The organism is Shewanella sp. SM69 (assembly GCF_025653985.1).
Taxonomy (GTDB): Bacteria; Pseudomonadota; Gammaproteobacteria; order Enterobacterales; family Shewanellaceae; genus Shewanella; species Shewanella oncorhynchi.
The window spans coordinates 1-57,671 of the sequence record NZ_JAKKRV010000021.1 but is presented as its reverse complement, the minus strand read 5'-3'; the positions used below and the strand labels follow the sequence as shown (position 1 = coordinate 57,671).

Genomic DNA, 57,671 nt, shown 5'->3' with positions numbered 1-57,671 from the left:
AAGCCAGTTGGCAAATTAGGCAAACGGGACAAGGGCTAACTCAATTTGGGCATTTTGCAGGTACAGAGCTCACTGAGCATTATCGCAATGCTTTACTGACGGCTATCACCAACAGTGAATGGGTGGATGCCATTGTGCCTTGTCTATGGCAGAAACTCGCCGTTAATGCCGCAATTAATCCGCTTACAGCACTATATCAATGTCCTAATGGCACACTCGCCGAGCCAGATTTTAGTGACATGATTAAAGGCATTCTCGACGAGTTAGTCACGGTTGCCACACTCGAGGGCGTGCCTCTCGATAAACAATTGTTACACGACAGGGTCTATCAGGTGATCCGACTCACTGCGGGGAATTTCTCATCGATGCACCAAGATATTGCACACCAAAGACGAACTGAGATAGACCAAATTAATGGTTATATCTGTGAGCGTGCACGAGCGCACGGTTTAAGTGCGCCAGTTAATGCTGACCTCTGGGCGCGCGTCAAACAGCTAGAAGCTTAAGCAAGAAAAATCACATAATAAAACTAAATATAACATTATGTTTAATTTATATAATTTTTAATTTTTTGCTAAATCCCCACTTTTTATTTACCGCATTAAAACGCGAATTACCCTAGCGCCATACTCACTCGGCTTTTGCTGCACTCATGCTAGTCAAGCAAATTTACCTTGCACCAACAATACGCACCAAATCAGGGCAGATTAACTTTGCTTTGCACTGTTTTGCACCAAAATTTTAAGCTATTTCGGTGCGTTTTAATGTTAACGCAATGATAATAAATGCTTTATCTATATGGCCTAATTCCTGCTTTATTCCAATAAATTGAGTCTGCAGCTTGTTGGAGAGAAAATTGAAACTGGTCACCGCAATCATTAAACCATTCAAATTAGACGATGTACGTGAAGCTTTAACCCAGCTCAGCGTCCATGGCATGACAGTCACTGAAGTACGCGGTTTTGGCCGCCAAAAGGGCCATACGGAATTGTATCGTGGTGCTGAATATGCAGTGGACTTTTTACCTAAGATTAAACTCGAAGTTGCCATTCATTCCGATCAAGAAGATGCCGTTATTGATGCCATTATTGCTGCAGCCCATACGGGCAAAGTGGGTGATGGCAAAATCTTTGTGACTTCGTTAGAACAAGTGGTGCGCATTCGCACTTCGGAAGAAGGAGTTGATGCCTTATGATGCAAGTGAGCTTCAGACTCAGTATTAAATACCTATTGATATTATTCAGTATATTGACGATGAACGCCGTCGCCGATGATGGTCAATTTAGCGCTGCAAATACAGCGTGGATCTTAAGCTCATCCGCATTAGTGTTGTTGATGACCCTGCCAGGATTAGCCTTGTTTTACGGCGGTTTAGTTCGCAGTAAAAACGTGCTTTCAATATTGATGCAATGCTTCTCTATTGCCGCCCTAGTGTCAGTTTTATGGTTCGGGCTAGGTTACTCACTCGCATTCGACACAGGTAACAGTTTCATCGGTGGCTTAGACAAAGCGCTACTGTCAGGTATTGGTCGCGATAGTCTTAGCGGGGATATTCCCGAGCCGCTGTTTATGCTATTTCAAATGACCTTTGCCATCATAACGCCAGCTTTAATCATCGGTGGTTTTGCCGAGCGAATGAAGTTTTCAGCTGTGCTTATCTTTTCAGGTGCTTGGTTATTAATGGTTTATGCGCCGATCACCCACTGGGTGTGGGGCGGTGGCTGGTTAGCACAGCTAGGACTGTATGATTTCGCGGGCGGAACCGTGGTGCATATCACCGCAGGGGTTGCTGCGCTCGTGGCCGCTAAAGTGCTAGGTCCACGCAAAGGATTTTTAAACTCGGCGATTATGCCGCATAACCTGACGATGACTGTCACAGGTGCGGGCATGCTGTGGGTGGGTTGGTTCGGTTTTAACGGCGGCAGTGCGCTAGGCGCTAACGGCACCGCAGCCATGGCGATTCTAGCCACTCATCTCGCCGCTTCTATGGGCGCGATGACATGGGCGGCAATTGAGTGGATTAAGTTTGGCAAACCCAGCGCCCTTGGCATAGTCACCGGCATGGTAGCAGGCTTAGGCACTATCACTCCCGCCTCAGGTTATGTTGGCCCAGCAGGCGCCTTAGTCATAGGTTTACTCGGTGGAATCGTGTGTTTTTACTCAACGGTTTATATCAAACAGAAACTTAAAATCGATGACTCCTTAGACGTTTTCCCCGTGCACGGTGTCGGCGGTATTCTCGGTACCCTTTTGGCAGGAGTATTTAGCTCGACCCAATTAGGCGTCTTTAGCGGCTACGGTTTTGCGGCAGTGAACGACACTATGATAGACCAACTTGGGGTACAGATTATCGGGGTTGCGGCGACATTCACTTATACTGCGGTGGTCACTTGGTTGCTGTTTGTGATCATCCGTAAGCTACTTGGCGGCCTTCGCGTCAGCACAGAACAAGAAGTTAACGGCTTAGATTTATCGGAACACGAAGAAACGGGTTATAGCCTTTAATCAGAACCTCGAGCCAGAACCTTTAGTTTTAAGACAGTTCAATAGCCATAAGGGCACCAAGGCGCCCTGATGGCTGACTTACATCATGATGCTACTTTTTAAAATGCTCGACCAACCATAACTTTAAATCCACCAGCTTCATGGGCTTAGCAAAGAGATAACCTTGTAAAAAATGGACTTGGCGACTGGTCAAATAATCTGCCTGCTCCTGCGTTTCAACCCCTTCAGCCACCACCACATAATTCATCTTATGGGAGAGCTCAATAATGGTATCGAGCACGTGGGAAGTCACGGAGTCCTGCCCTATGGTATCGATGAAGCATTTATCGATTTTCAAGTAATCCAATGGCATGGTTTGTAACAAAGATAAGGTTGTTTGCCCAGTACCAAAGTCATCGATAGCCACTAAAATCCCCAACTGGCGTAAGCTTTCAATGCGCTGGCAAATATCCGGCGTTAATAATTGCCGTTCGGTGATTTCGATTAAAGGCTTAACGCCAATACGATCCAAAGAATCCCGCAGATGAATAAATTTCGACTCTATATCATCTTGGGTAAAATGCTCTGGCGCCACGTTAAACGCGACTCTAAAGCCCGATTCAACCTTCATATTAGCAAAATCTTTTAATGCCTTTTCGAAGATATAATTGGTCAATGGAACAATCAACTTGCTCTCTTCGGCGATAGGAATAAACAAATCAGGCCGCACTAAGCCCATTTGTGGGTGCTGCCAACGCACTAATGCCTCGACTCCTTTGGCCTTACCGTCCTCAGCACAGATCACAGGCTGATAAACCAAAAAGAACTCTTCGTTCTCTATCCCGCTACGAATATCATCAGCAAGGGAGTGACGAGATAACCGTGAATAGAGCACAAACAAGATAGAACCCGTAATCAAAATAATGCTAAAGGGTAATGAGATGGCAAAAAATATCCAAAAAAAATGCCTAAAAAAAGCAGGTGACATTTCTAGTAACACCGAAAAACGATGATCCTCAGAATCTAAAGTCATTACCTCATTTTTGATAAACTCGAGTGATTCAGGAATCGTTTTACCATTGATGGATAAAGCGACATTGATAACTGCGCTGGGAAACACATCGGGCTGTACAAAGGAATCTAATAAATATTGTCCTTCTATAATGACAGCAGCGCCGTGTTTAGATTTAGGGTCCCATTTAGATGATACTATCGCGGGCACCTCAGGCATAAAAGGTGTGCCCGTAATAATAAACTGGTTAGATATTTCAAGATTTTCGGTAGCACTAACAATGCTCAGGGGAGTATCAATATCACCGGTTTTAGAAGAGCAATAAACATGTTGTGAATCATATATTAAAGCCGAGCGAAAGTAGGGTTGGAACAACATATAGTTGTATAACTCTTGACACTCAGAATCCTTCAATGCCAATGCATAATGGCTGATTTCATTAGCATGGGACACCAAAGTATCAATATGACTCACATAAATAGCCCCCACACCTTTGACTTTATCTTCAACAAAATACTGTGCAGAGAGATAACTTGCGACAGCAGCAATTCCAATTGGAAACAATATGACTGCCAGCCATTGCCATAATGACAGATTTAATTTTGCTAACTTTTTTCGCATATATCCTTAACTCGCACAGCGCTCGGTTAAAAATGGTATCAAAATCTATGGAGCAAGACGTGTGTATATTTGTATCTCAGCGAATGTTTGCTTGATATAAACACACTGAATCGAGTTCTATTTTAGTCTAAAAAACCATCACACCTTCTATTAATTTAGTCTATTCCCACATCACCAAAATAGCGGCGATAGCGATCAAGACTAACCCTAGCATATCTTTTATCTTTACTTTTTCCTTCAGCCAAAAGGTGGCAATCAAGATCATAAAGAAAACTTCAACTTGACCTAAGGTTTTAACATAGGGCACAGCCTGCAACGACATAGCACTAAACCAACCGATAGAACCTAAACAACTGGCGATGCTTGTCAGTAAAGTCAACTTAGGTCGTTGCCATAATGCTATCAGCGTAAATTTATCCTTAAGCAACAAATAACTGACTAACAGCAAAGTTTGTAGGCCTATCACAAATAGCAACACCCAAGCTGCGCTATGGGGGAAACCAATATTCAAACATAAACTCGCTTCTCGTACCCAAAGCGATGTCAGCGCAAACGAAGTACCACAGGCTAAACCAATCAATACCGTATTGAGCGACAGACTTCGCAGGCCTTGTTTGGCACTCATGAGAAAAATTGCCACACCACCCAACAACACTCCCGACCAACCTAAAAGGGATAAATGCGTCCCAAAAAACACTGTGCCTAAGATCGCCGCGACCACAGCTTCACTCTTGGCTAGCCCAGCACCAACGGCAAAGTTCTGTTGCTTGAACAATTTCACCATCAAGCCCGTCGCGAGAATTTGCATCGCCGATGCTCCGAGAATAAAACCGATAAAACGGTCGCTAAAATCGGGGATTCCGACATCCTGCCAAAGATATAAGCTCGCCAAATACACGGCGGCAATCGGCCCAGCCCAAATAAAACGCGCTAAGGTCACGCCCGCAACACTCACTTCTTTACTCAGCTGGCTTTGAAACGCATTACGCCAAGCCTGCATAAATGCCGCCAGCAAAGTGAGTAAGATCCACATAAAGGTATTCCGTAAAGAATCTGGTCGGCTATAAAAACAAGATTGTTAGGTAAAGCCCATCATAAAACATTAATGTTTCAGATAGCTACGGGGCTATACCAATCACATTCCTCGACTGAAAAACAAAAGCCCCGAACGAGTCGAGGCTTTAGGATTAAGTCACTAATTCATTAAGTCTTAGCTTGCGATTACTTACTGGTATCGATTGGCTCGAAGGATTTAACCAAATCGTCGATCGCTTTCATTTGCTTCAGATAATTTTCTAACTGATGCAAAGGCAGCGCACATGGGCCATCACACTTAGCGTTATCAGGATCAGGGTGCGCCTCAATGAATAGACCCGCTAAACCCAGCGCCATACCACTGCGCGCTAACTCGGTTGCCTGTGCGCGACGTCCACCCGCTGAATCTGCACGACCACCAGGGCGTTGCAGCGCATGGGTCGCATCAAAAATCACTGGATAGCCAGATTGCTTCATCTCATCCATGCCCAACATATCAACGACTAAGTTGTTATATCCAAAGCTTGAACCACGTTCACACAAGATGATCTCGTCATTACCCGCTTCGTTAAACTTAGTGATGATATGGCGCATTTCATGTGGTGCTAAAAACTGTGGCTTTTTCACATTGATGATAGCGCCAGTTTTTGCCATCGCGACAACCAAATCTGTCTGGCGAGCTAGAAATGCAGGTAACTGAATAATATCAACTACTTCTGCCACTGGCGCACACTGATGCACTTCATGCACATCGGTGATCAAAGGTAAATTAAAGGTCTTTTTAATCTCTTCAAAAATCTTTAAGCCTTCCTCCATACCTGGACCGCGGTAAGAGTTGATCGAAGAACGATTCGCCTTATCAAAAGACGCCTTAAATATATAAGGGATCCCCAGCTTTTGAGTCACTTCGGCGTAGGTTTCAGCAATCGACATAGCGAGATCGCGAGACTCAAGCACGTTCATGCCACCAAACAACACGAAAGGTTTATCGTTGGCAATCTCGATTGAACCTAGGTTTATGATTTTATTACTCATCGCAACTTCTCTCTAAAATGCTGGAACCTTTCCCAGCGGTGAATAGGAGCTAAGGCGGTTATACCGCAACTAACTGTAAAATTTGACCACAAATCCATGCCATATAGGTTCCTAACGCATAACCTAATACGGCTAACAGTACGCCCACGGGTGCTAAAGCGGGGTGAAATGCCGCCGCAACTACAGGGGCTGACGCAGTGCCACCCACATTCGCTTGGCTGCCTACGGCCATATAAAATAACGGGGCTTTAATCAGCTTAGCCACCAGTAACATAAAGCTTGCGTGAACTATCATCCACACAATACCAATTAAAAAGTACAATGGCGTATCGAGCACCTTACTCACATCCATATGTAGACCAATGGTCGCAACTAAGATGTAAAGGAAGGCTGAAGCCACTTTTGATGCCCCCGCCGCCTCTAAATGACGCACTGGGCTGAATGACATCGCCAAACCAATCGTTGTGACTATCACCACTAGCCAGAAAAATTTAGAGGTTAAACTGTAATCTGCGGTCCAAGGATAGTTCACTTCAAAAAATGGCCCCAGAAAATCAGCGGCGATATGAGCAATACCTGTGATACCAAAGCCTACAGCGACAATCAGCATAAGATCGCGCAGATTAGGAATGCGTGCATTTTCAGCGTGATACTTTTCAACTTTATCTTTTAACGCTTCAATAGCAGAAGTATCTGCACCGGTTTTAGCATCGATCTCTTTCGCTTTTGAGGCAAGAAACAGCAGCACTGCCATCCAAATATTGGCGACTATCACATCGACTGTCACCATCACAGAGAAAATATTACCGCCCACGTCATAAATCTCTTTCATTGCAGCTTGGTTTGCGCCCCCACCAATCCAGCTCCCCGCTAAGGTCGTCATACCACGCCATACCGCATCGGGGCCATCGACCCCAATTAAAGAAGGTTCAATAACCGACACCAGCAACAAGGCGATAGGGCCGCCGATAACGATACCGACAGTGCCGGTTAAAAACATGATCAAAGCTTTCGGCCCTAAACTTAAAATAGCTTTTAAATCAACGCTTAAAATCAATAAGACTAAACAAGCTGGCAGCAAATAACGGGATGCCACAAAATACAGTTGTGAGGTATTACCATCGATTACCCCAAAGGTATTCAATAACGATGGCAAGAAATAGCACAATAAAAGGGCGGGAATAAAACGATAAAACTTCTGCCAAAAAGGATGACTACTGCTACTGGTATAAAATACAAAACCTAGAATTGTCGCGAGTATTCCTAACGCCGTGGCATCATTCGTCACTAAAGCCGTGCTTGTCATGCTAATTTCTCCCTGTTGATACAGTTATTATTTTTATTAGAGACTTAACTTTTAAGTCCCTGGGTCAAACTTCCATCTGCCCAGTGTTATTATTTTTGCGGTTTGAATTCGTTAATAAAAGTTGAATAAATAAGCAGAGCCCCGAAAGGCTATGCTTTAGTGATAAACCTCGGCGTGTTCGTTTAATTCTTTGAGCTGCATCTTCACTATCTCGATCACGGGATCGTGAGGACTATTATCAACAAAATGCTGCAGATCGGCGGCGGCCACATTAATACAACCCAACTGCTGTGCAATAAACGCCCGCTCACGATTCAAATGCACATCGTCAACATGCCATTGCAACAGCAGGCTGCAACACTCCATCGCTGCCTCAAATTGATGCGACACTATGCAACCCGCCTTAAGCTCATGCAGCATACGCGTCAGCAGTTTTTTCACCGTTGCAGGCTTTAAGTAACTTGCCTTAAGTTCAGCAGCATTACCTAACTCGCCGCGCACTAACACGTGCAACTGGTGACGGGTGAGTTCCTTGCCCGTTAAAGGATCCAAATAACTCACTTCACCGCCAATCTTACAACGCAGAACCGTATTGCCAGGTAGCAATATGGGTTCGAGTTCAAGATCTAACTGCTTCGCCAGCAACATCAATACCGTCGCCAGCGTTGTACTATTACCTTGGCGACTAATTAAGCAAGTACCTAAATCTGCCGCCTCTGTACTGAAGTAGTTCTCACGAACACAAAAACCTAAATCCTCGTAAAACCAATGCAACAGCGCATTAAAACGCTGTTGTTGATCAACCAAGTAATGACTTAATACGGCTCCCGCCATTTCAAACCAAGCCCATTTAGCGGCTTCAAGTTTAGAAAATCCAAGGTGCGCACCTACATCCAATGCCGACTCGGGCAATGAAATGCCATCTTGCAGAGTGTAGTTACCCATTAACCCAATAATACCGCTTGTTTAAAATGAGCCAATTTAGCAGCATAAACCAACCAACCTATCGCGCCTAAGTAAGCAAACACTTTGAACAATTTGTTTCTGTTCGCTTTTATGGCAATGGCGCCTAGGACAATGTAAGCAACTACAGCACCGATTTTTTCGGTCATCCAAGGATCCACAAAAGGAAATTGCTGGATCATAAAACACAAAGTTAAGCCCGACAGCAGTAGGAAAGTGTCGATAACATGGGGCGCTATCTTGAGCAGCTTCTTCTCCATCAGAGCCGATTGGCGCAGATGCAGGACAAAGCGCACGGTAAGCAATAACACGCTCAACGCGATAAAGGTAAAATGCAGATGTTTAACCGCAGGATATAGACTGTAAAAAGTTTCCATTACGATACTTATGGCCAGTGACAAAGGCGCTAGTTTACCCTAATCCTTGGCGGCATACCAATGCCTATCAGCCTAGATATTCAGAGCTAACATCATAAAAAATCAAACGAGAAGTGACGATGAATTTAAGCTTAATTAATGATGAATCAACCGAGTTCGCCAACGCTGTAAAACAAAAAATTGTCGAGTTCAACCAAGTCCAATGGCAGGGGCTTAGCCGTAAAAATCTCGGACTCAAACTACAGGACTCCGAAGGTAAACTGTTAGCAGGGATCAGCGGTAAAACCTTCGGCAATTGGTTGTTAATCGACTATCTGTGGGTCAATGATTCTTTAAGACACCAAAGTATCGGCACGCGCTTATTATTAGCCGCAGAAAGCCAAGCAAAGGAGCGCGGCTGCCAATTTGCCCTACTCGATACCTTAGATTTTCAAGCTAAGCCCTTTTATGAGCGCCACGACTATCGCGTGCAGTGGATACAACAAGCCTACCCAGAAACCGGCAGTAAATTCTTTATGGTAAAAGTGTTGTGATATTTAAGGTAAGCGGTCATAACCGTCCCAATGCTTAGGCTACCATTTCTGATATCTAACTCAGGCCGTTTCAATGAACTTGAGCTAATTGCGAGTGGTTAATGATTTGCGCACCTTTTACTCGCAAAGCTACAAACGGAAAAATAAAAGATAGGACAGGCGTCCTCAGCCGAAGCAACCCAATTGAATTAAATCTTCAACCTAATCCGGTTTAAACACGCCGATCACTGCGCCGGTGGCTTTTTCTGTGACCTTTTCATCGGTTTGCTGTTCACGGTAATCACACTCAGTACATTCAACGGTTTCGATGCCGTTTTCCTTGTAGAGTAAAATACTGTCTTTGGCGCTGCATTTTGGGCACTTAGCACCGGCTACGAAACGCTTTTTGATTTTAGTGTTTGTCATAATAGATAAAGGACCAGATAGCAGGGCCAAGGGACTCGGCCGAAGAAATTGCCGCTATTTTGCCACACTGATGATTGAATACTAGTGTTACCTGAAAGTATGAGGCCTTAAGCCGATGTAATGCGATTCGCTGAAGATCGTCCTGAAAAGTCGAATAATTGTCCGAGTTATCGGGTCAGGCTGTGGTTTGAAACTGGGTTGTACGCTATTATCTGTGCCCTGACGAATTCACGTTCTAACCAAGTTGTAGTCAATGATCAGCATCAACCAAGCGCAATTAATCCGTGGCAGCAAAACCCTGCTAGATGAGACCTCTCTCACGATTTATCCCGGCCATAAGGTCGGTTTAGTCGGTGCTAACGGCACAGGCAAATCTTCACTGCTCGCATTAATTTTAGGTCACTTAAGCCTAGATAAAGGTGAATTTAGTCTGCCTTCTGGCTGGCAAATTGCCACTGTGGCCCAAGAAACCCCTGCGCTCGACGTCTCGGCACTGGAATATGTGATCGATGGCGATAGCGAATATCGTCAATTAGAAGCCCTATTACACAAGGCCCAAGAAGATAACGACGGCAATGCCATCGCACTCTTACACGGCAAAATCGACGCTATCGGTGGTTATGCGATTCATTCGCGCGCGGGTTCATTGTTAGCGGGTCTGGGCTTTAGTGAAGCCGATCAAAGCAATCCAGTGAAAAGCTTTTCGGGCGGCTGGCGTATGCGCCTCAACTTAGCCCAAGCGTTACTGTGCCGCTCTGACTTATTGCTCCTCGACGAACCCACCAACCACTTAGACTTAGATACCATGTACTGGCTCGAAGGTTGGATTAAGTCCTATCAAGGCACGCTGATTTTAATCAGCCATGATAGGGACTTTATCGATGAAATCGTTGATGAAATCGTCCACGTTGAAAATCAAAAACTCAATTTCTACAAAGGCAATTACAGTGCCTTTGAGCGCATTCGTGCCGAACGTATGTCGCAGCAACAGGTTGCCTTCGAACGCCAACAAAAAGAACGTGCGCACATGCAGTCCTTCGTTGACCGTTTCCGTTACAAAGCAAGTAAAGCCAAACAAGCCCAGAGCCGCTTAAAGGCGTTAGAGCGCATGACTGAGTTGTTGCCGTCTCAAGCCGACAGCCCATTTTATATGGAGTTTCGCGCCCCAGAAGCCCTGCCCAATCCACTGATTAAGATGGAGCAAGTCGCTATCGGTTATAGCGATAAGCCAATCCTGAGCAAGGTGCATTTAAACTTAGTACCGGGTGCGCGTATTGGTTTGCTTGGCCGTAACGGCGCGGGTAAATCGACATTAATCAAGCTGTTATCGGGTCAATTATCGCCAATGACAGGTTTGTATGAACCTAACCCTGGCGTCAATATCGGTTACTTTGCCCAGCATCAAATCGAATTTTTGCGCCTCGACGATACGCCGATGCAGCATTTAGTGCGTCTTGCACCCAATGCCAGAGAGCAAGAGTTGCGCAACTTCTTAGGCGGTTTTGGTTTTAACGGCGATATGGCGCTTTCACCTGTGCGCCCCTTTTCTGGCGGCGAGAAAGCCCGTTTAGTGTTAGCACTGTTAGTTTGGCAACGCCCTAACCTATTGCTGCTCGATGAACCCACCAACCATTTAGACTTAGAGATGCGCCACGCTCTGACAATGGCATTGCAAACCTTTGAAGGCGCTATGGTTGTCGTCTCGCATGATAGGCATTTACTGCGATTAACCTGTAGCGATTACTATCTGGTCGATCAAGGTGAAGTACGCGCCTTCGACGGCGACTTAGACGATTATCACCAATGGTTGCTCGATGCGGCGAAAGCTAACTCGAATCAAAACAGCACCAGCGACGAGATCAAACCTGCCGCCGATAAAAAACAACAAAAACGCCTCGAGGCCGAGATCCGCCAAAAGGTATCACCGCTCAAGCGCAAACAAACTAAGTTAGAAACCGAGCAACAAAAGCTGAGCGAACGCCTCGCCGAGCTAGAGCACTTGCTGGCCGATAGCGAATTGTATGATCAAGATAACAAAGCCAAGCTAACCTCGGTATTAACCGAGCGAACGAGCTTGACGCAAACCTTAGAAGACAGTGAAATGCAATGGCTCGAGTTGCAAGAAGAGATAGATGCAATGGAGCAAGAGGTCATGGAGCAACAATAACTCCAGCGTTCTTTTACATAAAAGTCAGTAGCAGCGGCAATACAAGGAAATAGTATGGCGGTTTTAACCCAGTTCGACAGTCAACTCTGGCAATGGTGTGATATGAGCTATGCGCAAAACAAAGCGCTCTGCCTCGAATTGCAAAATAGCTGTCAGGTGAACGTCAATCTACTGCTACTGGCGCAATATTTAGATATCACTATGGATGTGTCTGGGCCGCAGCAATACAGCACAGACCAATGGCAAACACTGATGAATGCAGTAGGTGAATGGGATGAAAGATTTCTCATGCCCTACCGCAAATTACGTAAACTCGCTAAGTCCAGCCTGAATGAACAAGAGTATCAGCAGATGCTCGCCGTTGAGCTGATGATGGAACGTAAAGCGCAACGAACCATCTTAAATAAACTCAATGAACTCAGCCCAAACGGCCAAACGACAAATCTCGTGAGCTACTTAAGCCTGTTTGGACTCAGTGAAATAGACGCCAACGAAATCGGCTTAATCGCGCCCTGATCTAACCAAATCACGTTAAATCAAGCACAGCCAAGTTAGATCGAGCTCAATCAAATCAACGCAGTAATCATCAAATCGCTAACGGCTACGTGCTTGCGGATAGCGTTCACAGTCATCCTCGATCACCAACCAGTTCAGCTGATTCTCAGTATAAATATGGTACTTAGGCTGAACTTGATTAGCATCGTCCAGACTCGCTATGCTCAAGGTCGAATAATCAGGATATTGAGTATGTCGGTAAGTTAACGATGTACCGCACTTGTCACAAAATCCACGGCGAATAAACTCGGACGATGCAAACTCAGTCACCTGACCTTTAAGCCAAATCACTTGGCTGAGTTTAAAATCCATCCAAGCCCCAAATGCAGATCCCGTGCTTTTTTGGCATGAACGGCAGTGGCAATAATCCGCATCAAAGGGTTCACCTTCAATCTGATAACGAATCGCGCCGCATAAGCAACCACCTTCCCGTAATATGTTTTCAGACATTCACACCCCATCAAGCTTTATCAAGCTAAGCTGCATTTTGATAAGATAACATCAGGCTTTACCGTCAGTGAGCTTCTGTGCGAGTGCGGTAGCATTACGTGCCGTGATGCCATAAATTGACAGCTGCGGGTTAGCGCCAAGGCTGGTCGGGAAGATAGAGCCATCCATTACAGATAAATTCTCTAAATAGTGCGACTGACCATAACTGTTGACCATAGAAAGCTTTTCATCTTCGCCGAAGGGACAACCACCCATTACGTGCGCCGATGCGACGATAGTGCGCAGTGGCGCGAGTGACATCTGCGCAATGCTCTCTTTGGCGTCTTTCCACGAGGACAAGTAAGGCATACCATCGCTGATCGGCAACACTTTTAAGGCGCCCGCCGAGAATTGTAACTCCGCCATACTGGCAAAAGCGCGTCTCGCGGCCCGCCAAAAGGCATCGGTCAGCGGATAATCTAAAGCAAAACCCTTATCCGTTAAGTGTACTTCACCGCCTTGACTGTCGGGATGATAGCCATCGCGGATCAAAGCGATAGTCACTTGCAACTGATTGAATTGTGACATTAACTCAGCATGACTTGTACCATATCCTAAGGTTTTAGAGGCAATTAAAATCGGATGCACCGGCGGCACTTCGAGTTTATAACCCAGCTCACCATCGGCGCCATTGTTCCACACAAATTCATCGGAATAGATAGATTGCGGCGCACCGCTATGGCCATTGATCGAATCGGCAAATACGCCGCCGGATAACAAAGTAGGATGTAAAAAGGTGCGTTTACCCAAAAGTTGGTGGGGATCGGGCACTTGCGAACGCATCAAAATCGTCGGTGTATGGATAGCACCCGCACTCAAAATATAATGTTTAGCCTTAAATAACAGCTCAACGTCAGTGGGTCGTAAATTCACATCCAGCGCCTGCGCCTTTAACGCAAACACTTGACCATTATGGTGCTCAATCTTAGTCACTTTAGCGCGACTGATCAGCTGCGCGCCTTTCTCAAGTGCCGCGGGAATCGTAGTGACTAACATAGATTGCTTCGCATTGACCGGACAACCCATTCCGCAATAGCCGGTATTCCAGCAACCCGCCACATTGCGTTTAATCACAGTGTATTCCCAGCCAAGATTGATACAACCTTGCTTCAGGGCGGCATTATTGCGATTAGGCTCATAATTCCATTCATGAATGTTGAGCCGTTGTTCCATTTGCTCAAACCAAGGATCTAAACTCTCGCGATTAAGCCCAGCAACCGACTTATGTTGCGCCCAAAAAGCTAACGCCTCGGTCGGAGTGCGAATAGAAGTGGTCCAGTTAACTGTGGTTGAGCCACCGACTGCGCGGCCTTGAAAAATCCCGATCGCCTTATCGGCGGTTTTCATCGCCGCAGCTTGTTGATACAAGTTGGGGTAAGCGACCCGCTCTTCCATATTAAAATCGCTGGAGGATTTTAGCGGTCCCGCCTCAATCATGATCACGCTCAACCCAGCTTGGGTGAGGATTTCAGCCGCCACACCGCCGCCAGCACCTGTGCCGACAATAATCACATCGGCTTCAAACTGCTGGTTTTCTTGCAATTGGCTCGCATCAGTGTGCAACCAACCAGAGTTTAAACCATTCACTATAGGATCTATGATTGCCAACTTGAGTGCTCCACTGTCGCGGGTAAGATGCTTATTATTCGGCGTTTGATTAGGTTAAAAATGGACTCGCTATTTGAACAGTTCAGGCTTGGCATAATGCAGGCGGCTCCAGTGCTCAGGACAAGCGTAGTAACTTGCCATCACTAATTCCCGCAATCCGAGATAAGCCGTTTGTAACAAAGCAAAATAACTGTGGCGCCAGGTTTCTAACATATCAGTTAACTCGGCGGGAGAGCGCATCAATAGCGGCGTCATGCTCGAGGTGAGTACTAGTAAACCAAGACGATTTTCGAGCATATCGAGCAGCTCAAACAATTCGGTCTGCTGCTCATCGGGTAACACAGCAATCGACTGTTTGATGGCATCTAAAGTGCGGTTTTGCGCCGCCAACTTATGGATGGCCACATCAGGCAAGGCGCCGTCGAGCATCACAGGCAAAAGCACGCTAAACAACAAGCGATAATCTTTGCCTTCGCTATCCTCGGGTAAACTAAACTCAGGAGAATAGAGATTAACCCCTAAGGCTAACGCCGCCGTACCGGCAAACGCGCCCATTATAAAGGTTCGTCGCTTCATCTCTATCTCCTAATTATCAACCTAAATGTCGGCCTAAATATCAGCATAAAAAACAATTGTGCTACAATGGCCGCGAGTTTATACCCAAGCGACCTCAAAATACGAATTTCAGCATTTTGAGTTGGTTTGGGTATAAATTAAACACACGTTTTAATTTTCAGCAATAGCCGATACCAAGATAAACATCTATGCCAAATTCCTTTATGCCACCTTGGTGGGCCAAGAGTCCCCATATACAAACGATTTTACCCGTATTCACTAAAGTGGCCAAACCAGCATTACAGCGGCAGCGCTTAGAGTTACCTGATGGCGATTTTATCGATTTAGATTGGCAGGATGTTCCACAGTCTGGCAAACCGATCGTGGTGATCATCCACGGCTTAGAAGGAAGTGCTCAGTCCCATTATGCGCGGCGGATACTGCAAGCCTGTAAAGAACAGCAACTCGCTGCCGTCGTGCACCATCACAGAAGTTGTTCGGGTGAGGCCAATCGCCTCGCCCGCAGTTATCACAGTGGCGATACGGACGATTTACAGTTTAGTCTATCGACACTGAAAAGCGCGTATCCGCAATCGCCCTTATTAGCCGTAGGTTACAGTTTAGGCGGCAATGTACTGACTAAGTATCAGGGCGAATATCAGGATGACAGTTTATTAGCTCGCGCTGTGGTTGTCTCGGCGCCGCTGCAATTGTCCGCCTGCGCAAAACGTTTAGAAAATGGTTTTTCGAAGGTATATCAAAGCTATTTAATCAAACAGTTGCAGCAAAAAATCAGCCATAAGCTGAATGATCCCGACTTAACCATCTCTATGCCGTTGAGCCAGTCACAGGTCGACCGTTTAAATACCTTCTATGATTTTGACGATAAAGTCACAGCGCCATTACACGGCTTTGACGGCGTCGACGATTACTATACGCGTGCCAGTGGCTTACCCTTTGTCAGCCGCATAACTAAACCGACGCTCATCATACATGCTAAGGACGATCCCTTTATGACCGATGAAGTGATCCCCCAATCAAGTCAATTGTCGGGCTATGTAGAATACGAACTGCATCCCTATGGCGGCCATGTCGGCTTTATCGAAGGCGGTACACCTTGGAAACCGCGCTTCTACCTTGAGAGACGGATTTTACATTTTTTATTAGGCGATCAAAGTGTTGACTCGCTTAGCGCAGACCCAATCAACGGCGACAATATCACCCAAGGAAACACCGATGCTCATTCCCTATGAAACCCTATTACAACTCCCCAAGGAAACGCTCGCCAATGTGATCCGCGAATATCTCTTAGGTCAAGTGGAGGATGGCAGCTTTGCCAGTCTCGATGAACAGGAGCTTGCTCAAGCTATAATCCAATGTCAACAAGCACTTAAGCAAGGCAAGCTGAAATTAGAGTACAGTGAAGACGATGAATCCTTCGCCATACGTTCAGCAGATCAAATAGCACAGCAGCAAGATTGACCAGTCCTACCTCTGTACCGTATAAATAGTACTCGCGTTTTTATCGCTTACCCATAAGCGGCTCTTTTGGTTCCTAGCTAGGTAGAAAAAATGTCAGCAAAACATCCCATTATTGCAGTTACAGGCTCATCAGGCGCGGGAACCACCACGACTACCACCGCCTTTAGCCATATTTTTCGCCAACTCGGGATCAACGCCGCCTTTGTCGAAGGCGACAGTTTTCATCATTTTACCCGCGCCGAAATGGAAGTCATGATCCGCAAATCCCAAGCTGAAAACCGCAATCTTAGCTATTTTGGCCCAGAGGCTAATAACTTTGCTCGTTTAGAGCAATGCTTTCGCGATTACAGCACCACAGGCCAAGGTGAAACCCGCAGCTATTTACACACCTTCGATGAGGCAGTGCCTTTTAACCAGATGCCCGGCACTTTTACTCAATGGCGACCACTACCTGAAAATACCGATATGCTCTACTACGAAGGCTTACATGGCGGCGTAGTTACTGGTGATGCCAATGTCGCCCAGCATGTGGACTTGCTGATCGGCATGGTCCCCATAGTCAACTTAGAGTGGATCCAAAAAATTATCCGCGATACTTCGGAGCGTGGCCACAGCCGTGAAAAAGTCATGGGGTCAATTGTGCGCAGTATGGACGACTATATTAAGCACATGACGCCACAGTTCTCCCGCACTCACATTAACTTTCAGCGAGTACCGACGGTCGATACCTCTAACCCATTTAGTGCCAAAGATATTCCGAGCTTAGATGAGAGCTTTGTGGTGATCCGCTTCCGCGGTATCAATAATGTCGACTTCCCCTATTACCTCAATATGATCCAAGGTTCATTTATGTCACGGGTCAACACACTCGTCGTCCCCGGCGGCAAAATGTCGCTGGCGATGGAGCTGATCCTTACGCCTTTGATTAAAGATTTGATGGAAAAACGTCAACAACTTAATACTCCAGAGGCGAACTGAAACCTTGAGGATTTGTGGGCAATTTTGACTAAAGGCTAAGGAAATAAAGTCTTTTTTTGCAATGGATTAAGTTTTATTTAAGCCACTAGCGCTAATCTTGTCGGCATCGGGATTTCAGGCGAAAGAACGATAGTTGGCATACTCTTGGGAGTTAATTCCCCCATCTTGATCTGTTGATTTCCTTGAGTATGTCAGCAACCTTTTTAACAAAACTATATAAGTTAATTCCGCATCCATGCTTGATCTCTTGATTCCCTTGAGTATGTCAGCAACCTTTTAACGTAACTTTAAGTCTTCAGAGTTAATTCCACATACATACTTGATCTGTTGATTTCCTTGAGTATGTCAGCAACCTCTTATGAAGAATTAATTCCACATCCATTGATTCCCTTCGGTTCGCCAGCAACCACTTAATAAACAGTTAGCTCCATACCTGTGCTTGAGTCAGTCTGCATTTTGAACTGGTTTTCTACGTACGAGATTCTTGTACATCACCATGCACTCTAAGGCTATGCCTCTGGGCGAGCAGTAGATGGATTCCTCCTCTAAACCTTCACCACCAAAACCACAGTGGCGATAGAAATCCACCGCATTTAAAGTTGATTCTAATCTGAGTTGGGCTATCCCCTGATTAAAAGCCATGGTTTCAATAAATTGCAGCAGCACTTTACCGACACCTAGCCCCATAGCATCGGGGGAAACAAACAAGGCTTCTAACTGGGCATAGGGTTCATCCAACATGGCAGTGCCGACCACAGTCTTAAGCTGCGACTCGTCAGAGGACAACTCTGCCACATAAAAATGTGCATCGACGATACGGCTAAATTGCTCGGTCAGTTCGCCCTCGGTCCAAATCACCAGATCACCCGCATCATAAAATCCAGCGCAGCCCTTATTGATCGCCGCATTGCGGATATCCCAGCAGGCCTGAGCATCCGCTTTCGTTGCTTTTCGTATAGTTATCATCATGTTTTCCAATTAAAAATGCTCAGCCATAACATGCCATGAAGCCGCTAAAACGCCAAGTAAACGAGTGATCTCATCGTTCAACCAATAAAAAACCGCCCGTAGGCGGTTTTAATCAAAGCTACAGAACCTTAATGGATCTTAGCTAACATATCTGACTTAGTCTTAGCGCTAGACTTAAATCTAGGCTTAGCCTTTAATCAATTCACTAATAGTCAATACGCCATGGGTCGTTGCACCCGCGCCCCACATGGCAGAAGCTGAATCTTCAAAAGCGCCCGCTAAATCAACGTGTAACCATTTAGCTTCGGGTGACACGAAACGCCATAAGAAACCAGCAGCATTAGAAGCACCACCTGCACCGCCGCCTTTCATTGCGCGGCTGTTGGCGGTGTCAGCATAGGCTGATGGACACATTTCTTTGTGCCAAGGATCCAGCGGCAGCGGCCATACGCGCTCGGCAACACTTGTGGCTTTTTGCTGGGCCAGTTGCAACACATCAGTCTGTGGCGAGAAAATCGCGTTGTAGTTAGAACCCACCGCCATCACAGCGGCGCCTGTAAGGGTCGCTGCATCGATAATAAAAGGTGCGCCTGTAGCAGATGCAGCTTGTAGGCCATCGGCCAACACTAAGCGCCCTTCCGCATCTGTGTTCACCACTTCAACTGTTACACCATTTTTGTAGGTCAGAATGTCACCTAACTTATAGGCGCGACCGCTGATCAAGTTTTCAGCACAACATAAGAAGAGTTTAACGCGTTTGTTGAGGCCAGACTTGATCGCTAAACCAAGTGCTGCAGTCACAGTCGCCGCGCCGCCCATATCGCATTTCATGCCTAACATACCTTCAGAAGCTTTGATGCTGTAGCCGCCAGAATCAAAGGTAATCCCTTTACCCACAAGCGCCACAGACACGGGTGCATCGGCGGCTAATGGGTTGAAGTCTAACTCTAACATTGCCGGTGGACGCTCACTGCCGCGACCGACGGCATGGATACCAATCCACTGTTCTTCAAGCAACGCTTCGCCTTCAATAATCCGATAACTCACCTTGTCGCCACCAACGTCAGCCAACCATTTTGCTGCTTGTTGGGCAAGCTTCACTGGCGACAGGTTTTCAGGCGTATCGTTGATCAGTTGACGGGCAAAGGTTGCCACATCGAGTCGACGTTGCAATTCTGCTTGCACAGACTCATCACCACACCAATGGATTTGATAGCCTGGTTTTGCCGTCGCGAAACCTTGGGCAAACACCCATTGGCTATTGAGATCCCAAAACTGCCCAGCTAATTCCACACAGCTAATGCCTTGACTGCGCAGTTTACGGGCCGCCATTTGAATTTGACGTAGCTCATCGCCACCCGCTAAATGAATTTGCGCACCGTCGGCAGTATAAGTCACATCAGCCTTGCCCCAGTGCGCGGCGGGTGCTTCTTTGGTTAATTGTACTTTCATCAATTCAGTTACTTTTAGTTCACTCATTAGGGATCCTTATTTTTCGATTCGTTTTAGAATAATCAATCAGAACAATCAATCAGCAATCAGAACAAACTTTATGGCGGCAGTTTACTGCTAGCAGGCGATGACGCAAAGCGATTGGCTGAAGTAACTCAGGTAAAATCTGTAAACATTTGCGAAATTTGCTAGGCTTTGCGACCTTGAACAGCCGAGATAGGTCTATCGATGGAATTTACACCGCCACTACAACAGGGCATTTTATTGCGCCGCTATAAGCGTTTTCTGGCCGATGTGCAGCTAAGCGATGGCAGTGAGATCACCCTACATTGCCCCAATACGGGTTCTATGCGTAATTGCCTGTATCCCGGTGAAACAGTGTGGTTTTCTACCTCTGATAACCCTAAACGTAAATATGCCCATACGTGGGAACTGATGACCACGCCAGATGCAGGCTTAATCGGTATCCACTCGGGTCAGGCGAACACCTTAGCCGAAGAAGCCATCAATAAAGGTATCATCAAGGAACTCACGGGTTATGATAGCCTCAGCCGTGAAGTCAAATACGGTGATGAAAATAGTCGCATCGATATCCTGCTACAGGGTGCTCAAAAACCCGCCTGTTATATAGAAGTCAAAAGTTGTACTTTGCTCGAAGATGGCAAAGGTTATTTTCCCGATGCTGTGAGCCTACGCGGTCAAAAACATTTACGTGAATTGATGCACATGGTGAGTCAAGGCCATCGAGCCGTATTGCTATTTGTGGTGCAGCATAGTGAAATATTCAGTGTTGCCCCCGCAGCACATATCGACCCTGAATATGCTAAGTTACTGAAAATGGCTGTGTTAGCCGGCGTTGAAGTGCTAGCCTATCGCTGTAAAATCTCCCCGACTGAGATTCACCTAGCCCAAGCCTGCGATGTACGAGTATGATGTTAAGGCTGAGTTAAATTTGATTTCATTTGAATTAGCGAACATAGTCAAAAAATTCAATCAAAGCAGAATGAAAAGTTTGCCTCGATGTGAAGATTCTGCTATAGATAGCGGCCGTTCTTAAGGACGCCCTACAAACGCAAATGATTACAGGAGATGCGTTATGCCTGAAGGCACCAAAAAACTTGGCGTACTCGCTATCGCAGGTGTAAATCCTTACCAGGAAAAGCCGGGTGAGGAGTATATGAACGCTAAGCAACTGGGTCACTTCAAGACAATTCTTGAAGCTTGGCGCAATCAGTTGCGTGAAGAGGTCGACCGTACTCTTAGCCACATGCAGGACGAAGCCGCAAACTTTCCCGATCCTGTTGACCGTGCAGCACAAGAAGAAGAGTTCAGCCTCGAACTTCGTGCTCGCGATAGAGAACGTAAGCTGATCAAAAAAATCGAAAAAACACTGCAAAAAATTGAAGAAGACGATTTCGGCTTCTGTGATTCTTGCGGTATCGAAATCGGCATCCGCCGTCTCGAAGCGCGTCCAACAGCCGATCAATGCATCGACTGTAAAACGCTTGCAGAGATCAAAGAGAAACAAATGGCTGGTTAATCAAGCATACTGGGCGGGGATTTCCCCGCCTATTTGTTTCTAACAACTCGTAAACTCGACGAGCTTAAGCCAAGCTCACTCCAATTTACCCCGATTCGCTTTTCTCTTAGCATCCCTCTAAAATACATCCACTTTTACCGTCGCGACTTTAAAACGCCATCTAGTTGTTATGTCAAAGCTATTACATTCCGATTTATCCAGTCAGCCCTATGTCGGCCGCTTTGCGCCTTCGCCTTCGGGTGCCTTGCACTTTGGCTCGCTTATCGCCGCCCTAGGCAGCTATCTGCGCGCCCGCTCGCAACAGGGTAAATGGCTAATTCGCATCGAAGATATAGATCCACCGCGGGAAGTCAAAGGCGCCGCCGATGATATCTTACGCACCTTAGAAGCCTATGGGTTTGAGTGGGATGATGTGCCTCTGTATCAAAGCCAGCGCACAGCGGCTTATCAAGCACAAATTGACTCGCTGCTCGCCCAAGATAAAGCCTATTTCTGCCAATGTAGTCGCAAGCAAATTCAAGCCATGGGCGGCGTCTACGATGGCCGCTGCCACCGATTGCCACAAACCCAGTCTGCAAATCTTGTTAGGTCGGGTGCGGTGCGAATCGTCAACATGGCGCAAGTGCAAGAATTTGATGACAATCTAATGGGCCATATTTGCGTTGATCGCCATTTTGCCGCAGAGGATTTCATCATCAAACGCAGTGATGGTCTGTACGCCTATCAACTGGCCGTGGTACTCGACGATGCTTATCAAGGGGTCACCGAAGTGGTTCGAGGCTGCGACTTAATCGAGGCCAGTTGTCGCCAACTGAGTTTGTATCAAAGCTTTGGTTTAGCCGCACCGCAATGGCTGCACTTGCCACTCGCCTGCTTAAGTAAAGGCTTTAAGCTCTCAAAACAGAATCATGCACAGGCAATTGATACGCTTAATCCACAGTCGAGCCTTAATGCGGCGCTGGCATTTTTAGGCCAAACACCCGTCGAAACCCGCGGCTCTGTGGCGCAAATGCTCGCTCAAGCCGTGGATCAGTTTCAATTATCCACTATACCGCAACAATCTGAGATACTGATCGAGCCCTGATATACTCATTAGGCCGCATTTGGTATATGATAGCCGCCAGATTTTTAATCAAATAACAGATCATATTTCGAGGTGTCCCATTTTTCGCCGTATCAGCCAATTCTGCAAACAGCTATTTGAAGACGCGCCTAAAACGACCGCTCCGACTCCAGCTCAGATTGAACCAACAACACCTGAACAAAGTTCCGGTGCTTTGAGTTTAGAGTTAGTACCAAGAGATGCCCATACCATCTCGCGCAAACAAATCAGCGAGAATGCCCTTAAGGTATTATACAGACTGAATAAATCTGGCTTTAAAGCCTATTTAGTCGGCGGTGGTGTACGCGATTTACTCTTAGGGATTGAACCGAAAGATTTCGACATAGTGACCAATGCAACACCGGAAGAAATCAAAAAATTATTCCGTAATTGCCGTGTTGTCGGTCGCCGTTTCCGCTTAGCGCACATTGTTTTCGGTCGCGATGTGATTGAAGTCGCCACCTTCCGTGGTCACCACGGCGAAAGTAATGAAAAAGTATCTAAAGCCAATGCCGAAGGGCGTTTGCTGCGCGATAACGTCTATGGCGAAATCGATGAAGATGCCGAGCGCCGCGACTTTACCGTCAATGCCCTCTATTACGATATCAGCGATTACTCGATTCGCAGCTATGGCGGCGGTATGGCCGATCTCAAAGCTGGCACCCTAAGATTAATCGGCGATCCAGAAACCCGTTACCGTGAAGATCCCGTGCGTATGTTAAGGGCGGTGCGTTTCGCCACTAAACTCAACATGGGTATCGAAACAGTAACAGCAGCGCCGATTAAACAATTAGCGCCGCTGCTAAAAGATATTCCGGCAGCACGCATGTACGAAGAAGTGTTGAAACTCTTCTTTGCAGGCAAAGCCTTAGCCAACTTCGAACTGATGCAAGAATACAAGCTATTCGCGCCGCTGTTTCCGCAAGTGGCCGCTCTGCTAAAAGATGATCCTAAAGGTACGACCATGAAAATGGTGCAAGCCATCATGAAGAGCACAGATCAAAGAGTTAACGAAGATAAGCCGGTCACACCTTCATTCTTCTATGCTGCGCTTCTCTGGTATCCACTGCGTCAACGCGCCGAAGATATTGCCGTTGAAAGTGGCCTGACGTTATATGATGCCTTCTTTGCCGCCATGGGCGATGTGATGGAGCAACAATGCCAAACCATTAGCATTCCGCGCCGTTTTAGCACGCCGGCAAAAGACATTTGGCAGTTACAGTTACGCTTTGATCGTAGCCAAGGCACCCGCGCCTTTAAACTGATGGAACACCCTAAGTTTAGAGCCGCATACGATTTACTCTTGCTCAGGGGCGAAGTCGAAGCGGGTAATGTCGCTAAAAGTGCCGCTTGGTGGCAACAATTTGTCGAAGCCGATGAAACGGAACGTTTAGCCATAGCGCGTAGCGGCAGTAAATCGCCAAACCGCAACCGTAATGCCACCCAACGTCGTCGCCGTCCTCGTGCACCGAATGCCGATGGTTCAGCGCCGACGAGCGCACCTAAAGCGAGTGGCGCACCTAAAGTTAAAACGGCTGAATAATGCCCCGCGTCTACGTCGCATTAGGCGCAAATCTTAAAGATCCCAAGGCGCAATTGGACAATGCCGTGATGGCATTGTCCGCCTTAGCCTTAGCGAATAGTCTCGTCGTTTCTCCCTATTACCATTCGACGCCCATGGGCGATGTCGTGCAACCCGATTATGTAAATGCGGTGGCGAGTTTCGATACTGATCTTGCGCCATTAGCCTTACTCGATGCACTGCAGCATATTGAAAACACCCAAGGACGAGTCCGCCTAGAGCGTTGGGGGCCGAGAACCTTAGATCTCGATTTACTCTTGTATGGTAATGAGAACATTGACATTCCTAGACTCAAAGTGCCCCACTACGGCATGAAAACGCGCAGCTTTGTGCTCGTGCCTTTAGCCGCAATTGCACCGGATCTGATTCTGCCTTGCAACACTGCCATCGACAGTCTTATCGATACAAAAATGTTGGCCGAGTTACAACAACTGGGCATTGATCATTGAAGTCCGTCCTCAGTTAGCTTATAACACCACTTCTATTTGGTTTGAAGATCATCCATATGTCTAAAATTACTAGCTCAACCCTGTTGAAATACAAACAGGAAGGTAGAAAATTCACGGCACTGACAGCCTATGATGCCAGTTTTGCCAGCGCGTTCGATAGCGAAGGTGTCGATGTGCTGCTGGTCGGCGATTCTTTGGGAATGGTTCTCCAAGGCCATGACGATACCCTGCCCGTCACTACAGCAGAAATCGCTTACCATACTCGCTGTGTCCGTCGCGGTATCGAACGTGCCCTGCTGATCGCCGACATGCCCTTTATGAGTTACGCCACGCCAGAACAAGCTATGGTCAACGCCACTGAGTTAATGCAAGCTGGCGCGAACATGGTCAAAGTCGAAGGCGGACACTGGTTACTCGAAACCGTCACTAAGCTCACCGAACGCGGTATTCCTGTATGTGCCCACTTAGGCTTAACGCCTCAGTCGGTTCATGTGTTTGGTGGTTTTAAAGTGCAAGGCCGCGATGCCGAAAATGCCCAGCGCATCCTCGACGAAGCTAAGGCTTTAGAAGCCGCGGGTGCTCAACTACTCGTAGTGGAATGTATCCCTGCGCCTCTCGCTGCGGCTATCACCCAAGCCTTAACGATTCCTGTCATTGGAATTGGCGCAGGCGCATCGACCGACGGTCAAATCTTGGTGATGCATGATGTGTTAGGAATTTCAAGTGGTTACATTCCACGTTTCTCGAAAAACTACCTAAAACAAACCGGTGAAATTCGTTCTGCGGTACGTGCTTATATCGACGAAGTTGCCCAAGGAACGTTTCCTGGCGAAGAACACACTTTTAACAAATAACAGATTTATGCAAGGTAAGGCTCAATGATCACTAGCGCCCATATTGATGATATTCGCACTCAAGTGCGTGCATGGCGTGCCAAGGGCGAAACTGTCGCCTTTGTGCCGACCATGGGCAATCTCCATCGGGGACACATCACCTTAGTGAAAGAAGCGGCTAAACGTTGTGATCATGTGGTGGTATCGATTTTCGTCAATCCAATGCAATTTGGCCAGAACGAAGATCTCGATGCCTACCCACGCACACTTGCCGCCGACAGTGAAGCCCTCACCGCCGCTGGCGCTGAGTTGCTGTTTACCCCAACACCAGCCGTGATGTATCCCAAGGGCTTAGCGCAACAAACCTATGTTGAAGTGCCAGGTATTTCAGATCTGCTCTGCGGCGCTAGCCGTCCGGGGCATTTTCGAGGCGTTGCGACTATCGTCTGTAAACTATTCAACATAGTACAGCCCGATGTGGCACTCTTTGGCAATAAAGACTATCAACAGCTATTAGTCATTGAAACTATGGTTGAAGACTTGTCATTACCGATTGAGATTATCGGTGTTGATACCATACGTGAGGACTCAGGTTTAGCCATGAGTTCGCGCAATGGTTATCTCACCACCGCAGAAAAAGCCGCGGCACCAGCGTTAAAACAGGCAATAGATGCTATGGCTGCAGGGATCAAACAAGGTCAGAGTGTTTATGCTGTCACCGAGCAAGCGAAAATCAGTTTAGTGGCGGCGGGCTTTACGCCGGATTATCTGGAAATTCGTCATGCCCACACGCTTGAGAAAGCGCAGAGCCAAGACCAAACCTTAGTCATTTTGGCCGCCGCCTATATAGGTAAAGCGCGACTTATCGACAACTTAAGGTTCGATCGCTAATCTCTTAAGCCTTATCAATAAATAAAAAGGAGCAGTCGCTCCTTTTTATTTACCTAATGACCGACCAGAAGCTATTTTCTTCTTTAGAATCAATCCAAGCGCCAAAAATTTGAAGCGTCAAAAAACTGGTTTTATCTCTAAATTTACGCCATAGTATGATGCATATGTTAATTTAAGGTAAATGATTAGCGGCAGACATTGACGAGTGAATTTGACCTTATAATGATGTATGGCTAATCCTTTAATTTATTGGGCTTAACAGCCCGTCGACCTAACAATAAACGGTTAAAAAGGCATAATAATATAAACGTCATAATCACTATTTATCATGCTTAATCAAACAATTAAATCATAATAGCTATGCAAGTGTACAAAGGATTTGTGGCCTCATGGCAAGACTGATACTCACCCTAATTTGTGTTATTTTGCCCACTGCAATACAGGCAAATACCATTTATAAATGCCGTAAAGATGACAAAATTGTCTTTAGCCAAACCGCTTGCCCGCAGGAATTTAGCCAACATAAAATCGAATACCAGTTAGGGATAACGACTGAAGTAGACTCTGATAAAAGGGATATTCCTGTCGATCCCTTACACACTCTACTGAATAGCCGAACCATTTCTAAAGAAAAATTATTGCAGTTACTCGATGGCGAGATATATCGTCTTAAGCAGGAAAATAGCTATTTTGAAATCCTGCGCGCCAGTGAATTGCAGAAATTAGAACGTAAGCGTTATTGGCAAAATAAAGAGAAAACCGATCCTGAATACATTAACGAAATGGACGATATCAATACTCGCTTCAATGCGTTAACTGTGAGTAATAACAGTGTGATGCAACAACTGGAAGACCGTAAAAGCCAAATCAGTACCGAAGCATTCCATGAAGAGTTAAAAGAACCAGAAAAGCACTGATCTCGTATAAAACAGTAGTATTAATCTTTTCTCTACCCCATTAAGGAATTCAATCATAATAATGGTTAATCTTTCGCTCACAGTAATGTCCCTTTGTTTAACCTAAGATTCATTACCGCAAGGGCAAGAAGCCTGTTGTTACAAACAGGGTAAATGACATAGGTTGCTACAATTAATTAAACCCCACAGCAGTTTCTCACTGGCACAAACGCGTGCTTTTTTATCAAGAAAATGCGAACGCGATAGTCGATGTATTTCCCTTCACTTGTTATTGCATTGTTTAAAAATTAAATACTCTCTTCACAACAAATACGACTTAACTACTAGGACAACTAGACTAGATCCCTTAAATAAAAACACGTCAATAAACATATAAAATCTATTTAATCAATACGATATTAATACAGCCATCATTTACCTTCCGTTAATCCTTTCTAGAATAAATACCCGTTTGGCCAATTGCGACATATTAACGGGACTCGTATCTTCAGGTCTGAATTTGGGATGCAAGTTGCTTTAAGCAGCCCAAGATATTTGATGCAAGGAGTCACCCGTGCCAAATACCTCTATACGCTTTTTGGTGCCGCTGATCTTGCTCTGTAGTTGTATGACTTCAGCACAAGAGCTGAATGTCAACGAGTTACCCGTAACCCTTCAGGCATTACTGGAACGTTCCGGTCGCGATAACCTTATCGAGCTGGTTCAACAAGGCACTGCCAACCAAGGATTACTGTTCCAGTCAGGCAGCGATAACAAGGCCGATGTAACACAAGTGGGCAATGATAACGATGCGCTAATCACACAGATTGGTTCAAACAATGAAGTCCAGCTACTGCAAGTCGGCGGTCAAAATACGGCTTCAGTGACACAAATTGGCAATGACAATCTCGTGCAACTGAACCAACTAGGAAGCGGCAACTTTTCGATTCAACAGATTGCGGACGGTGCTGCAATCTCAATAACTCAATATTAAACAGGGAGCGTCACATGAAATCACAAGCTAAAAAATCACTTATTGCTTTGGCCATTGCAACAGGTTTAAGCGGTCAAGCTTTTGCTGCCAGTACAGTGAGCGAAATTAGCGTAGTACAGTCAGGCCAAGCCCAAGACACTTTAGTCTCACAAACGGGTGGCCTTAACGCTGCTGCGGTTGTGCAAACAGGTACAGATCAAACCGCAACTGTCATCCAAGACGGTGTGTGGCATGAAGCGGCTATTAATTCAACGGGTGATGATAACAAGGTCCAAATAACGCAACAAGTTGACTGGCATGTGGCAAGTGCAAATGTTGTAGGTGACAACAACAATGTAAATGTGTCGCAAGATGGTTTCTTTAACCAAAGCAGTAGCGATGTTACTGGCAACGATAACACGGTATTCGTTAACCAATTAGGCGAAGTCAACGAAAGCCAAGTTGAAATCTCTGGCGCTGAAAACAGCGTGTTTGTTGAGCAAGAAGGCGACGCAAACTTTGCAGTTTTTCGCGTTGAAGGCAGCAACAACGACGGTAAAATCACACAAATCGGTGACAACAACCAAGCAGGTTTAATCGCTCTCGACTTAACCGCTAACGTGGGTAACAACAACGACGTTTCTGTTAATCAAGCGGGTAACAATAACTTTGGCGCAGCGAAAGGTATTGCAGGTAATGACAACACAGTAGACATGGTCCAAAAAGGTGATAACCATGTTGGCTTCGTTTACGCACTGGCCGGCAGCGACAACGATATTTCAATGGATCAAAAAGGTAACGGCAACACGGCTTATCTTGCGATGACTACGGGTGATGACAACAGTGTCGATATTACCCAAAATGGCAGCGGCAACACTATCGGTGATACTTTAGTGGCAGATATCCAAGGTGATGATAACGATATTACTATCACTCAAAAAGGCGATGTCAACGGTGCGGAGTTCCAAGTATGGGGCGATAGCAACGACGTTGACTTGAAACAAAAAGGCGATGCGAACTTCGCGACCTTTGGTGCATACGGCACAGATAACGACTTCGATTTATCTTCTAAAGGCGATAACAACGAAATCATTGCCTTCGCTGATGGTGAAGATAACAGTATTGAAGTTAGCCAAGAAGGCGATGAGAACTTTGCTTATGTAGATGCCGTGGGTAGCAATAACGAAGTTGATGTTGAGCAAGATGGCGCTGAGAACGAAACATTGATTTCTGTTGCTGGCAACAACAATGCCGATGTCAGCGCACTTCAAAGTGGCGATCTTAACGTTATTGACCTGATTATTGAAGGTGATGAAAACACCGCGCAAATTACTCAATCAGGTAACGGTAACTGGGTAGGCGGCGATAACGACACTTCATTTGCTTCAAATTCATTTGGCGTTAGCGGTGACAATAACAGCCTGTCAATCACTCAAACGGGTAATGACAACTTAGTGTTAGGTTCTCAAGCGGGCACTAACAACAGCATCAACGTGAACCAATCAGGCAATATGAACGTTGCCACTGTAGTGCAATACTAGTCAATACTGTTAAACCACCACAGCTAAACTCTTTAGTGGTGGTTTATAAAAAGGGTGTTAAACAAAAAGCGGGAATGTTTAAATAAACATTCCCGCTTTTCTATGTTGATATGCCAGTAATCATTAACATTAACCACTCAAAGCGAAAAGCTAACGACCAATATCTTTAACTGACTAACTGCACAGCTCAAAGTGAGTTTGATAGGTTTGCGCCCAACGTAAAAGCTCAACCCGATTACGAGACTGGGTCTTGCGGAAAATAGAGGAAATATGCGCCTTCACTGTATGTTCGCTGATACATAACCTATGAGCGATTTCTTTATTTCTCGCACCACTCGATACGAATTGAATGATAGTGCGTTCACGGGATGTCAGCATCTGCAGCATAGCCACAGTATCAGAGGGTATTTCATTATTACCTTCTAACTTTTGTACGACACGGCGAAACATTTTGCTTAGCAAAGTTCTATCGTACCAAAGTTCCTCTGCCACCATTTTACGTAAACCCGTTAACATCAGATCCATACGTTGATCGGCAAATAAAATGCCTCGAATGCCGAGTAACATTGCAGATTCTTGGTCTAAGGAGTCTCGCTCAACTTGATACAGCGCCACAGGAAAATGTGACACTAATCGCGAAGCTAACAGAGGTATCCCTTTGTTATCTAATGCTGAACCTTTTTGGGTGATCAGATAAAAACTACGGCGACTCTTGTCTAAATCCAGTTCAGCCGCATGCTTTACTATACGCGTTTTCAAACCTATGGATTCAGCGAGTAACGCTAAATGACATGGCGCGGCCATTTGGTGTAAAAAAACCAATTCATTAATTGTGCTCAATGACTCTCCTCCCTGAAAAGTATTCTCTATTGCAAAATGGTATGTTTGACTCGTCTTTTTAGTTAGATTTTTCAACATTCCATTAACCTAGTTAATTCTGACTAGTTAACGATTGAAAAACATCACCCAAATGTACTATTCCCTGTTTAATGCTAGTAGGTTCGACTAACTCACCACAATAAAATGGAATAACAGTCAAAAATACCGTTTTACTTGGCCAACGCCCAGCACCTAATACTTTCCAACTATGACGTTATCAACCCAAAGTTGCAACACAAAGAAAACACAATAACAACACTAAAGTATGACAACTCAATGTCATCACACTCACACCATATATTTCAGGGAAGAAAGTCTTACAACTCGAACAGAGAGCATCACCCACTTTTAGCCGCTAAATCCTCTGCTTGAGTCTCGCGATTTGTTTATCTTGAAAACGAGACAGTAAAGCTAACGCGACAATTGCACCAATGAGGGCAAGAAACATGTCAGATTGGGTATCCCATACATAGCCTTGAGTCCCTAAAAAGGCTTCAGCCCCTTCGCCAGTTGCCACGGCAACCCACCATTCGATCAGTTCATAAAACGCCGAAAAAGCGAGCACAAAACAAGTGGCAAGAAACGCACACCAAGCCCCAGGTTTGACAGCTTGATTACGCAACATAATTTCACGGGCAAGCATGGCTGGGATAAAACCTTGCGCAAAATGACCTACTTTATCGTAATTATTACGTTCTGAACCCATCCAATCGGCAATCATGTCGAATAACGGCACTTCAGCGTAAGTATAATGAGCACCTACAAACAACACACAGCAGTGTATTAAGACGAGAAAATACACTAGAGGTGTTAGTGGAAAACGTTTGCGAGTAAAGAATAAAATCGGTACAGCAATCAATGCAGGTAAGGCTTCGAGCCACCATGTGAAAGGATCTGCGGGTTTTATCGCCGACCACACCAAAACTGAGAGGTAAATACCGCACCATGCGATTTTGTTATTCAATGTTTCTTCCTCTTATGCGATATTGTTCTAAATTTAGAATATTAACTTTAGCCATCTAGCCCTCCACACTGAGCAAAAAAAGTGCTACTTTGGTGGGTGAAGGTTGTGAGCATATCATAAGAAACATTTCTATTAATTAGAGGGTACCCATATCATGGCGAAACATTCGCTGGACAAGGATAAGATCAAGATCCTGCTGTTGGAAGGCGTCCACCAATCTGCGGTCGATGTATTTGAACGTGCGGGATACACCAATATCGAATACCACAAAGCTTCCTTAAGCGATGAAGCCTTACTTGAGTCCATTAAAGATGCGCATTTTGTGGGACTTCGTTCGCGTACCCAATTAACTGCAGAGGTGCTGAAACGTGCCGAGAAGTTAATCGCGATAGGATGTTTCTGTATTGGAACCAACCAAGTTGACCTTGCCACCGCCGAATCCCTTGGTATCCCAGTATTTAACGCTCCCTTCTCAAACACTCGCAGTGTTGCAGAACTCGTGATTGGCGAGATCATTATGTTGATGCGGGGTATCCCTGAACGCAACGCTATCGCTCACCGTGGCGGCTGGATGAAAACCGCAGCGGGCAGCTATGAAGTGCGTGGTAAAACCTTAGGTGTGATTGGTTACGGCCATATTGGTACTCAGCTTGGCATTCTGGCGGAAACCTTAGGTATGCGCGTCGTGTTCTTCGATATCGAAGACAAACTGCCGCTAGGTAACGCACAACAAGTCCATTCGTTGGAACTCCTATTAGCACAAGCTGATGTGGTTAGCTTACATGTCCCTGAAACTCCACAAACAAAAGACATGATAGGCGCTGCCGAGTTTGCAGCAATGAAAAAGGGCAGCATCTTTATCAACGCATCACGCGGTACTGTAGTCGATATTGAAGCTTTAACCGTTGCGTTAAAAGAACGTCACCTCGCAGGTGCAGCAATCGATGTATTCCCCGTTGAGCCACAATCGAATGACGATGAATTTATCAGTCCTCTACGCGGTTTAGACAATGTTCTCCTCACACCGCACGTCGGCGGTAGCACGGCCGAAGCCCAAGAAAACATTGGTATCGAAGTCGCGGGTAAGCTCGCTAAATACTCAGACAACGGCTCAACCGTTTCTGCGGTTAACTTCCCTGAAGTGTCATTACCAACACATAAAGGCACCTCGCGCTTGCTGCATATTCACCAAAACCGTCCGGGTGTGTTGATCAAGATCAACCAAGCCTTCTCGGAAAAAGGCATCAACATCGCCGCCCAATATTTGCAGACCACCGCAGAAATTGGTTATGTCGTGATGGAAGTAGACACAACTCAAGCGGAAGAAGCCTTAGTTGAACTCAAAGCCATTGAAGGTACATTGCGTACTCGCGTGCTGTTTTAAACTTTAAACTCCACTCGCTTTAAGCCTATCGACTAAAGCACACATATTAAGGCGCACAGATCATTCACAGATATGTGCGCCTTATGCTTTTGAGCCAACTGGAATTCCGTTACAATCTAGCCTCTCACATCGTCTTCATTTTCAGGATCTCGCTATGACTATTTCAGTTTCTACGCCCCATTGGGATCTGGACGCTACCTTGCCTCCACTTATGCTTGCCAACTTATCTCATTTGGGCCTCATCAAAGTCGTTGGAGAACAAGGCCGCAGTTTTATCCATGGCCAAGTGACCACAGACATCAGCTCATTGGCCACAGATCAATGGCGCTGGGGCGCCCATTGCGATCCTAAAGGTAAAATGCTGGCCAGTTTCAGAACCTTTGCCATTCAAGATGCACTCTTTATGTTGATGCCAAAGGATGCCATCGAAGTCGATTTACCCCAGTTACAAAAATATGCCGTTTTTAGTAAAGCCACCCTAAGCAATGCATCCGCTGAGTGGACTCTGCTCGGGGTTGCCGGTGAACAGGCAAGCCAATTCGTGAACAAACATTTTGGTGACATTCAGAAAGAGCTCACACTCATTGAAAACGGTGCGATTTTAAAAGACGCTGAATGTTTTATTTTAGTATTAACACCAGATGCCGCAGCGGCTTTAGTTGCGCAATCGGAACTGAGTGTATTTGACGCCAGTGCATGGCAAGCGTTAGAGATTGCAGCGGGTTACCCCAACCTTGCCGCCAGCCATGCCAGTCAGTACGTACCGCAGATGTGTAATCTACAAGCGGTTAACGGTATCAGCTTCAATAAGGGCTGTTACATGGGACAAGAAACCATAGCGCGAATGAAATATCGCGGTGGTAATAAACGCGCCCTGTATATTTTGCGCGGCCACACTAGTCTTCAAATCACCCTAGCATCAGGCCTCGAAATCGCGATGGAAGACAGTTTTCGCCGTGGTGGCCAAATCATTGAGTTTGTGCAGCGTGGCAATCAAGTCTTGTTAACCGCCGTACTTCCTAATGACACGGCTAATGATACTCAGCTGCGTTTTGCCGACGATGAACAATCACATTTAACGATCCAAGCCCTGCCCTACTCATTAGATGAAGCATAATACTTTGATTTAATATGATTAGTATAAAATATTGAAGCAGAATAAAGGCGCCAATGGCGCCTTTACCTTAGTCAATGCACTTCGAGCATCAATTTTCTAAATAAGTATCTCGAATGGCAATTGCTTCTGGCAGGATTTGCTTGAACTCCTCCACCAGCTTAGGATCGAAATGTTTTCCCGCTTGATTTTCAAATAACTCCATAGTTGCTTCAATCGTCCAAGCCTGCTTGTAAGGCCGTTGTGAAGTCAGCGCATCGAACACATCTGCAATCGCGGTGATACGCCCTTCAAGGGGAATTTCTTCACCTACCAAGCCATTGGGGTAACCTGAACCATCCCACTTCTCATGGTGAGTTAAGGCGATACGACGGGCCATTTGCAATAACGGATCGCTATGTTCACCAATAATTTCTGCACCTATGGCGGCGTGCTGCTGCATAATTTCCCATTCCTGCGCATCAAGTTTCCCAGGCTTTTTCAGCACAGCATCGGGCGTACCGATTTTACCAATATCGTGCATAGGCGCCGCATTAAAAATCAAGTCACAAAAGGTCGTCGGTAAGCCGAGCTTTACCGCTAATATGCGGGCGTAATGGCTCATACGCACAACATGTAGACCCGTCTCGTTGTCCTTGTATTCAGCAGCACGGCCAAGACGACGGATAATCTCGAAGCGGGTTTCTTCTAATTCGTGAGTACGAACTTTAACTTGTTGTTCGAGTAGACGTTTTTGATCATAGAGCGCAAGATGCGTTTTAACCCGCGCTTTAACGACAGGCGCACTGACAGGCTTAGTAATATAATCCACCGCGCCCAATGCAAAACCTTGGGCTTCATCAGCAATTTCAGATAAGGCGGTCACGAAGATCACCGGAATATGGCTGGTCAGCGGCTCTTGCTTTAGCAGCTTGCAGACTTCATAGCCATTCATACCTGGCATCATGACATCGAGTAGAATTAAGTCGGGCCGCGACTTTGTCACTAACGCTAATGCCCTTGGCCCATCGATCGCCACTTTGACTTTGTAATCATCACCTAGAATACCAATCAAAATATCGATATTCTCAGGTGTGTCATCGACGACTAATATTGTTGCTTTTTCCATTAACAACTCCACTCAATGTCACACATTATAAATTCGCGCTACCGCTTTCTATCCTAACTGTGTAATCACATCGTCAATTAAGTCGATTGCCTCATCAAACTGATACTGATTAATCATAGACAAGGCAGGGCTTAACGCTTGCCACATTGCACTACTTACCTGCGGCTTTAACGCATCAATTTTTACCACTGCGCTGGCATCGGCATCATCTAAGTTCTGCCGCAAGGCCTGTAATGCCGCCCTTAAATCTTCAGCAGATAATAAATCAACGGCTTGAGGTTCGGCTTGATTCACTATCACAGGCTTAGCCTGTTCAATCGCATCGCAGATAGAGGCCACTAGCGGTTGAATTTGAACTAACTCATCTTCATAGGGCGCTTTCTCTGTTAAATGCAACTCAAGCAAACGCGCTAATTCCACCAATTTTGCCGAACTTAAATTACCCGCTAAGCCTTTAAGGGTGTGGGCGATACGCACGGCATCTTCGACTTGATTCGCCGCTATCGCTTTGCGAACCTGCTCCACCACATTACGTTGACTGCTCACAAAACGATCAAAGATTCGTTGATAAAGACGCGTCGAATGCTGTACCAGTTGCAAACCTCTATCGATATCCAACTCAGGGTGTTCTGGCCACTTGAGCAATACCGTTTGATCAGCGCCATTGCTGACTTCACCCTGTGCGCTGGACGAAGTTAACCGAGTTGAGGCTTCCGCCCTTATCGCAGCAGAAATTCCAGAAGAAGATCCGAGGTATTTCAATAGGGTTTGATAGAGCACATTCACTTCTATGGGCTTGGCAATATGGTCATTCATCCCAGCCCGAAGACACATATCTCTATCACCGGCCATCGCATTAGCAGTCATAGCGACGACAGGTAAATTTGCCAACTCAGGCCTTTTCCTTATCGCTTTAGTGGCTTGATAACCATCCATTACCGGCATTTGGCAGTCCATTAAAACTAGATCGAAATGCTGTTGGGATAGCTTATCTAAGGCAATTTGGCCATTGGTCGCTATGGATAAAATAATCCCCACTTGCTCTAAAAACTCGCTGGCGACTTCGAGATTCATCTCGTTATCTTCCACTAATAAGATACGCTTCCCTTGAAGCGGCAATAATAACTGCGGCGCCAACTCTTCAGTGCGACGTCTGACTGGCAATATGCCTTCACGGCCAATCGCATTCATTATGCCATCGAGCATGCGTGAGGCGCTGATGGGTTTACTTATGTACCCCGCCAGTGCTAATTGCTCAATTTGAGTGATAAATTCATGATTCGCATGGGCGGATACCATCAAGATCTTAGGCTGAGACTTAGCCTGTAGTTGGATCTGACGGGCGGTTTCTAACCCGTCCATATTGGGCATTTTCCAATCGATTAATGCCACTTCATAGGTCTGCAGTAAACAGCGGCTTATTGCTTCTTCACCTGAACGAACCGTATCGACTCTAAAGCCCATACTTTCGAGCGTTGTACGCATTATGTCTCTGGCGGTCGCGTTATCATCTACCACCAGCACAGACATGCCCTCAAGCTCTTGCTCAAGCACTAATTTTTGGCCCTCGGAAATTTGTAACTTCACAGTGAAATAGAAGGTGCTGCCATGACCAAATTGACTTTCGACACCAATATTGCCCCCCATGAGTTCAACGAGTTGCTTGCAAATAGCCAAGCCTAAGCCTGTACCACCGTATTTACGGGTGGTTGAAGTATCCGCTTGGGTAAAGGATTTAAATAATTTTGCTTGCTGCTGCTCAGTTAAGCCTATGCCGCTGTCACGCACACTAAAACGCAGCACGACATCATCATCTTGCTGTTCAACAAGATTTAACGACAGTAATACTTCACCCCGCTCGGTGAATTTAATGGCGTTATTCATCAAGTTAATCAACACTTGACCTAAGCGTAGCGAATCACCATATAAATAACGCGGCACGTTAGGGGCGACTGCAAATAACAATTCAATCTGCTTGTGGGCGGCTTTCTCAGAAAACATATCGCTGAGATCTTCCAGCATAGTATCGAGCTGAAATGGCACAGATTCTATGTCGAGCTTACCCGCTTCAATCTTAGAGAAATCCAGAATGTCATTGATAATAGACAGTAAAGACTGCGATGCCCGCTCAATCTTCTCCACATAATTCTTCTGTTTTTTATCTAATTCGGTCTGTAAGCACAGCTGGGACATGCCGATAATGGCATTCATTGGGGTGCGTATTTCGTGGGACATATTCGCCAAGAAATCACCCTTGGCTTTACTGGCAGCATCGGCTTGCTCTTTGGCAAGTAACAGTTCATCAGAGAGCAATTTAAGCTCTGTCATATCGACCATACTGATCACAGCCGATTCAAATTTTCCTTGTGCATCTAACAGTGCCGACACATTGACCGTCATCCATAAAGGCGCACCGGAAGGACGAATAAAGCTTCTCTCGCCACGATAATGGTCAATTTTTCCACCGACCAATTCCTTAAATTGCGCCTTGGCGATATGCTTATCTTGCGCGCTAAGGACCTCAAAAATTGCGGTATTGCGTAAACTCTCCCGAGACCGCGCCATATCAGCACAGAATTGGTCATTACAATCTAAGATAACGCCTTTAACATCCACATTGACGATACCAATGGTCGCACCATCGAACAGTGCCTTAAAGTGCGCTTCACTGAGGGCTAACTCTTGTTCTATGCTCTTGCGTTGGGTAATGTCCATTACATACCCATTCCAAGTAATAGCGCCATCCTCCTCTATATGGCCGCTCGCACCCGCTTCCATCCAACGTATGCTGCCATTGGGATGGCGATAACGAAACTCGCGGATCCATTGAAACCTATCTTCACTCTTACCTGAAAGTGCCCGCACGACGTCCGGCCTTTCGTCATCAAAAATCCGCTCAGCGATGATGTCAAAATTACTAATAAGATCATCACGATGTAGCCCCAGCATTTTCATTGCCGCACCAGAGAGAAAGGTAAATCTGCGATCAGTAGGCGAGTGCCACAACAATTGGTACACGGTACAAGGAATAGACTCTGTAATATTGGTCAATTGCAGGCGCGAAGCCTCCAACTGCCTTATAGCAAGCTTACTCTCTGTGATGTCATCAATACTGCCATCGAACCAAAGTGGAACGCCCTCTTCGGTATAACTTGCCTTACCTTTCTCATGTACCCAGCGAATACTGCCATCGCGGTGGCGAATACGATATTCCACTTCAAAGGTTTCTTGCTGCGCGAGTGCCCTATCAATATGCAAATGACATGTAGGCCTGTCCTCCTCTAAAATCAGCGAAGCAAAAGTACGTTGGCGATTTTCAATAAACTGACTCGCTGCATAACCCGTAATCTCAGCAATATTGTCACTGATATATTCCATGAACCATACATCAGCGATACGAGTCCGATAAACGGCGCCAGGAATATTAGTCACTAAGCCACGAAAACGCTGTTCGCTATCACGAATCTTCTGCTCAACGGCCAGTTTTTGTGTCATATCGCGTATTGAAGCCGCCACTTGCCTTTGTCCATCAAAGGCAGGGGGAAGAATACTCAGCGCTATTTCCGCAATAAATTCATTACCATCGGCTTTTAACGCCCGTACATGACGGGCATTTGCCATGCCTCTATCGCGGCCTTCGCGCAGGAATGTTTGCCGCTCAAGTACATGCCCGTTTCCTAACTCTTGCGGCAATAACGCCTCAACCTGCAAACCCAGCATAGCGCCCGTTTCGTATCCAAAGAGCTGCTGACAGCGACTGTTAGTAAAGACGATTTTCCCAAGTTCGTCGACAATGAGCATGGCCTCGGGAGCGGCTTCTAGTACGGCATTTGACCAAACTGCCGCTGAAAACTGCTCAGTAACATCGGTAAATAACATCTCCACAGACATTAACTCACCCGTATCTGATAATAACGGCTGCATAAACACATCGAGCCTTCTTAAATGCCCTTTTTCATCCAGCATTTCCACTTGGTGCGAAGGCACATTTTGGCCCTTTAAGGCTAAATCGGTATATTCCCAGTTCTTCTCATTGAGGGGATTAGCCGAGAAGAGCCTTTGATATTTGCGCTTGAGCAAATCAGGGGTAATCCCCAACACCTTAGTTACCCCCTCACTAACCTGGGCGAGTTGACCATTGGGTTCGAGGGAACAGTAGAAAGACTTTTCACTCATGCCATCAATTAGGCGCGCAAAGCGATTACCGCGGGAATCAAGAATGGCTTGTTCACGTTCTGCGAGTAATTCCGCCATTTGATTGAAGGTAGTACTCAGCGTCACAATTTCACTCACGGCACCTTTAGGTACAATGAGCTGCTGAGTTTTACCCTGTCCAAAGGACAAGATACCCGACTCGAGTAGCTCTAGCGGCCGAGTTAACCGTTTCGCCGCGAGATAACAGGTCAGCAATAATAAGAGGGTTAATAAACTTAAATTGAGGATGATAGATGCTAGATCATCAAGCAGGGAGTTGAATAAATCTTGTTCTGGCGCTAATACAATCACACGCCACTTTAATTGCGGTACAGTCGCAATACTCGCAAGATAAACAACATCTTGGTTATCAACAAACCTTGTTTGACCATCAAGCCTTTTATCCTGTAGCGTCCAAAAATCGGCATTTTTATTCTTATCGAGCCACTGGGCTGAAGTCGTTGCCAGCACTTTTTCTTTATCTACATGATAAATAAGCCGCCCTTGATCGTCTAAAACCACCAGACGATTTGGTGCAATCCCCAATTGTTTTGGCAATCCATCTAAGGCTAAATCAACCGTGGCGACTCCAAAATAATTGCCTACCTCACCAAAAGGAGCCGAATAGGTCAACATCAGAATATTCCCAGCCCCCTCATCAAAATATGCCTTTGACCAATAACCGTTCGCTTGATTGATAGCCTTACTCCACCAATCCCAAGTGCCATCGGTATAGTCGTAGCCTTCAGCACCAATATCGAGGTAGTGTAAATCGTTACCACCACTTGTATCGCGGTAAACATAGGGGGAAAAGAGCTTTCGATTGGGGAAGGTATTAGGTTTAAATGCGACTGCGGAGCCAAAAAAATCAGGGTTACGTTTGACTCGATTCATCAAGACACTTTTAACACTCTCAGTGTCATTCATGTCTTCTTTACTTGACAAAAAACCAATAAAATCAGCAAGGCCTTGGGTGTTGGCCTCCGCATGCTCGAGCAGAAACTGCAGACGAGAAGCCGAATGACTCGCCTCTTGTGTCAGGCTATGGTAAAGCCGATTCTCTGTGGAGATATAACTAAACCAAGCGTTTACACCATAGACACTCGCCATAATTAAAATGAGAGGCAAGGCTATGTGGGATAATATCCTGCTGCGAAAAGTACGAAGTTTACTTTTTTCCATGGCGTCGCCCTAAAGCCCCCGATTTTATAAACACTGCATTCAAAAATAGCACTTATAAAGTAAACGAAGAATTTAGTGGCGACAATGTTAAAGTTAAAATAATGTGAAGTAATTTATTGTTTTAAAAACACTAATAAGCCGTCTCTAAGAAGCCGTCTCTAAGGTTTGATTAGGTAAGATACGAGCAAAATAGCTTTGGGTTTCGGCGATAATGATATGCCTCAAGCCCACAATGGCAATCAAGTTTGGGATAGCCATCAAACCATTAACCGTATCGGCCAACAACCAAATCACATCCAGTTTGATAAAAGCACCACCCGCAATCAGCACCAAAAACACCACTTGATACATGCGTAATCCGCGCTCACCGACTAAATAATACCAACAGCGTTCACCATAATAATGCCAGCCCAAAATCGTTGTAAACGCAAAACACACTAGCGCAATCGTCACCAAATACTGACCCACAAGCGCTGAGCCTCCTAGAGCAAAAGCAGCACTCGTCATCGCCGCGCCCGCAGTTTCACCACTCCATACTCCTGTGATGATCAGCACTAACCCCGTCATAGTACAAATAATGATGGTATCGAAGAAGGTGCCCGTCATGCTGACGAGACCTTGCTCAACGGGTTCATTGGTCTTCGCGGCAGCGGCGGCAATGGGTGCACTACCTAATCCAGATTCGTTCGAGAACACACCGCGGGCAATACCGATTTGAATCGCCTGCGCGACTGTCGCCCCTAAAAATCCCCCCGCAGCTGAGAGTGGCGTAAAGGCAGATTCAAGCACTAAAGCTAAGGCGGGTAAAATCTGCTCGGAGAAACCGACTAAGATCCACACGCAGGCCAGCACATAACCAATCGACATCGCAGGCACAAGTTTTTGCGCCACATTTGAAATGCGCTTTACGCCACCCAAAGTGACTGCGGCAACTAACACAGTCAACACAGTTGCAGTCAACCAAGTCGGCACCTCAAAGGCAATCGTCAGTGCATCGCTGATGGCGTTAACCTGTGCAAAAGTACCGATACCGAAAAAGGCCACACCAACCCCAAAGAGAGCGAACAATTTCGCCATCCAAGGCAGACCAAGGCCGCGCTCGATATAATACATAGGGCCACCCGCAATCTGCCCACGAGCATCGGTGGTACGGTACTTTACCGCCAACATACATTCAGCATATTTAGTCGCCATGCCGAAAAATGCCGCCAGCCACATCCAAAATAACGCCCCAGGGCCACCCATTTTTATTGCCGTCGCCACGCCAACAATATTACCGGTACCGATAGTGGCGGACAGCGCAGTACAAAGCGCGGCAAAGGAAGATAAATCCCCATGACCTTTGGCGGGTTTAAACAACAATCCCATCGCCATCGGCAGACGAAATACTTGGATAAGCTTGAGACGCACAGTGAGGTAACCCCCTGTACCCACCAGCAAACAAAGGGTAATTGGGCCCCAGACGATGCCATTAATACTGGCAAGTAAAGCTTGAAAACTCATGATATTCCTCGAATATTAAACAACAAAATTAATAAACGGAGGAGGAAAAGAAATGGCTGTGACGCGCCGCAGTCGGACGCTATAGCGAGCTATTTTGACCTAATCTCGGCCGAGAATCGCCTAAGCTGAACGCTAAAAGCGTAGCAAGCGAGAGCTCTACACGAGTGCTTTCAATAAGAGCAAAAGTGCTCCATCTCAAGCAAAAGAGTAAAAATAGCCCACGACGACAAACGACAGGGACTGTGCAGTCATCCTCTCCTCTGTCCTTTTGCCTGAGCGTTTCGCGTCGCAGGTTATACAATAACACCACGACACTTTCGCCTTCGGCGCCACCTGATTGCACAATGAGTGCAACTGGTAGTCTCTCCAGAGGCTCGTCCAGTAACAGTCCACGCCTATCGGCACCTGAAAGAGTGCTTTGTTTTTATAAGAAGACTCGCTTCTGTAAAACCAAAGTTGCCTCGTCGGTGTGGGGTCAATTCCCCACTCTCCTGCTACCTTCATCCGAACGGATTGCTAGATTGAGATGTACTCCCAAGCTAACAGGACGCACAGAATGCAACAAATGCGGCGTCAGCTCAAGCCGTTTGCTCACAGTTCGCGGAGGATTTAATCCAGTTGACTATTTTTACACCAAATGACGATTTATGTTTTGTTACTCAGTGGATGATCCTATTACAAGAAAAATCAGTATCTATCTGAATAGAAAATGCTTTATCTTGAACATAGAATGGCAATGCTAAATTGCGGCCACTAAGTAAGTTGCCGCCGCAGTTTGAAACACGGCTTACCACACCCGCCGCCAATGGATATAAAGGAGTTGCTCAATGGCCGACGTCGCTAAGCTTAACCAAGTCACCAAAGGCTTTCGCGATGGTGAGCAATATCATCAAGTACTGCAAGCGGTTAATCTACAGATCCACAGAGGTGAAACCGTGGCGCTTACAGGTCCCAGCGGCAGCGGCAAAAGCACCTTACTCAACCTGATCGCCGGCTTTGAAACGCCAGACTCGGGTGAAATCTTGCTAGAACAAGCGTCCACCTCTACTTGGCAAGACAAAGATTGGAGCCGTTTCAGACGTAATTCCTTAGGTGTCGTGTTTCAGCAATTTAACTTACTCACGCCACTCAACGTGAAAGACAATATCGCCTTCTCCTTAAGTTTAACCGCGCAGCCGTGGTCAGCCTGGTGTGACTATCTGGTTGAAAAACTAGGGCTCTTGCCATTACTTCACCGCCAAGTTGAAGCCCTGTCAGGCGGTCAACAACAACGAGTCGCCATCGCCCGCGCCTTAGCCCACAAACCAACCTTACTCTTGGCCGACGAACCTACGGGTAACTTAGATGATGTATCGGGTAAGCAAGTGATGGCACTACTGTGTGAACTGGCACGGGAAAGCCAAACCAGTATATTGATGGTCACCCACAGCGAAGAGTGCGCCGCCTTTATGCAAAAACGTTGGCATTTATCCCAAGGTGCAGTCGCTATTTATGAACAATAAACCGCTCACTAAGGCGACTCCCACAGCGCTTAAGCAAACAGGACTTAAGCAAACTTGGCTTAGGCTGACGTGGCTCAGCCTAAAGGTTTTTATAGCCCATTATCGCCATGCGCCCATACAAGCAGGTGCCATTCTGCTCGGTATCGCCTTAGCTGTGACTCTGCTTATTGGAGTCAAGGCGACCAACGACAATGCCGTGCGCAGCTATAGCGAGGCGACTGAGTTACTGAGTCAACGCGCCGATGTGCTACTCACGCCGCCCCTTGGACAAAACACTTTAGATGAGTCCGTCTATTTCGCCTTGAGACGAGCCGGATTAAGTCAGAGTCTCGCCGTCGTGAGTGGCAAAATCTCCGGTAAAAACGGTCAGTTCTGGCAACTGGAAGGCAGCGATTTGGTCGCCGCATTAACACTACAAAAATCGAGACGTAACGCCTCGACCGACACACCATCAGCTACCTCGCCACAGATGAATGACTTACCGCTTGCCGATCTCCTCAGCGGCGCAGCCACAGTAATCATGAGCCGCAGCCTAGCAGCCAAAGTGGCACCAGAAGGTAAACTTGTTTTAGAAAATAGCACCTTAGATGTCATTGCAATTGATGACAGTTTTGGTCTCGGCAGCGCCATCTTGGCCGATATGTCCCTCGCCCAGCGATTACTAAACATGCAAGGCAGATTGAGCTATATCGCCATGTTCAGTGAGCGAGAAAACCTACCTAAACTAAAATCCCAACTCGACGCTTTAGGGATTACGCCCCAAAAGGCCAGCTTTAGCCAACAGGATCAAGGCCAAGCACTGATAGCATTGACCCGCAGTTTTCACCTTAATCTTAATGCTATGAGCATGTTAGCCTTCGTTGTCGGCCTCTTTATCGCCTATAACGGTGTGCGCTACAGCTTAATGAAGCGGCAAAAATTGTTAGTACAGTTATTACAACAGGGAATTGAGCGCCGCGCCTTGATGACGGCACTGATGTTCGAATTAATTTTGTTAGTTGTCATAGGTTCAAGTCTGGGCTTTATCAGTGGGTTGCAACTCAGCCACTGGCTGCAACCTATGGTCGCCATGACCTTAGAGCAAATGTATGGCGCCCACTTGCTCCCCGGTATTTGGCAATGGACTTGGCTTTTTGAGGCAATTGCCCTCACCTTAATTGCCGCGCTCGCCGCTTGCTTGCCATTGTATTTAGATCTTACGCGCCAAGCATTGGCGCAAGGGGCGAATCGTTATCAGCAAATGCAGGCACACCGCAAAACTCATAGCATTCAATTTGCCTTAGCCTGTGGCTTATTGACCTTAGCGGCTCTGCTGTTTCCCTTCAGCCAAAGCTATAACATCAGCTTAGTGTTGCTCGGTATCGTCGCTATCGCTATTCCCTTATTGTTGCCGCAATTATTGCATTGGGGCGTCAGTGCATTAATGCCCTTGGCACGTCCTGGATTATGGCAATATCTGCTCGCCGAAACCCGTGAGCTTATTGCACCGCTTTCCCTTGCAATGATGGCGATCTTACTGGCGCTCAGTGCCAATGTGTCGATGAACACCCTCGTTGGAAGCTTCGAACAAACCCTGCGAACTTGGCTAGAAACTCGCTTGCATGCCGATCTCTATATCCGCCCACCGAGCCAGCGTATCGACACTATTCAAACCCAACTGATGCACGATCCAAGAGTCAGCGGTCTTTATCAACAATGGCAAATTGAAGCCCAGCTTTCACTGCCAGTTTCAACGGATAATCCTAGCGAGCAGACGATTCCGGTGAGCCTACTCAGCCGCGATGAATTTTCGACTCGGCACACCAGTGCGCTTAAGGAAAGCCTGCCCACATTGTGGCAATCCTACTTTAATGCACCCGTTGTATTGGTGAGCGAACCTCTTGCCATCAAATACCAATTACACCTTGGTGATACTGTGTCATTGGATGTGCTCGAGAAAACAGGTAGCAGCAAAGCCATTATTGGCGGCATTTATTATGACCACGGCAATACCCGAAATGAGGTGATTATCAGCCAGCCACTTTGGCAACGGGCCCAGTTACCTGTACTGCCGGTGAGTTTAGCGGCAAGTTTTCACGGTAAAGAGCAAGGCAGTAGGATAAGTGAAGCGCAGCTTGATCAACTACAAGTCCAACTGGCGACAGAGTTAGGTTTATCCCAAGCGCAAATCTACAGCCAAACTAAGATTAAAACCCAAGCTATCGCTATGTTTAAACGCACTTTTTCCATTACCTTAGTGCTGAATAGTTTAACCTTGATTGTCGCCGCGATTGGCCTCTTTAGTGCCTGCTTAATGTTGACTCAGGCAAGGCAAGCGCCACTGGCACGACTGTATTCCCTCGGCGTCAGTCGTAATGCTCTGCGCGGTATGGTGTTTATGCAAATGTTGATTGTGGTACTGATCACTTGCCTGCTCGCTATGCCAACGGGCGCGCTATTAGGTTACCTGCTTATTAATAAGATCACCTTGCAAGCCTTTGGCTGGACGATAAAAATGATTTGGGATTGGCAAGCTTACGGCCATGCAATACTGATTGCCTTAACCACCTGCACCTTAGCCGTACTCTTACCGCTGTATTGGCAAACCCGCAAGCCACTGGTCGCCAGTCTGCAGCAGGAGACACTGTGATGAAAACACTCAGTATTGTATGGGCAGTAGTTGGGTTAATGCTTATCGGCGGCTGTGATAAAACGCCATCGACGCAAAACACTCAGTCCAAATCCATGGCCAATGTGGTGGGGAAAACCTCGACTAATCAAGATGATTTAGCTTTTACGCCTGTTGTTCCCGGCTATAGATTTGAATTTCCGCGGGATCACTTAGCACATAACAGTTTTCGCCAAGAATGGTGGTATCTAACCGCGAATTTGACCACAGAGAAAGGTGAGCAACTCGGCGCTCAGTGGACGCAGTTTAGAGTCGCCCTGAAACCCACAACTCTGCAAACAATCGCTCCACAAACAACAGTTCCGCAAGTAACAGATGCAACGCCCAAAAATGAATCCACGTGGGAGACTCAGCAGCTTTACTTGGCCCACAGCGCATTAACCTCGAGTCAAACTCATCTGGCTCACGAAAAGTGGTCGCGCCGCCATAGCGAGTTTGCCGAGGTGAAATTAGATCCTTATCAAATCCGCCTCGATAACTGGCACTGGCAGAGCGAAACCAATGCACTCTTTCCCGCGACCTTAACGGTGGAGAATTCTGATTTTAGCTATCGACTTCAGCTTAATAGCCAAGCGCCACTGCAATACCAAGGCGTTAACGGCTATAGCCTTAAAAGCCGCGACGGCCAAGTAGCCTCTTACTACTACAGCCAACCCTTTATTGAAATTTCAGGTGAAATCAACCGCAATGGCAAAGTGGAGCAAGTCACAGGCCAAGGTTGGCTCGACAGGGAATGGAGCTCGCAATTCCTCACTAAAACGCAACAGGGCTGGGATTGGTTCGCGCTCAGGTTAAACGATGGCTCGACGCTGATGTTGTTTCAGTTACGGGATCAGTCTCCGGCAGAGTCCGCAAAGAATGCACCTATCTCAGCATTTTATAGCGCCAGAAGAATGTTTGCCGATGGCACAGGTCGCAACATCAATTCCACTGACAATCCCAATGACATTCAGATGACGCCTCTTAAATGGCAACACACAGTCAATGGCGACTATCCCGTTAGCTGGCAAGTACAAATCCCCAGCGAAAATATCGATCTCACTATCATCCCGCTCAATACCAATAGCGCTATGCCATTATCAACGCCCTACTGGGAAGGCCCAGTGCAACTCTCTGGCAGCCATACAGGTACGGGTTATATGGAGCTAACGGGCTATTAACGTCTTATATATACTAAACAATGTGAATATAACTAATTATTCCTAAATATGTTCTATCGCAGGATTTTGCAAGCATGCACGTCAGCTATTGCTCTTACCCAGAAATTTTATAAACACCTATAATTAGTTAAAAAGTATAGGATTCCTATCTACACACTTGTGCTTCCGTTAATGTTCACGGGTTCCAGATATGCACAATAGTATTCTCCATAAATGTACTCATCACTATGCCCTAGTGACGACAGTGCTAAGCGCTTAAATATCAAACTGGGAGTTAGATCACTCGCAAAACTTTGATCCGGATCGACTATCGCTTTCAATACCTCTTGTGAGGTATACCCACATTTTTTATCAGGTCTAGACTCGCCAGTATCAGCACTCGGTTACCCTCCTTTTTAATCTTAAGTAACCGAGTTTACGCTACTACAGGTCATCCAATATGAGTCAGGAATACCACGTCACCAGCCTTGTGGTGCATGCCACGCCTAAAGCCTTACAGCAGGTTGAAGCCAATATCCGCGCATTAGTGGGTACTGATATTCATGCAATTACACCCGAAGGAAAATTGGTCGTTACCCTAGAAGGGAGTAGCCAAAGAGCGATTCTTGACAATATTGAAGCCATCAATGCCCTGTCCGGCGTGTTATCTGCCAGCTTGATTTACCACCAAGTAGAACCCTTAGTACAAAAGAGTGAGGAAATATTATGAGCATAAGCCGCCGCGAGTTTCTCAAGGCCAACGCAGCGGTTGCCGCTGCGACGGCCGTTGGCGTCACACTTCCCATTAAGATGGTCGAAGCCGCCGAACAAGCTGACAGTATCAAGTGGGATAAAGCTCCCTGCCGTTTCTGCGGTGTGGGGTGTAGCGTATTAGTGGGCACCCAAGCGGGCAAAGTGGTCGCCACTAAGGGCGATCCTGAAAGTCCTGTCAACCGTGGCCTTAACTGTATTAAAGGTTATTTCCTATCAAAAATCATGTACGGCAAGGACAGATTAACCACGCCATTGCTGCGGATGAAAGACGGCAAATATCATAAAGAAGGTGAATTCACCCCAGTCAGCTGGGATGTGGCCTTCGATACTATGGCCGCGAAATGGAAACACAGTCTCGCCACCAAAGGTCCGACGTCAGTGGGTATGTTTGGCTCCGGCCAATGGACTATTTGGGAAGGTTATGCCGCCTCTAAACTTCATAAAGCAGGTTTCCTTACCAACAACATAGATCCCAATGCGCGCCACTGCATGGCCTCAGCCGTAGGCGGCTTTATGCGCACCTTCGGTATCGATGAACCCATGGGTTGTTATGACGATTTAGAAGCCGCCGATCAGTTTGTGCTCTGGGGCGCAAACATGGCGGAGATGCACCCAATTCTGTGGGCACGAATATCCGATAGACGTTTAAGCAGTCCAACTTGTCGCGTGCATGTGCTGTCGACCTTTGAAAATCGCAGCTTCGATTTGGCCGATAATCCTATGGTGTTCCGTCCACAATCGGACTTAGTGATCCTCAACTTTATTGCCAATTACATTATTCAAAATAACGCGGTTAATACTGACTTTGTCACTAAACACACTAAGTTTGCCTTAGGCGTTGACGATATCGGCTATGGCCTGCGTCCAGATCATCCATTAGAGAAAAAAGCTAAAAATCCAGGCAATGGTAAATCCACACCGATAAGCTTCGATGAGTACGCCAAGTTTGTCAGCACTTATACGCTGGAATATGCCGCCAAGATGAGTGGCGTCGAGCCTGAGAAGCTGGAGATTTTAGCCAAAGCCTATGCCGACCCTAACGTTAAAGTCATGAGTCTGTGGACCATGGGGATAAACCAACACGTTCGCGGTGTGTGGGCAAACAACATGCTCTACAACATCCACTTACTCACGGGCAAAATTGCCACTCCAGGTAACAGCCCCTTCTCGCTCACTGGGCAACCTTCCGCCTGTGGTACTGCCCGTGAGGTCGGCACTTTCGCCCATCGTTTACCCGCCGATATGGAAGTCACTAACGACAAACACCGCGCCATTACCGAAAAACTATGGCAGGTGCCTGAAGGGACCATTCCCGCCAAACCTGGCTACCATGCCGTACTCCAGAGCCGTATGCTAAAAGATGGCAAGCTCAACTGCTACTGGACCATGTGTACCAATAATATGCAGGCTGGCCCCAACATCAACGATGAGATTTACCCTGGCTTTCGTAACCCAGAAAACTTTATCGTGGTTTCAGATCCTTACCCAACCATCACAGCTATGGCGGCAGATTTAATTTTGCCAACGGCAATGTGGGTTGAAAAAGAAGGAGCTTACGGCAACGCCGAGCGCCGTACTCATATGTGGCATCAGCAAGTAAAAGCCCCAGAAGGCGCAACCTCAGATCTGTGGCAACTAGTCGAATTTTCGAAACGATTCAAAGTCTCCGAAGTCTGGCCAGCCGAACTGATAGCCAAACAACCGGAATACGCGGATAAAACCTTATATGAAGTGCTATTTGCCAATGGCGTGATCGACAAGTTCCCAACTTCCGATTGTAAAGCCGAATTAAACGATGAGAGCGAACACTTCGGTTTCTACCTGCAAAAAGGGATTTTCGAAGAATATGCAGCTTTCGGTCGTGGCCATGGCCATGATTTAGCCGACTTTGACCGTTACCACGAAACCCGCGGCCTACGCTGGCCAGTCGTTAATGGCAAAGAAACGCTGCGCCGTTTCGTTGAGGGGAGCGATCCTTATGTCAAAGCGGGTGAAGGCTTTAAATTCTATGGCAAGCCAGATGGCAAAGCGGTGATTTTCGCCCTGCCCTATGAACCCGCCGCCGAAGAGCCGAATGAAGAATACGATTTGTGGATGTCGACTGGCCGCGTGCTGGAACATTGGCACACAGGCTCGATGACCGCACGCGTACCAGAGCTTTACCGTGCCTACCCCGACGCGCAGATTTTCATGCATCCAGAAGATGCGAAAGCTCGCGGCGTACAACGTGGTGACGAAGTCATAGTGGCCTCACCGCGCGGTGAAGTGAAAACCCGAGTTGAAACCAAAGGCCGTAACAAACCGCCACGCGGCGTAGTATTTATGCCTTTCTTCGATGCGCGCCAGTTAGTCAACAAACTGATATTGGATGCGACCGATCCCCTGTCAAAAGAAACTGACTTTAAAAAATGCCCAGTGAAAGTCTTCAAGGCGGAGAATAACCAATGAGAAAAATACTCACCTTAACTGCGTTACTCGTCGCCATTACCGGCTGTTCAGGCCAGCAAACCGACACCAACGTAGCACCAGTTAATATTCAATCCCTCGCAGGAAACATGGCGATCACCGACATTCGCCCAGCCGATGCCATGGCGATTTATCCCAGTCGCGGCACAGCCATTGAGCGCAGTTTTAGCGAGCAACCACCGCTCATCCCACATAAAGACGATTACAAGATCACCTTAGATAAAAATGGCTGTTTAAGCTGCCATAGTTGGGACAAGGCAAAACGCATGAAAGCCACGCCAGTAGCTAAGTCCCACGTGATTGATGATAAAGGCACAGTGAACGGGCATAACTATTTCTGTACTCAATGCCATGTCGCTCAGGCCGAAAACAAGCAACCACTCGTCGAGAATCAGTTCTCCGTCCAGTAAACCACACTCCCCTGCAGAGCAAAGCCACCCGAGTTTATGAGGGTGGCTTTTTTGCTATTTAAGCATCCAATCCTAATGAGTTAGCTTAGAGCCAGTAATGAGTATTCAAGTAAATATAAGACTAAACGTCTATCGCTGGTTCAGCGTCCGTTGCTGAACAGTACTTTCACCAAGGAAGGGATTGAGCAGAAGTTAAAAAGGCAAAATGAGAATCGAGGGAAATGAAAATAAGAGCAGAATCTAAAACACAGAAAAGTAAAAACCCAGCCTAGGCTGGGTTTACTTGTTGTTTTGCTTTATGCAAATCACCCGCTGGAGCCGTTTTAGTTACTTGCGCCGCTTTAGCGTTTTGCACATCTTTTGCCACAGGCATAGCCGCCTGCCACAAAGCACCTACCCACAGACTTGAACTTGATTTCATCGGTATTCCCCTGTTTTGTTAACAAGGTCAAAGTAATACTTAGGCTATCATTAGTAAAATGAATAAATTCCATAATATGGATTCCATTTGAGCATGAACATCCCAATCAAGACCTTACAGTGTTTTCTGACCTTAGTGGAAACTGAAAACTTTACCCGCGCCGCGCAGAAATGTTTTATCACCCAGCCGACACTAAGCAAAATAATCCAGAGACTTGAAGAAAGCCTTGGTGAAACCTTGCTGATCCGGAATAACCAAAAGGTTGAGTTAACTCAAGCTGGTCAGCTCTTTGAACACAGTGCACGGGAAATTCTCGGCCAATGGCATAGACTGCAGGAAGACATGAGTAACCTTAGCGGTCTTAAATCGGGGCGGTTGCGACTGGGTGTATGTCCTATGATGAGCAGTCTTATTATTGGTTTGCTCACTAGCTATCGTAAGCGTTATCCGGGAGTTGAACTACACATGTATGAGTACGGTGGATTCGGCTGCGAACAAGCATTGCTCAATAACAGTCTCGATATCGCCTTTACCGCGCTACCCACGACCCATGAGACAGAACTCGTCAACCAACCCCTGACTAAGTACCCTTTACTCGCATGCCTGCCTGAAGGACATCCCTTAGCCGAGAAAGACCACTTAAAATGGCAGGACTTCCAGCCCTATCCTTTTATCCTCTATAACGAAGACTTCTCCCTCGCTAAACTGATTAATCGCCTCAGTCGCAAAGCAGGTGTTCAACTCAATATTGCCTTTCGCAGCGGCCAGTGGGATTTCCTTGCCGCCATGGTCGAAGCCGATATGGGCGTCGCTATTTTACCTGAGCCTATCTGCAATAGATTAAGCACCAGTAAACTGGTCTTTAAACCTATGCAGCCCGCAATGACATGGGATCTGGCGCTTATTTGGCGTCAAAGTTTACCTTTAACACCGGCGGCCAAGGCCTTGCTTGAATTGAGTAAACAAAAAACTGAACACTGAGAAAATAAAGCGAGAACTGACATTTTTTTAAACAACGGGATACGAAACTTCGTCAGCCGTATCGGGTGATTACAGTTGGATCTCGCCCATAAAAAAACCGCTGCGAGCCTAGAGGCCGACAGCGGTTTTTATTAGCTAAGTTAAGAATTACTTCTTAGCTTCAGCAGCCTTACGTTCTTTAACTTGAGCAACAACTTTCTCAGCTACGCTAGCTGGACATTGGCTGTAGTGTGAGAACTCCATAGAGAACTGACCACGACCAGAAGTCATTGTACGTAAAGTACCGATATAACCGAACATTTCTGATAACGGTACGTCAGCTTTAACGCGAACACCTGTTACACCAGCAACTTGGTCTTTGATCATGCCGCGACGACGGTTTAAGTCACCGATCACATCACCCACGTTGTCATCTGGGCTGAACACGTCAACTTTCATGATTGGCTCAAGAAGTTGTGGTTTAGCTTTAGCGATAGATTGACGGAAAGCGCCTTTAGCAGCGATTTCGAACGCGATTGCTGATGAGTCAACTGCGTGGAATGCACCGTCAGTTAATTCGAACTCAACGTCTAACACTGGGAAGCCAGCGATAGTACCTGTGTTCATCATGCTCGCGAAACCTTTCTCAACTGCTGGCCAGAATTCCTTCGGAACGCTACCACCAACAACTGAAGATTTGAACACGAAACCAGTGTTTGGCTCACCTGGGCGGATGATATATTCGATCTTACCGAATTGACCAGAACCACCTGATTGTTTCTTGTGAGTGTATTGATCTTCAACCATTTGAGTAATGGTTTCACGGTAAGCAACTTGTGGCTCACCTACGATCAATTCAACACCATAAGTACGCTTCAGAATGTCGACTTTGATGTCTAAGTGAAGTTCGCCCATACCTTTAAGGATGGTTTCACCTGAATCTTCGTCAGTTTCTACGCGGAATGATGGATCTTCAGCGATCATCTTACCGATAGCGATACCCATTTTCTCAGAACCGCCTTTATCTTTTGGCGCTACTGCGATAGAGATAACTGGCTCTGGGAACACCATAGCTTCTAAGGTAACAGGGTGTTTCACGTCACATAAAGTGTGACCAGTTTGAACGTTCTTCATACCCACGATAGCGATAATGTCGCCAGCTTGAGCTGATTCAATTTCAATACGATCATCAGCGTACATTTCACACATACGGCCGATACGTTCAGTTTTGCCAGTCGCGCTGTTCAGGATGGTATCACCCTTCTTCAGACGGCCTGAGTAGATACGTACGAAAGTCAGGGCACCGAAACGGTCATCCATGATTTTGAACGCTAACGCTTTTAATGGCTCATCAGCAGAAACGATAGCGAACTCGCCAGTTTCGTTGCCTTCTTCGTCGGTCAATGGTTGTGGATCAACTTCGTCTGGTGCTGGTAAATAATCAACAACAGCATCAAGAACCAGTTGCATACCTTTGTTCTTGAACGCAGAACCACAGTATGTTGGGAAGAATGCCAGTTTGCGAGTACCAGTACGGATACAACGCTTGATGTCTTCGATAGATGGCTCTTCGCCTTCCATGTACGCTTCCATCACTGCATCATCTTGTTCAACTGCAGTTTCGATCAGCATTTCACGGTATTCTTCAACCATGTCAACCATATCAGCAGGAACGTCTAATACTTCGAAATTTTCTGGAATACCAGAATCATCCCACACGTATGCTTTACGAGTTAATAGGTCAACAACACCAGTGAATTCGTCTTCAACACCGATTGGCAGAACCATAACCAGTGGAGTTGCAGCTAATACGTCTTTAGTTTGCTTAACAACGCGTAAGAAGTCAGCACCCATACGGTCTAACTTGTTTACGAAGATAATACGCGCAACTTCAGATTCGTTCGCATAGCGCCAGTTAGTTTCTGATTGAGGCTCAACACCGCCTGAACCACAGAATACACCGATACCGCCATCAAGCACTTTCAGAGAACGATAAACTTCAACGGTGAAGTCAACGTGTCCTGGGGTGTCGATAACGTTGAAACGGTGATCTTTCCAGAAGCAACTTACAGCAGCGGACTGAATAGTAATACCGCGCTCAGCTTCCTGTACCATGAAGTCAGTGGTAGATTCACCATCGTGAACTTCACCGATTTTATGGATTTTACCGGTTAGCTTAAGGATACGCTCGGTGGTCGTGGTTTTACCCGCGTCAACGTGAGCGAAGATACCAATGTTTCTGTATTTGGATAATTCGGTCATGATTCAACTTTAATGAGTAGTTTAAGAAGTAGACGGAGTATGCGACAAACACCGACACACCGCACATCAGATTATTTTAGGCGCATATTGTAAATTGGAACCCTGCTCGGCGCAAATGGCTAGAGTACTTTTTCACGATAAAGTCGCGTAATAATTTAGATAAATAGCCATAAACACGAACTAAAACAGATAAGTAAAACACTTTAGCTTATTTTTCACTCAATCAATAAAAACCGTTAAATAAACCTCATTTTAATGGGATAAGGCGATTTTTAAGGGATTTCTATCATATCGTCAGTACAAACATCAAACATTAACCTGCAAGCATGGATGCTAGAACAATCATGTTATACCTATCTCCAAAATAGAGATGACATCCGCGACTCACTTCAATCGCAGTCTTTTACCCAAATAACCACAAATCAGTTTTGAGTAAACCCTTACGTGTCGATGCACATTTGATTACGCCCTTGTGCTTTAGCACGATAAAGGGCTCGATCTGCCCGCTCAAAACACGATTGTATAGGTTCGTTTTCTGCGAGCTTAGCGACACCAAAACTACAAGTTAAGTGAACATTGTCAGTAAATTGATAATTGTTAATCCTCTGCGCAATCCGCACACACAAGCTTTCAACTAATGGCAATGATGACTGTTGGCAGAGGATAACAAATTCTTCGCCACCCCAACGTGCAACCACATCAGAATCACGCACACAATGCTGTAATACCTGTGACACTTGTTCAAGAATGCGATCGCCGACGTTATGCCCTAGCGTGTCATTAATCTCTTTAAAGTAGTCGATATCAATCATTACAAGGCACATGCCTGCCCCAGCAGATTTATCATGCTGCTCGTTATTAATAAAAAAGCGATTAAAGTAATGTCGGTTATACAATTTAGTTAAGGGGTCGTGGGTAGATAAAAATTCGAGTTCGGCATTTGACGCTTCAAGCTGTTCGCGTAAAGTTTCCAACTGCTTATTCTTATCGGTTAGTCTTCGATTATATTGACTCATAAAGTAAGTTCTCGCCCCCAATATTAGGAGCAACAGACACGTCGCGCAGATAATTTGATACACAAGCGAATAGTTAGTCTCATCTATCACAGTCACATTATTCCACTTCTGATAAATCGTGATCCGCTCTTGCTCACTCACAGTGTTTAAGGCTTTATTTATCACAGGTAACAAGGACTCTTGACCATAAGCGACCCCCATCCGTAACTCATCTTCCGGCCCGCCCCAACCCGCAATTTTTAAATGTTCAAATCCCATTTGTTGAATGTAAGCGTTAACCGAAAACATTGACCCAACAAACAGATCTGCACGTTTATCCAGAACCGACTGCAATCCCGCAGGTTCACTGGCAACAGTAAGCATCTCTATCTGAGGATAATGATGCTGAATATACTCGGCCAAACGATAACCCTTTGGCACGGCTAAAATTCGCGTATTGATATTCTCTAGTCCTTGCAGAAAAGGCTGTTCTTTAAGTGAAACGAGCACATTGGGTGAGCGGAAATAGACATCACTGAAGTGCAGATAAGTCTCGCGTATTAGCGTTTTATTCAACATAGGGGTTAAATCGCACTGACCACTTTGCAAAAAAGATAAAGTTTCGGTCCAAGAAGATGTCGGCACTAGCTGAAACTTAAGGGAAGAATGTGACTCAACATAACGAATATAGTCCAATGAAATCCCCAGATGTTTACCTTCTCGTATTCCTTCATAGGGCAGCCAATCAGGATCAACGCAATAACGGACTATAACAGCAGACTTGACGCTAACATCTTGATCCGCAAGTTTAGTACTAGACACCATGAAACGATCAGCATTCACCAGTAATGGCATACACAGCAATAGCGACAATAACCTCAATAAGCCACGCAATTCCATTGAAATTTCAACCTAAAAGCTGATGCTAGATGGGGAATGTAAAAAAGTGTATACGTGAAAACCACACAATACCAATTCCCATCATTGCTTATTCGAAACGCTCGTTTGTCCATTGTGTCTTAACGCCTTCGTACATCAGCAAAACTTATCTTCATAAGGTGATCAGTTGATGGGAAAGAACGTTGCTAAGTTCACTCAGTCCTAAATTCACTCAGTCTGAGTTTGGTATCACATTTTAAAAAGCCAATATTTATCGCTTGTTTCATCATCAGGGCTATCCTAAATAACCACCCTTACTCGCCATCCAAAGCCATCATAGCGCCTTTTGCAAACCGCGATTATATACAGTGGCACCTCGCCTTAATTTCTGCAGCTACGTTCTTTGGCCGCTATACCGCGATCATGATGGACTGTGCGGGGGCATCAAACAAAGATGGCAGAAGATTTTATAATCTGAGATAAAGCAGCCACCTTATTCTCCGGAACTGAATCTGACAGAACAGTTGTAGCGGATATTAATAGAATTGATATAAAGCCAAATGGTGCAATTATTGGTGTCGTGGAAGGTAAAAAGGGATTATCGAGAGAAAAATAGGAGGAAAACTGACTAATTGAATAGACACTAGGCTGGATTTAACAAATTGTGAATGCAAAAAAGCCAGCTTATTCAGCTGGCTTCATTACATCTCAATGAGATAATTAGGCGCTTGGCGATGACCTACTCTCACATGGGGAGACCCCACACTACCATCGGCGCGTTTGCGTTTCACTTCTGAGTTCGGGATGGGATCAGGTGGTTCCACAAGGCTATTGTCACCAAGCAAATTCTGTTTATTACCGTGTCCATCTCTGGACCACGTTAATAATAATTCGGAAAGCTGATTTGCTTTGTTTGAGTTCAAACTTTATCAAGTATCTGTATTCTGTCTAAGGTCGCTTAGCAAAACCCATCTGGGTTGTATGGTTAAGCCTCTCGAGTCATTAGTACATGTTAGCTCAACGCCTCACAACGC

The 57,671-nt window shown here is 46.1% G+C and carries 48 protein-coding genes, 1 rRNA gene and 1 riboswitch (1 of these 50 running past the window's edge); of the genes, 28 read left to right on the top strand and 21 right to left on the bottom strand.

Annotation, left to right across the window (positions count from 1 at the left end; translation table 11 throughout):
- The 3 genes from L5M37_RS21170 to L5M37_RS21160 form a co-directional block, all read left to right on the top strand.
- On the top strand, nucleotides 1-506 hold the 3' portion of the coding sequence (locus tag L5M37_RS21170) for a ketopantoate reductase family protein (RefSeq protein WP_263201781.1). 451 nt of this gene lie to the left of the window's left edge; 506 of the gene's 957 nt are visible here — the last part of the coding sequence; the start codon falls outside the window, past its left edge; it ends in the stop codon at nucleotides 504-506.
- A 350-nt stretch (nucleotides 507-856) separates the two neighbouring features.
- Nucleotides 857-1,195 carry a P-II family nitrogen regulator gene (locus tag L5M37_RS21165; RefSeq protein WP_105250140.1) on the top strand — a complete coding sequence of 113 codons (339 nt, stop codon included), beginning with the start codon at nucleotides 857-859 and terminating at the stop codon, nucleotides 1,193-1,195.
- Nucleotides 1,192-2,505: an ammonium transporter gene (locus tag L5M37_RS21160; RefSeq protein ID WP_263201780.1), complete on the top strand. Its 1,314-nt coding sequence runs from the start codon at nucleotides 1,192-1,194 to the stop codon at nucleotides 2,503-2,505. Before L5M37_RS21165 ends, L5M37_RS21160 begins: the two co-directional genes overlap by 4 nt.
- A 91-nt stretch (nucleotides 2,506-2,596) precedes the next feature.
- On the opposite strand, the gene L5M37_RS21155 is transcribed toward L5M37_RS21160, so the two are convergent.
- The 6 genes from L5M37_RS21155 to L5M37_RS21130 all read right to left on the bottom strand — a co-directional run bounded on the left by L5M37_RS21155 (nucleotide 2,597) and on the right by L5M37_RS21130 (nucleotide 8,833).
- A complete protein-coding gene (locus L5M37_RS21155) occupies nucleotides 2,597-4,117 on the bottom strand; it encodes an EAL domain-containing protein (protein WP_263201779.1) in 1,521 nt (506 codons plus the stop codon).
- A gap of 160 nt (nucleotides 4,118-4,277) precedes the next feature.
- On the bottom strand, nucleotides 4,278-5,150 hold the full coding sequence (locus tag L5M37_RS21150; protein WP_105250143.1) for a DMT family transporter: 873 nt from the start codon (nucleotides 5,148-5,150) through the stop codon (nucleotides 4,278-4,280).
- A gap of 188 nt (nucleotides 5,151-5,338) precedes the next feature.
- Nucleotides 5,339-6,187 carry a 3-deoxy-8-phosphooctulonate synthase gene (kdsA, locus tag L5M37_RS21145; RefSeq protein ID WP_105250144.1) on the bottom strand — a complete coding sequence of 283 codons (849 nt, stop codon included), beginning with the start codon at nucleotides 6,185-6,187 and terminating at the stop codon, nucleotides 5,339-5,341.
- Between the two features lie 58 nt (nucleotides 6,188-6,245).
- Entirely contained in the window at nucleotides 6,246-7,493 is a 1,248-nt protein-coding gene (locus L5M37_RS21140; protein WP_263201778.1) for a DUF819 domain-containing protein, read from the bottom strand.
- A 156-nt stretch (nucleotides 7,494-7,649) separates the two neighbouring features.
- A complete protein-coding gene (locus L5M37_RS21135) occupies nucleotides 7,650-8,438 on the bottom strand; it encodes a SirB1 family protein (protein ID WP_105250146.1) in 789 nt (262 codons plus the stop codon).
- Complete coding sequence (locus L5M37_RS21130; RefSeq protein ID WP_006080263.1) at nucleotides 8,438-8,833, bottom strand: SirB2 family protein; 396 nt, start codon at nucleotides 8,831-8,833, stop codon at nucleotides 8,438-8,440. Before L5M37_RS21130 ends, L5M37_RS21135 begins: the two co-directional genes overlap by 1 nt.
- A gap of 119 nt (nucleotides 8,834-8,952) precedes the next feature.
- Here L5M37_RS21130 and L5M37_RS21125 point away from each other — a divergent pair, with 119 nt between their 5' ends.
- Nucleotides 8,953-9,366 (top strand): GNAT family N-acetyltransferase, encoded by a 414-nt coding sequence (locus L5M37_RS21125; RefSeq protein WP_263201777.1) that lies wholly within the window; start codon nucleotides 8,953-8,955, stop codon nucleotides 9,364-9,366.
- Between the two features lie 201 nt (nucleotides 9,367-9,567).
- On the opposite strand, the gene L5M37_RS21120 is transcribed toward L5M37_RS21125, so the two are convergent.
- Nucleotides 9,568-9,771, bottom strand: coding sequence for a YheV family putative zinc ribbon protein (locus L5M37_RS21120; RefSeq protein WP_012088350.1), 204 nt, complete (start codon nucleotides 9,769-9,771; stop codon nucleotides 9,568-9,570).
- 253 nt (nucleotides 9,772-10,024) lie between these two features.
- Here L5M37_RS21120 and L5M37_RS21115 point away from each other — a divergent pair, with 253 nt between their 5' ends.
- Nucleotides 10,025-11,938 (top strand): ABC transporter ATP-binding protein, encoded by a 1,914-nt coding sequence (locus tag L5M37_RS21115; RefSeq protein ID WP_006082953.1) that lies wholly within the window; start codon nucleotides 10,025-10,027, stop codon nucleotides 11,936-11,938.
- Between the two features lie 54 nt (nucleotides 11,939-11,992).
- The gene (locus tag L5M37_RS21110; RefSeq protein ID WP_263145332.1) at nucleotides 11,993-12,454 is read left to right on the top strand and encodes a TIGR02444 family protein; all 462 of its coding nucleotides are present in this window, start codon (nucleotides 11,993-11,995) and stop codon (nucleotides 12,452-12,454) included.
- A gap of 78 nt (nucleotides 12,455-12,532) precedes the next feature.
- Here the strand turns inward: L5M37_RS21110 and L5M37_RS21105 are convergent, their stop codons facing one another.
- The 3 genes from L5M37_RS21105 to L5M37_RS21095 all read right to left on the bottom strand — a co-directional run bounded on the left by L5M37_RS21105 (nucleotide 12,533) and on the right by L5M37_RS21095 (nucleotide 15,166).
- On the bottom strand, nucleotides 12,533-12,943 hold the full coding sequence (locus tag L5M37_RS21105; RefSeq protein WP_263201776.1) for a GFA family protein: 411 nt from the start codon (nucleotides 12,941-12,943) through the stop codon (nucleotides 12,533-12,535).
- A gap of 51 nt (nucleotides 12,944-12,994) precedes the next feature.
- Nucleotides 12,995-14,590: a GMC family oxidoreductase gene (locus L5M37_RS21100; protein WP_263201775.1), complete on the bottom strand. Its 1,596-nt coding sequence runs from the start codon at nucleotides 14,588-14,590 to the stop codon at nucleotides 12,995-12,997.
- 69 nt (nucleotides 14,591-14,659) lie between these two features.
- Nucleotides 14,660-15,166, bottom strand: a complete 507-nt coding sequence (locus tag L5M37_RS21095) for a TAT leader-containing periplasmic protein (protein ID WP_105251529.1) — start codon at nucleotides 15,164-15,166, stop codon at nucleotides 14,660-14,662.
- A 188-nt stretch (nucleotides 15,167-15,354) separates the two neighbouring features.
- Here L5M37_RS21095 and L5M37_RS21090 point away from each other — a divergent pair, with 188 nt between their 5' ends.
- From L5M37_RS21090 to L5M37_RS21080, 3 genes are all read left to right on the top strand, one after another.
- On the top strand, nucleotides 15,355-16,398 hold the full coding sequence (locus L5M37_RS21090; RefSeq protein WP_263201774.1) for a hydrolase: 1,044 nt from the start codon (nucleotides 15,355-15,357) through the stop codon (nucleotides 16,396-16,398).
- On the top strand, nucleotides 16,382-16,627 hold the full coding sequence (locus L5M37_RS21085) for a YheU family protein (RefSeq protein WP_263168357.1): 246 nt from the start codon (nucleotides 16,382-16,384) through the stop codon (nucleotides 16,625-16,627). The genes L5M37_RS21090 and L5M37_RS21085 overlap by 17 nt, the downstream gene beginning before the upstream one ends.
- Before the next feature lie 90 nt (nucleotides 16,628-16,717).
- The gene (locus L5M37_RS21080) at nucleotides 16,718-17,605 is read left to right on the top strand and encodes a phosphoribulokinase (RefSeq protein ID WP_011847692.1); all 888 of its coding nucleotides are present in this window, start codon (nucleotides 16,718-16,720) and stop codon (nucleotides 17,603-17,605) included.
- Between the two features lie 444 nt (nucleotides 17,606-18,049).
- On the opposite strand, the gene L5M37_RS21075 is transcribed toward L5M37_RS21080, so the two are convergent.
- Nucleotides 18,050-18,571: a GNAT family N-acetyltransferase gene (locus tag L5M37_RS21075; protein ID WP_263201787.1), complete on the bottom strand. Its 522-nt coding sequence runs from the start codon at nucleotides 18,569-18,571 to the stop codon at nucleotides 18,050-18,052.
- A gap of 189 nt (nucleotides 18,572-18,760) precedes the next feature.
- Complete coding sequence (gene pepB / locus L5M37_RS21070; RefSeq protein WP_263201773.1) at nucleotides 18,761-20,053, bottom strand: aminopeptidase PepB; 1,293 nt, start codon at nucleotides 20,051-20,053, stop codon at nucleotides 18,761-18,763.
- A gap of 201 nt (nucleotides 20,054-20,254) precedes the next feature.
- On the opposite strand from pepB, the gene sfsA reads away from it, so the two are divergent.
- From sfsA to L5M37_RS21020, 10 genes are all read left to right on the top strand, one after another.
- A complete protein-coding gene (gene sfsA, locus L5M37_RS21065) occupies nucleotides 20,255-20,959 on the top strand; it encodes a DNA/RNA nuclease SfsA (RefSeq protein ID WP_219252222.1) in 705 nt (234 codons plus the stop codon).
- Between the two features lie 163 nt (nucleotides 20,960-21,122).
- Complete coding sequence (gene dksA, locus L5M37_RS21060) at nucleotides 21,123-21,566, top strand: RNA polymerase-binding protein DksA (RefSeq protein ID WP_006082967.1); 444 nt, start codon at nucleotides 21,123-21,125, stop codon at nucleotides 21,564-21,566.
- 169 nt (nucleotides 21,567-21,735) lie between these two features.
- Nucleotides 21,736-22,650: a tRNA glutamyl-Q(34) synthetase GluQRS gene (gluQRS, locus tag L5M37_RS21055; protein WP_263201772.1), complete on the top strand. Its 915-nt coding sequence runs from the start codon at nucleotides 21,736-21,738 to the stop codon at nucleotides 22,648-22,650.
- Nucleotides 22,651-22,669: 19 nt separating this feature from the next.
- On the top strand, nucleotides 22,670-24,211 hold the full coding sequence (locus L5M37_RS21050) for a polynucleotide adenylyltransferase PcnB (protein ID WP_263201771.1): 1,542 nt from the start codon (nucleotides 22,670-22,672) through the stop codon (nucleotides 24,209-24,211).
- Nucleotides 24,211-24,699 (top strand): 2-amino-4-hydroxy-6-hydroxymethyldihydropteridine diphosphokinase, encoded by a 489-nt coding sequence (gene folK, locus L5M37_RS21045; protein ID WP_263201770.1) that lies wholly within the window; start codon nucleotides 24,211-24,213, stop codon nucleotides 24,697-24,699. Before L5M37_RS21050 ends, folK begins: the two co-directional genes overlap by 1 nt.
- A 56-nt stretch (nucleotides 24,700-24,755) precedes the next feature.
- Nucleotides 24,756-25,553 carry a 3-methyl-2-oxobutanoate hydroxymethyltransferase gene (panB, locus tag L5M37_RS21040; RefSeq protein WP_028761774.1) on the top strand — a complete coding sequence of 266 codons (798 nt, stop codon included), beginning with the start codon at nucleotides 24,756-24,758 and terminating at the stop codon, nucleotides 25,551-25,553.
- 24 nt (nucleotides 25,554-25,577) lie between these two features.
- Complete coding sequence (panC, locus tag L5M37_RS21035) at nucleotides 25,578-26,423, top strand: pantoate--beta-alanine ligase (RefSeq protein WP_263201769.1); 846 nt, start codon at nucleotides 25,578-25,580, stop codon at nucleotides 26,421-26,423.
- 389 nt (nucleotides 26,424-26,812) lie between these two features.
- Complete coding sequence (locus L5M37_RS21030; protein WP_263201768.1) at nucleotides 26,813-27,340, top strand: DUF4124 domain-containing protein; 528 nt, start codon at nucleotides 26,813-26,815, stop codon at nucleotides 27,338-27,340.
- Between the two features lie 553 nt (nucleotides 27,341-27,893).
- Nucleotides 27,894-28,313 carry a curlin gene (locus tag L5M37_RS21025; RefSeq protein WP_131525368.1) on the top strand — a complete coding sequence of 140 codons (420 nt, stop codon included), beginning with the start codon at nucleotides 27,894-27,896 and terminating at the stop codon, nucleotides 28,311-28,313.
- Nucleotides 28,314-28,327: 14 nt separating this feature from the next.
- Nucleotides 28,328-29,833 carry a curlin gene (locus L5M37_RS21020; protein ID WP_263201767.1) on the top strand — a complete coding sequence of 502 codons (1,506 nt, stop codon included), beginning with the start codon at nucleotides 28,328-28,330 and terminating at the stop codon, nucleotides 29,831-29,833.
- A gap of 174 nt (nucleotides 29,834-30,007) precedes the next feature.
- Here L5M37_RS21020 and L5M37_RS21015 read toward each other — a convergent pair whose 3' ends face one another.
- A complete protein-coding gene (locus L5M37_RS21015) occupies nucleotides 30,008-30,673 on the bottom strand; it encodes a helix-turn-helix transcriptional regulator (protein WP_263201766.1) in 666 nt (221 codons plus the stop codon).
- Between the two features lie 394 nt (nucleotides 30,674-31,067).
- On the bottom strand, nucleotides 31,068-31,676 hold the full coding sequence (locus L5M37_RS21010) for a DUF2238 domain-containing protein (RefSeq protein ID WP_168822493.1): 609 nt from the start codon (nucleotides 31,674-31,676) through the stop codon (nucleotides 31,068-31,070).
- A 154-nt stretch (nucleotides 31,677-31,830) separates the two neighbouring features.
- Between L5M37_RS21010 and serA the strand changes: the two genes are divergently transcribed.
- The gene (gene serA / locus L5M37_RS21005; protein ID WP_105251515.1) at nucleotides 31,831-33,060 is read left to right on the top strand and encodes a phosphoglycerate dehydrogenase; all 1,230 of its coding nucleotides are present in this window, start codon (nucleotides 31,831-31,833) and stop codon (nucleotides 33,058-33,060) included.
- A 154-nt stretch (nucleotides 33,061-33,214) separates the two neighbouring features.
- Entirely contained in the window at nucleotides 33,215-34,177 is a 963-nt protein-coding gene (ygfZ, locus tag L5M37_RS21000; RefSeq protein WP_263201765.1) for a tRNA-modifying protein YgfZ, read from the top strand.
- An 88-nt stretch (nucleotides 34,178-34,265) separates the two neighbouring features.
- Here ygfZ and L5M37_RS20995 read toward each other — a convergent pair whose 3' ends face one another.
- The 3 genes from L5M37_RS20995 to L5M37_RS20985 all read right to left on the bottom strand — a co-directional run bounded on the left by L5M37_RS20995 (nucleotide 34,266) and on the right by L5M37_RS20985 (nucleotide 42,161).
- On the bottom strand, nucleotides 34,266-35,282 hold the full coding sequence (locus L5M37_RS20995) for a two-component system response regulator (protein WP_263201764.1): 1,017 nt from the start codon (nucleotides 35,280-35,282) through the stop codon (nucleotides 34,266-34,268).
- Between the two features lie 48 nt (nucleotides 35,283-35,330).
- Nucleotides 35,331-40,658: a PAS domain S-box protein gene (locus tag L5M37_RS20990; RefSeq protein ID WP_263201763.1), complete on the bottom strand. Its 5,328-nt coding sequence runs from the start codon at nucleotides 40,656-40,658 to the stop codon at nucleotides 35,331-35,333.
- Nucleotides 40,659-40,802: 144 nt separating this feature from the next.
- Complete coding sequence (locus tag L5M37_RS20985) at nucleotides 40,803-42,161, bottom strand: alanine/glycine:cation symporter family protein (RefSeq protein ID WP_263201762.1); 1,359 nt, start codon at nucleotides 42,159-42,161, stop codon at nucleotides 40,803-40,805.
- A 250-nt stretch (nucleotides 42,162-42,411) separates the two neighbouring features.
- Nucleotides 42,412-42,541, bottom strand: a riboswitch (glycine riboswitch).
- Between the two features lie 447 nt (nucleotides 42,542-42,988).
- On the opposite strand from L5M37_RS20985, the gene L5M37_RS20980 reads away from it, so the two are divergent.
- The 6 genes from L5M37_RS20980 (at nucleotide 42,989) to napB (ending at nucleotide 51,120) form a co-directional block, all read left to right on the top strand.
- Entirely contained in the window at nucleotides 42,989-43,663 is a 675-nt protein-coding gene (locus L5M37_RS20980; RefSeq protein ID WP_219252216.1) for an ABC transporter ATP-binding protein, read from the top strand.
- Nucleotides 43,653-46,292 carry an ABC transporter permease gene (locus L5M37_RS20975; protein ID WP_263201761.1) on the top strand — a complete coding sequence of 880 codons (2,640 nt, stop codon included), beginning with the start codon at nucleotides 43,653-43,655 and terminating at the stop codon, nucleotides 46,290-46,292. The genes L5M37_RS20980 and L5M37_RS20975 overlap by 11 nt, the downstream gene beginning before the upstream one ends.
- On the top strand, nucleotides 46,292-47,491 hold the full coding sequence (locus L5M37_RS20970) for a lipocalin-like domain-containing protein (protein ID WP_263201760.1): 1,200 nt from the start codon (nucleotides 46,292-46,294) through the stop codon (nucleotides 47,489-47,491). Before L5M37_RS20975 ends, L5M37_RS20970 begins: the two co-directional genes overlap by 1 nt.
- A gap of 439 nt (nucleotides 47,492-47,930) precedes the next feature.
- Entirely contained in the window at nucleotides 47,931-48,200 is a 270-nt protein-coding gene (locus L5M37_RS20965) for a chaperone NapD (RefSeq protein ID WP_263201759.1), read from the top strand.
- Nucleotides 48,197-50,692, top strand: a complete 2,496-nt coding sequence (napA, locus tag L5M37_RS20960) for a nitrate reductase catalytic subunit NapA (protein ID WP_263201758.1) — start codon at nucleotides 48,197-48,199, stop codon at nucleotides 50,690-50,692. The genes L5M37_RS20965 and napA overlap by 4 nt, the downstream gene beginning before the upstream one ends.
- A complete protein-coding gene (gene napB, locus L5M37_RS20955) occupies nucleotides 50,689-51,120 on the top strand; it encodes a nitrate reductase cytochrome c-type subunit NapB (protein WP_263201757.1) in 432 nt (143 codons plus the stop codon). The genes napA and napB overlap by 4 nt, the downstream gene beginning before the upstream one ends.
- A gap of 268 nt (nucleotides 51,121-51,388) precedes the next feature.
- Here the strand turns inward: napB and L5M37_RS20950 are convergent, their stop codons facing one another.
- Complete coding sequence (locus L5M37_RS20950; RefSeq protein ID WP_081729124.1) at nucleotides 51,389-51,541, bottom strand: hypothetical protein; 153 nt, start codon at nucleotides 51,539-51,541, stop codon at nucleotides 51,389-51,391.
- 93 nt (nucleotides 51,542-51,634) lie between these two features.
- Between L5M37_RS20950 and L5M37_RS20945 the strand changes: the two genes are divergently transcribed.
- Nucleotides 51,635-52,522 (top strand): LysR family transcriptional regulator, encoded by an 888-nt coding sequence (locus L5M37_RS20945; RefSeq protein WP_263201756.1) that lies wholly within the window; start codon nucleotides 51,635-51,637, stop codon nucleotides 52,520-52,522.
- 147 nt (nucleotides 52,523-52,669) lie between these two features.
- Here L5M37_RS20945 and fusA read toward each other — a convergent pair whose 3' ends face one another.
- From fusA to rrf, 3 genes are all read right to left on the bottom strand, one after another.
- A complete protein-coding gene (fusA, locus tag L5M37_RS20940) occupies nucleotides 52,670-54,763 on the bottom strand; it encodes an elongation factor G (protein WP_105251504.1) in 2,094 nt (697 codons plus the stop codon).
- Between the two features lie 440 nt (nucleotides 54,764-55,203).
- Entirely contained in the window at nucleotides 55,204-56,658 is a 1,455-nt protein-coding gene (locus L5M37_RS20935) for a diguanylate cyclase (protein WP_263201755.1), read from the bottom strand.
- Nucleotides 56,659-57,363: 705 nt separating this feature from the next.
- A 5S ribosomal RNA gene (rrf, locus tag L5M37_RS20930) occupies nucleotides 57,364-57,479 on the bottom strand.
- Nucleotides 57,480-57,671: the final 192 nt, after the last annotated feature.

What these genes read in the sequence shown, in the direction of transcription:
- L5M37_RS21160 (WP_263201780.1), top strand. Translation starts at nt 1,192, where the DNA reads ATGATGCAAGTGAGCTTCAGACTCAGTATTAAATACCTATTGATATTA.
- L5M37_RS21155 (WP_263201779.1), bottom strand. Translation starts at nt 4,117, where the DNA reads ATGCGAAAAAAGTTAGCAAAATTAAATCTGTCATTATGGCAATGGCTG.
- L5M37_RS21150 (WP_105250143.1), bottom strand. Translation starts at nt 5,150, where the DNA reads ATGTGGATCTTACTCACTTTGCTGGCGGCATTTATGCAGGCTTGGCGT.
- kdsA (WP_105250144.1), bottom strand. Translation starts at nt 6,187, where the DNA reads ATGAGTAATAAAATCATAAACCTAGGTTCAATCGAGATTGCCAACGAT.
- L5M37_RS21140 (WP_263201778.1), bottom strand. Translation starts at nt 7,493, where the DNA reads ATGACAAGCACGGCTTTAGTGACGAATGATGCCACGGCGTTAGGAATA.
- L5M37_RS21135 (WP_105250146.1), bottom strand. Translation starts at nt 8,438, where the DNA reads ATGGGTAACTACACTCTGCAAGATGGCATTTCATTGCCCGAGTCGGCA.
- L5M37_RS21130 (WP_006080263.1), bottom strand. Translation starts at nt 8,833, where the DNA reads ATGGAAACTTTTTACAGTCTATATCCTGCGGTTAAACATCTGCATTTT.
- L5M37_RS21125 (WP_263201777.1), top strand. Translation starts at nt 8,953, where the DNA reads ATGAATTTAAGCTTAATTAATGATGAATCAACCGAGTTCGCCAACGCT.
- L5M37_RS21120 (WP_012088350.1), bottom strand. Translation starts at nt 9,771, where the DNA reads ATGACAAACACTAAAATCAAAAAGCGTTTCGTAGCCGGTGCTAAGTGC.
- L5M37_RS21115 (WP_006082953.1), top strand. Translation starts at nt 10,025, where the DNA reads ATGATCAGCATCAACCAAGCGCAATTAATCCGTGGCAGCAAAACCCTG.
- L5M37_RS21110 (WP_263145332.1), top strand. Translation starts at nt 11,993, where the DNA reads ATGGCGGTTTTAACCCAGTTCGACAGTCAACTCTGGCAATGGTGTGAT.
- L5M37_RS21105 (WP_263201776.1), bottom strand. Translation starts at nt 12,943, where the DNA reads ATGTCTGAAAACATATTACGGGAAGGTGGTTGCTTATGCGGCGCGATT.
- L5M37_RS21095 (WP_105251529.1), bottom strand. Translation starts at nt 15,166, where the DNA reads ATGAAGCGACGAACCTTTATAATGGGCGCGTTTGCCGGTACGGCGGCG.
- L5M37_RS21090 (WP_263201774.1), top strand. Translation starts at nt 15,355, where the DNA reads ATGCCAAATTCCTTTATGCCACCTTGGTGGGCCAAGAGTCCCCATATA.
- L5M37_RS21085 (WP_263168357.1), top strand. Translation starts at nt 16,382, where the DNA reads ATGCTCATTCCCTATGAAACCCTATTACAACTCCCCAAGGAAACGCTC.
- L5M37_RS21080 (WP_011847692.1), top strand. Translation starts at nt 16,718, where the DNA reads ATGTCAGCAAAACATCCCATTATTGCAGTTACAGGCTCATCAGGCGCG.
- L5M37_RS21075 (WP_263201787.1), bottom strand. Translation starts at nt 18,571, where the DNA reads ATGATAACTATACGAAAAGCAACGAAAGCGGATGCTCAGGCCTGCTGG.
- pepB (WP_263201773.1), bottom strand. Translation starts at nt 20,053, where the DNA reads ATGAGTGAACTAAAAGTAACTGAATTGATGAAAGTACAATTAACCAAA.
- sfsA (WP_219252222.1), top strand. Translation starts at nt 20,255, where the DNA reads ATGGAATTTACACCGCCACTACAACAGGGCATTTTATTGCGCCGCTAT.
- dksA (WP_006082967.1), top strand. Translation starts at nt 21,123, where the DNA reads ATGCCTGAAGGCACCAAAAAACTTGGCGTACTCGCTATCGCAGGTGTA.
- gluQRS (WP_263201772.1), top strand. Translation starts at nt 21,736, where the DNA reads ATGTCAAAGCTATTACATTCCGATTTATCCAGTCAGCCCTATGTCGGC.
- folK (WP_263201770.1), top strand. Translation starts at nt 24,211, where the DNA reads ATGCCCCGCGTCTACGTCGCATTAGGCGCAAATCTTAAAGATCCCAAG.
- panB (WP_028761774.1), top strand. Translation starts at nt 24,756, where the DNA reads ATGTCTAAAATTACTAGCTCAACCCTGTTGAAATACAAACAGGAAGGT.
- panC (WP_263201769.1), top strand. Translation starts at nt 25,578, where the DNA reads ATGATCACTAGCGCCCATATTGATGATATTCGCACTCAAGTGCGTGCA.
- L5M37_RS21030 (WP_263201768.1), top strand. Translation starts at nt 26,813, where the DNA reads ATGGCAAGACTGATACTCACCCTAATTTGTGTTATTTTGCCCACTGCA.
- L5M37_RS21020 (WP_263201767.1), top strand. Translation starts at nt 28,328, where the DNA reads ATGAAATCACAAGCTAAAAAATCACTTATTGCTTTGGCCATTGCAACA.
- serA (WP_105251515.1), top strand. Translation starts at nt 31,831, where the DNA reads ATGGCGAAACATTCGCTGGACAAGGATAAGATCAAGATCCTGCTGTTG.
- ygfZ (WP_263201765.1), top strand. Translation starts at nt 33,215, where the DNA reads ATGACTATTTCAGTTTCTACGCCCCATTGGGATCTGGACGCTACCTTG.
- L5M37_RS20995 (WP_263201764.1), bottom strand. Translation starts at nt 35,282, where the DNA reads ATGGAAAAAGCAACAATATTAGTCGTCGATGACACACCTGAGAATATC.
- L5M37_RS20990 (WP_263201763.1), bottom strand. Translation starts at nt 40,658, where the DNA reads ATGGAAAAAAGTAAACTTCGTACTTTTCGCAGCAGGATATTATCCCAC.
- L5M37_RS20985 (WP_263201762.1), bottom strand. Translation starts at nt 42,161, where the DNA reads ATGAGTTTTCAAGCTTTACTTGCCAGTATTAATGGCATCGTCTGGGGC.
- L5M37_RS20980 (WP_219252216.1), top strand. Translation starts at nt 42,989, where the DNA reads ATGGCCGACGTCGCTAAGCTTAACCAAGTCACCAAAGGCTTTCGCGAT.
- L5M37_RS20975 (WP_263201761.1), top strand. Translation starts at nt 43,653, where the DNA reads ATGAACAATAAACCGCTCACTAAGGCGACTCCCACAGCGCTTAAGCAA.
- L5M37_RS20970 (WP_263201760.1), top strand. Translation starts at nt 46,292, where the DNA reads ATGAAAACACTCAGTATTGTATGGGCAGTAGTTGGGTTAATGCTTATC.
- L5M37_RS20965 (WP_263201759.1), top strand. Translation starts at nt 47,931, where the DNA reads ATGAGTCAGGAATACCACGTCACCAGCCTTGTGGTGCATGCCACGCCT.
- napA (WP_263201758.1), top strand. Translation starts at nt 48,197, where the DNA reads ATGAGCATAAGCCGCCGCGAGTTTCTCAAGGCCAACGCAGCGGTTGCC.
- napB (WP_263201757.1), top strand. Translation starts at nt 50,689, where the DNA reads ATGAGAAAAATACTCACCTTAACTGCGTTACTCGTCGCCATTACCGGC.
- L5M37_RS20950 (WP_081729124.1), bottom strand. Translation starts at nt 51,541, where the DNA reads ATGAAATCAAGTTCAAGTCTGTGGGTAGGTGCTTTGTGGCAGGCGGCT.
- L5M37_RS20945 (WP_263201756.1), top strand. Translation starts at nt 51,635, where the DNA reads ATGAACATCCCAATCAAGACCTTACAGTGTTTTCTGACCTTAGTGGAA.
- fusA (WP_105251504.1), bottom strand. Translation starts at nt 54,763, where the DNA reads ATGACCGAATTATCCAAATACAGAAACATTGGTATCTTCGCTCACGTT.
- L5M37_RS20935 (WP_263201755.1), bottom strand. Translation starts at nt 56,658, where the DNA reads ATGGAATTGCGTGGCTTATTGAGGTTATTGTCGCTATTGCTGTGTATG.